At 34.0% G+C, this 57,671-nt stretch carries 51 protein-coding genes, 1 tRNA gene and 5 pseudogenes (1 of these 57 running past the window's edge); 28 read left to right on the forward strand and 29 right to left on the reverse strand.

The window, feature by feature from the left end; translation table 11 throughout:
* Positions 1 to 370: 370 nt before the first annotated feature.
* Complete coding sequence (locus tag AAGD39_RS02940) at positions 371 to 562, reverse strand: transposase (protein ID WP_375359817.1); 192 nt, start codon at positions 560 to 562, stop codon at positions 371 to 373.
* A gap of 44 nt (positions 563 to 606) precedes the next feature.
* Between AAGD39_RS02940 and AAGD39_RS02945 the strand changes: the two are divergent.
* Positions 607 to 936, forward strand: a pseudogene (locus AAGD39_RS02945) (transposase); the annotation flags it as partial.
* 498 nt (positions 937 to 1,434) lie between these two features.
* On the opposite strand, the gene AAGD39_RS02950 reads toward AAGD39_RS02945, so the two are convergent.
* The 11 genes from AAGD39_RS02950 to AAGD39_RS03000 form a co-directional block, all read right to left on the reverse strand.
* Positions 1,435 to 1,511 (reverse strand) — tRNA-Met (locus AAGD39_RS02950).
* A gap of 90 nt (positions 1,512 to 1,601) precedes the next feature.
* A complete protein-coding gene (rpmE, locus tag AAGD39_RS02955; protein WP_341757110.1) occupies positions 1,602 to 1,829 on the reverse strand; it encodes a 50S ribosomal protein L31 in 228 nt (75 codons plus the stop codon).
* Positions 1,826 to 2,119, reverse strand: a complete 294-nt coding sequence (rpmB, locus tag AAGD39_RS02960; protein ID WP_341757111.1) for a 50S ribosomal protein L28 — start codon at positions 2,117 to 2,119, stop codon at positions 1,826 to 1,828. The genes rpmE and rpmB overlap by 4 nt, the downstream gene beginning before the upstream one ends.
* Before the next feature lie 103 nt (positions 2,120 to 2,222).
* Complete coding sequence (gene dapB, locus AAGD39_RS02965) at positions 2,223 to 2,972, reverse strand: 4-hydroxy-tetrahydrodipicolinate reductase (RefSeq protein WP_341757112.1); 750 nt, start codon at positions 2,970 to 2,972, stop codon at positions 2,223 to 2,225.
* Entirely contained in the window at positions 2,969 to 3,451 is a 483-nt protein-coding gene (locus tag AAGD39_RS02970) for a flavin reductase family protein (protein WP_341757113.1), read from the reverse strand. Before AAGD39_RS02970 ends, dapB begins: the two co-directional genes overlap by 4 nt.
* Positions 3,439 to 4,170, reverse strand: coding sequence for an ABC transporter substrate-binding protein (locus tag AAGD39_RS02975; RefSeq protein ID WP_341757114.1), 732 nt, complete (start codon positions 4,168 to 4,170; stop codon positions 3,439 to 3,441). The genes AAGD39_RS02970 and AAGD39_RS02975 overlap by 13 nt, the downstream gene beginning before the upstream one ends.
* Before the next feature lie 919 nt (positions 4,171 to 5,089).
* Positions 5,090 to 5,653, reverse strand: a complete 564-nt coding sequence (locus AAGD39_RS02980; protein ID WP_341757115.1) for a phospholipase D family protein — start codon at positions 5,651 to 5,653, stop codon at positions 5,090 to 5,092.
* Positions 5,637 to 6,593, reverse strand: a complete 957-nt coding sequence (gene lipA / locus AAGD39_RS02985; protein WP_341757116.1) for a lipoyl synthase — start codon at positions 6,591 to 6,593, stop codon at positions 5,637 to 5,639. The genes AAGD39_RS02980 and lipA overlap by 17 nt, the downstream gene beginning before the upstream one ends.
* Positions 6,594 to 6,659: 66 nt before the next feature.
* Positions 6,660 to 7,655 (reverse strand): Mrp/NBP35 family ATP-binding protein, encoded by a 996-nt coding sequence (locus AAGD39_RS02990; protein ID WP_341757117.1) that lies wholly within the window; start codon positions 7,653 to 7,655, stop codon positions 6,660 to 6,662.
* A gap of 147 nt (positions 7,656 to 7,802) precedes the next feature.
* Positions 7,803 to 10,067 carry a Sca4 family protein gene (locus AAGD39_RS02995; protein ID WP_341757118.1) on the reverse strand — a complete coding sequence of 755 codons (2,265 nt, stop codon included), beginning with the start codon at positions 10,065 to 10,067 and terminating at the stop codon, positions 7,803 to 7,805.
* Positions 10,068 to 10,295: 228 nt separating this feature from the next.
* Positions 10,296 to 10,799: a CarD family transcriptional regulator gene (locus tag AAGD39_RS03000; protein WP_341757119.1), complete on the reverse strand. Its 504-nt coding sequence runs from the start codon at positions 10,797 to 10,799 to the stop codon at positions 10,296 to 10,298.
* A gap of 383 nt (positions 10,800 to 11,182) precedes the next feature.
* Between AAGD39_RS03000 and mnmA the strand changes: the two genes are divergently transcribed.
* Both mnmA and AAGD39_RS03010 read left to right on the forward strand, forming a co-directional pair.
* Positions 11,183 to 12,280: a tRNA 2-thiouridine(34) synthase MnmA gene (gene mnmA, locus AAGD39_RS03005; RefSeq protein ID WP_341757120.1), complete on the forward strand. Its 1,098-nt coding sequence runs from the start codon at positions 11,183 to 11,185 to the stop codon at positions 12,278 to 12,280.
* 164 nt (positions 12,281 to 12,444) lie between these two features.
* Positions 12,445 to 12,615 (forward strand): hypothetical protein, encoded by a 171-nt coding sequence (locus AAGD39_RS03010; RefSeq protein WP_341757122.1) that lies wholly within the window; start codon positions 12,445 to 12,447, stop codon positions 12,613 to 12,615.
* On the opposite strand, the pseudogene AAGD39_RS03015 reads toward AAGD39_RS03010, so the two are convergent.
* From AAGD39_RS03015 to rpiB, 5 genes and pseudogenes are all read right to left on the reverse strand, one after another.
* Positions 12,608 to 13,592, reverse strand: a pseudogene (locus AAGD39_RS03015) (DUF4040 domain-containing protein). The gene AAGD39_RS03010 and the pseudogene AAGD39_RS03015 overlap by 8 nt on opposite strands.
* Positions 13,589 to 13,885, reverse strand: coding sequence for a Na+/H+ antiporter subunit G (locus tag AAGD39_RS03020; protein WP_341757123.1), 297 nt, complete (start codon positions 13,883 to 13,885; stop codon positions 13,589 to 13,591). Before AAGD39_RS03020 ends, AAGD39_RS03015 begins: the two are co-directional and overlap by 4 nt.
* A gap of 57 nt (positions 13,886 to 13,942) precedes the next feature.
* The gene (locus AAGD39_RS03025) at positions 13,943 to 15,400 is read right to left on the reverse strand and encodes an NADP-dependent isocitrate dehydrogenase (RefSeq protein WP_341757124.1); all 1,458 of its coding nucleotides are present in this window, start codon (positions 15,398 to 15,400) and stop codon (positions 13,943 to 13,945) included.
* 15 nt (positions 15,401 to 15,415) lie between these two features.
* Positions 15,416 to 16,039, reverse strand: a complete 624-nt coding sequence (locus tag AAGD39_RS03030; protein ID WP_341757125.1) for an OmpH family outer membrane protein — start codon at positions 16,037 to 16,039, stop codon at positions 15,416 to 15,418.
* Positions 16,040 to 16,236: 197 nt separating this feature from the next.
* Positions 16,237 to 16,671, reverse strand: coding sequence for a ribose 5-phosphate isomerase B (rpiB, locus tag AAGD39_RS03035; RefSeq protein ID WP_341757126.1), 435 nt, complete (start codon positions 16,669 to 16,671; stop codon positions 16,237 to 16,239).
* Between the two features lie 105 nt (positions 16,672 to 16,776).
* On the opposite strand from rpiB, the gene AAGD39_RS03040 reads away from it, so the two are divergent.
* A complete protein-coding gene (locus tag AAGD39_RS03040) occupies positions 16,777 to 17,691 on the forward strand; it encodes a murein hydrolase activator EnvC family protein (protein WP_341757127.1) in 915 nt (304 codons plus the stop codon).
* A gap of 39 nt (positions 17,692 to 17,730) precedes the next feature.
* On the opposite strand, the gene AAGD39_RS03045 is transcribed toward AAGD39_RS03040, so the two are convergent.
* Positions 17,731 to 18,450 (reverse strand): hypothetical protein, encoded by a 720-nt coding sequence (locus AAGD39_RS03045; protein ID WP_341757128.1) that lies wholly within the window; start codon positions 18,448 to 18,450, stop codon positions 17,731 to 17,733.
* A 298-nt stretch (positions 18,451 to 18,748) separates the two neighbouring features.
* Here AAGD39_RS03045 and AAGD39_RS03050 point away from each other — a divergent pair, with 298 nt between their 5' ends.
* From AAGD39_RS03050 to AAGD39_RS03095, 10 genes are all read left to right on the forward strand, one after another.
* Entirely contained in the window at positions 18,749 to 19,150 is a 402-nt protein-coding gene (locus AAGD39_RS03050) for an Rrf2 family transcriptional regulator (protein WP_341757129.1), read from the forward strand.
* Positions 19,151 to 19,224: 74 nt separating this feature from the next.
* Positions 19,225 to 20,340 carry a cysteine desulfurase family protein gene (locus AAGD39_RS03055; protein ID WP_341757130.1) on the forward strand — a complete coding sequence of 372 codons (1,116 nt, stop codon included), beginning with the start codon at positions 19,225 to 19,227 and terminating at the stop codon, positions 20,338 to 20,340.
* A complete protein-coding gene (locus AAGD39_RS03060) occupies positions 20,333 to 21,589 on the forward strand; it encodes an IscS subfamily cysteine desulfurase (RefSeq protein WP_341757131.1) in 1,257 nt (418 codons plus the stop codon). The genes AAGD39_RS03055 and AAGD39_RS03060 overlap by 8 nt, the downstream gene beginning before the upstream one ends.
* A 30-nt stretch (positions 21,590 to 21,619) precedes the next feature.
* Positions 21,620 to 22,000, forward strand: a complete 381-nt coding sequence (gene iscU, locus AAGD39_RS03065; RefSeq protein WP_341757132.1) for a Fe-S cluster assembly scaffold IscU — start codon at positions 21,620 to 21,622, stop codon at positions 21,998 to 22,000.
* Positions 22,001 to 22,008: 8 nt separating this feature from the next.
* The gene (locus AAGD39_RS03070) at positions 22,009 to 22,341 is read left to right on the forward strand and encodes a HesB/IscA family protein (RefSeq protein ID WP_341757133.1); all 333 of its coding nucleotides are present in this window, start codon (positions 22,009 to 22,011) and stop codon (positions 22,339 to 22,341) included.
* A gap of 132 nt (positions 22,342 to 22,473) precedes the next feature.
* A complete protein-coding gene (locus tag AAGD39_RS03075) occupies positions 22,474 to 22,650 on the forward strand; it encodes an HIG1 domain-containing protein (RefSeq protein ID WP_341757134.1) in 177 nt (58 codons plus the stop codon).
* Between the two features lie 375 nt (positions 22,651 to 23,025).
* Complete coding sequence (parE, locus tag AAGD39_RS03080; RefSeq protein WP_341757135.1) at positions 23,026 to 25,008, forward strand: DNA topoisomerase IV subunit B; 1,983 nt, start codon at positions 23,026 to 23,028, stop codon at positions 25,006 to 25,008.
* A 235-nt stretch (positions 25,009 to 25,243) separates the two neighbouring features.
* A complete protein-coding gene (locus AAGD39_RS03085; protein ID WP_341757136.1) occupies positions 25,244 to 25,366 on the forward strand; it encodes a hypothetical protein in 123 nt (40 codons plus the stop codon).
* Between the two features lie 216 nt (positions 25,367 to 25,582).
* On the forward strand, positions 25,583 to 26,968 hold the full coding sequence (locus AAGD39_RS03090; protein ID WP_341757137.1) for a S41 family peptidase: 1,386 nt from the start codon (positions 25,583 to 25,585) through the stop codon (positions 26,966 to 26,968).
* A gap of 306 nt (positions 26,969 to 27,274) precedes the next feature.
* A complete protein-coding gene (locus AAGD39_RS03095) occupies positions 27,275 to 30,568 on the forward strand; it encodes an FAD-dependent oxidoreductase (RefSeq protein WP_341757138.1) in 3,294 nt (1,097 codons plus the stop codon).
* 14 nt (positions 30,569 to 30,582) lie between these two features.
* Here AAGD39_RS03095 and AAGD39_RS03100 read toward each other — a convergent pair whose 3' ends face one another.
* From AAGD39_RS03100 to AAGD39_RS03115, 4 genes and pseudogenes are all read right to left on the reverse strand, one after another.
* A complete protein-coding gene (locus AAGD39_RS03100) occupies positions 30,583 to 30,993 on the reverse strand; it encodes a transposase (protein WP_341757139.1) in 411 nt (136 codons plus the stop codon).
* A 56-nt stretch (positions 30,994 to 31,049) separates the two neighbouring features.
* Positions 31,050 to 31,970, reverse strand: a complete 921-nt coding sequence (fmt, locus tag AAGD39_RS03105; RefSeq protein ID WP_341757140.1) for a methionyl-tRNA formyltransferase — start codon at positions 31,968 to 31,970, stop codon at positions 31,050 to 31,052.
* Positions 31,967 to 32,494: a peptide deformylase gene (gene def / locus AAGD39_RS03110; RefSeq protein ID WP_341757141.1), complete on the reverse strand. Its 528-nt coding sequence runs from the start codon at positions 32,492 to 32,494 to the stop codon at positions 31,967 to 31,969. Before def ends, fmt begins: the two co-directional genes overlap by 4 nt.
* 424 nt (positions 32,495 to 32,918) lie before the next feature.
* Positions 32,919 to 33,930: pseudogene (locus AAGD39_RS03115) on the reverse strand (IS110 family transposase).
* A 127-nt stretch (positions 33,931 to 34,057) separates the two neighbouring features.
* Here AAGD39_RS03115 and AAGD39_RS03120 point away from each other — a divergent pair.
* The 3 genes from AAGD39_RS03120 to AAGD39_RS03130 all read left to right on the forward strand — a co-directional run bounded on the left by AAGD39_RS03120 (position 34,058) and on the right by AAGD39_RS03130 (position 37,992).
* The gene (locus tag AAGD39_RS03120; protein WP_341757142.1) at positions 34,058 to 35,470 is read left to right on the forward strand and encodes a DASS family sodium-coupled anion symporter; all 1,413 of its coding nucleotides are present in this window, start codon (positions 34,058 to 34,060) and stop codon (positions 35,468 to 35,470) included.
* A 90-nt stretch (positions 35,471 to 35,560) separates the two neighbouring features.
* Positions 35,561 to 37,252, forward strand: coding sequence for a hypothetical protein (locus AAGD39_RS03125; protein ID WP_341757143.1), 1,692 nt, complete (start codon positions 35,561 to 35,563; stop codon positions 37,250 to 37,252).
* A 218-nt stretch (positions 37,253 to 37,470) separates the two neighbouring features.
* Positions 37,471 to 37,992, forward strand: coding sequence for a transposase (locus tag AAGD39_RS03130; RefSeq protein ID WP_341757144.1), 522 nt, complete (start codon positions 37,471 to 37,473; stop codon positions 37,990 to 37,992).
* Here the strand turns inward: AAGD39_RS03130 and AAGD39_RS03135 are convergent.
* Positions 37,989 to 38,939: an IS481 family transposase gene (locus tag AAGD39_RS03135; RefSeq protein ID WP_341757145.1), complete on the reverse strand. Its 951-nt coding sequence runs from the start codon at positions 38,937 to 38,939 to the stop codon at positions 37,989 to 37,991. The two genes, AAGD39_RS03130 and AAGD39_RS03135, sit on opposite strands and share 4 nt — an antisense overlap.
* A 13-nt stretch (positions 38,940 to 38,952) precedes the next feature.
* On the opposite strand from AAGD39_RS03135, the pseudogene AAGD39_RS03140 reads away from it, so the two are divergent.
* Positions 38,953 to 39,228, forward strand: a pseudogene (locus tag AAGD39_RS03140) (transposase); the annotation flags it as partial.
* Positions 39,229 to 39,249: 21 nt separating this feature from the next.
* Here AAGD39_RS03140 and AAGD39_RS03145 read toward each other — a convergent pair.
* Positions 39,250 to 40,596, reverse strand: coding sequence for an IS110 family transposase (locus tag AAGD39_RS03145; protein ID WP_341756063.1), 1,347 nt, complete (start codon positions 40,594 to 40,596; stop codon positions 39,250 to 39,252).
* A 657-nt stretch (positions 40,597 to 41,253) separates the two neighbouring features.
* Here AAGD39_RS03145 and AAGD39_RS03150 point away from each other — a divergent pair.
* The 5 genes from AAGD39_RS03150 to AAGD39_RS03170 all read left to right on the forward strand — a co-directional run bounded on the left by AAGD39_RS03150 (position 41,254) and on the right by AAGD39_RS03170 (position 44,751).
* Entirely contained in the window at positions 41,254 to 42,285 is a 1,032-nt protein-coding gene (locus tag AAGD39_RS03150; protein ID WP_341757146.1) for a portal protein, read from the forward strand.
* Positions 42,286 to 42,292: 7 nt separating this feature from the next.
* Complete coding sequence (locus tag AAGD39_RS03155) at positions 42,293 to 42,538, forward strand: hypothetical protein (RefSeq protein ID WP_341757147.1); 246 nt, start codon at positions 42,293 to 42,295, stop codon at positions 42,536 to 42,538.
* Positions 42,539 to 42,628: 90 nt separating this feature from the next.
* Positions 42,629 to 43,561 carry an Rpn family recombination-promoting nuclease/putative transposase gene (locus tag AAGD39_RS03160; protein ID WP_341757148.1) on the forward strand — a complete coding sequence of 311 codons (933 nt, stop codon included), beginning with the start codon at positions 42,629 to 42,631 and terminating at the stop codon, positions 43,559 to 43,561.
* Positions 43,562 to 43,564: 3 nt separating this feature from the next.
* Positions 43,565 to 44,356: a hypothetical protein gene (locus AAGD39_RS03165; protein ID WP_341757149.1), complete on the forward strand. Its 792-nt coding sequence runs from the start codon at positions 43,565 to 43,567 to the stop codon at positions 44,354 to 44,356.
* A 200-nt stretch (positions 44,357 to 44,556) separates the two neighbouring features.
* Positions 44,557 to 44,751: a phage capsid protein gene (locus AAGD39_RS03170; RefSeq protein WP_341757150.1), complete on the forward strand. Its 195-nt coding sequence runs from the start codon at positions 44,557 to 44,559 to the stop codon at positions 44,749 to 44,751.
* Here the strand turns inward: AAGD39_RS03170 and AAGD39_RS03175 are convergent.
* Positions 44,720 to 45,670 (reverse strand): IS481 family transposase, encoded by a 951-nt coding sequence (locus tag AAGD39_RS03175; protein WP_341756087.1) that lies wholly within the window; start codon positions 45,668 to 45,670, stop codon positions 44,720 to 44,722. The two genes, AAGD39_RS03170 and AAGD39_RS03175, sit on opposite strands and share 32 nt — an antisense overlap.
* A gap of 52 nt (positions 45,671 to 45,722) precedes the next feature.
* Here AAGD39_RS03175 and AAGD39_RS03180 point away from each other — a divergent pair.
* Together AAGD39_RS03180 and AAGD39_RS03185 are read left to right on the forward strand one after the other, a co-directional pair.
* A pseudogene (locus AAGD39_RS03180) lies at positions 45,723 to 46,225 on the forward strand (IS5 family transposase); the annotation flags it as partial.
* Positions 46,226 to 46,697: 472 nt separating this feature from the next.
* Complete coding sequence (locus AAGD39_RS03185; RefSeq protein WP_341756048.1) at positions 46,698 to 48,026, forward strand: reverse transcriptase domain-containing protein; 1,329 nt, start codon at positions 46,698 to 46,700, stop codon at positions 48,024 to 48,026.
* A gap of 485 nt (positions 48,027 to 48,511) precedes the next feature.
* On the opposite strand, the gene typA is transcribed toward AAGD39_RS03185, so the two are convergent.
* From typA to AAGD39_RS03205, 4 genes are all read right to left on the reverse strand, one after another.
* Entirely contained in the window at positions 48,512 to 50,332 is a 1,821-nt protein-coding gene (gene typA / locus AAGD39_RS03190) for a translational GTPase TypA (RefSeq protein WP_341757151.1), read from the reverse strand.
* A 218-nt stretch (positions 50,333 to 50,550) separates the two neighbouring features.
* Positions 50,551 to 51,735 carry an IS3 family transposase gene (locus AAGD39_RS03195; RefSeq protein ID WP_341757152.1) on the reverse strand — a complete coding sequence of 395 codons (1,185 nt, stop codon included), beginning with the start codon at positions 51,733 to 51,735 and terminating at the stop codon, positions 50,551 to 50,553.
* A gap of 864 nt (positions 51,736 to 52,599) precedes the next feature.
* The gene (groL, locus tag AAGD39_RS03200) at positions 52,600 to 54,255 is read right to left on the reverse strand and encodes a chaperonin GroEL (protein WP_341757153.1); all 1,656 of its coding nucleotides are present in this window, start codon (positions 54,253 to 54,255) and stop codon (positions 52,600 to 52,602) included.
* Positions 54,256 to 54,312: 57 nt separating this feature from the next.
* Entirely contained in the window at positions 54,313 to 54,597 is a 285-nt protein-coding gene (locus tag AAGD39_RS03205) for a co-chaperone GroES (RefSeq protein ID WP_341757154.1), read from the reverse strand.
* Between the two features lie 461 nt (positions 54,598 to 55,058).
* Here AAGD39_RS03205 and pyrH point away from each other — a divergent pair, with 461 nt between their 5' ends.
* From pyrH to AAGD39_RS03225, 3 genes are all read left to right on the forward strand, one after another.
* Positions 55,059 to 55,778, forward strand: a complete 720-nt coding sequence (gene pyrH / locus AAGD39_RS03210; RefSeq protein WP_341757155.1) for a UMP kinase — start codon at positions 55,059 to 55,061, stop codon at positions 55,776 to 55,778.
* Positions 55,779 to 55,780: 2 nt separating this feature from the next.
* Positions 55,781 to 56,341, forward strand: coding sequence for a ribosome recycling factor (gene frr, locus AAGD39_RS03215; RefSeq protein WP_341757156.1), 561 nt, complete (start codon positions 55,781 to 55,783; stop codon positions 56,339 to 56,341).
* A 399-nt stretch (positions 56,342 to 56,740) separates the two neighbouring features.
* A protein-coding gene (locus AAGD39_RS03225) for an MFS transporter (protein ID WP_341757158.1) crosses the window boundary here: on the forward strand, positions 56,741 to 57,671 show its 5' portion. It continues 383 nt past the right edge of the window; only the first 931 of its 1,314 coding nucleotides appear in the window; its start codon is at positions 56,741 to 56,743; the stop codon falls past the right edge of the window.

Genomic DNA, 57,671 nt, shown 5'->3' on the forward strand with positions numbered 1-57,671 from the left:
TTTTAGAGGTAAGAAACTAACTATTATATCAAATTATATCATAAAATATTTTAGCACTAATAGCTCAAGAGCATATTATAAAAATAATCATTATAAATGCTGAAAGATATTTGGTATATAAAACTATAATGACCCCCTAACCCGGATATTGCATGATAGAAATGAACCAATTGTGCTAGCCCTTGTCTCATGAGGGCTACAGGCTAAAATATATAAAATTTTAAATATACAATTTGTATTTTTGTGCAATTCTTCCAAACTCCTTATATTACAAGGGGTTCAGAGATAAATATTGATACCTTCATGCAATATCCGGGTTATGTATTTCATTGCCATAATTGATTTATATAGCCGTTACATTGTATAGCACTTAACATATAGGTTCATACATTATTTTAAACGTTCTACAACTTGCCTCAAATACAGAAATGCCTTTATCCAATAATTTTCTAATGTTATTTTTTATCGGAAACCAATGATGTTCAATAGGATTTAAATCCAGCGAATAAGGCGGTAAAAATTTTAGTTTACAACCAGCTTGTTCTATTATAGCACTTAACATATGGCTTAAGTCACAGTTTTGAAGGAGAATTTTATGTATTTATACTAGAGGAAGCACTACAAATAGGCAAACTAGAGATATTTAATAGTGATCAGGGTTCTCAATTTACTAGTGGGGATTTCATAAAATTACTAATTGAGCATAATATTAAAATCAGTATGGATCATAAAGGTAGGTGCTTTGATAATATACATATTGAGAGATTGTGGAGAACAATAAAACAAGAAGCAATATATTATTATAAGCCTGAAAGTATAGCTGATTTAGAGAAGATACTGAATGAATTTATTGGGTGGTATAATAATGAGAGAAGACATCAATCTCTCAATTATAAAAGACCAGCTGATGTTTATCGGCCAATAAAAGAGAATTAACTATGTTGAAATTTTGTATTATCTGTATTTTTTAATTATAAAAAATAGTTAATTTCTAAATAGTTAAAAACGGATTAACTTATTTTTTTGGTTTGACAATTGGGGTCACTATAACCTTCTCAAAACAAATTTTTCTACGTAGCAATTAATCAATTTATAAAATGAGTTAAACGATTACAAAATCGTTAACAAATCGTCATGCAAAAATTTTTTAAAAATCACCTTTTTACACCAAAAATTTACATCAGCAAAATTAAACTCCTAAATTTTATACAAAAATTTTTGGCCAAGGTGTTAAATTTTGGATTATTTTTAATTTTTAGCACTTCTGACGGAACGACTACCTATTAAGGCTACATTTCATCAACTACCCTTGTATATTTGGTAAAACCTTTGCTTTAGTATATATTTTTAGTATGCTAACTGGATAAGATTTATCAACCTTAAAAATTACATCAATATCAGTTTTAATTTCCCTGTGCATAACAAAATGATAACTGGTTGCGGGGGTTGGATTTGAACCAACGACCTTCAGGTTATGAGCCTGACGAGCTACCAGACTGCTCCACCCCACGATAACACCCATTCCTTCTGCTTTCAAGGGTTGATTTTATTTTTGTTAACCAAGATAGTACACTGCAATTTCCGAAATAAGCAAAACTTGGTTAAGCTTTCTTACCAAAATTAAGACCAGCAAACTTTTTGTTAAAGTCGCTGACATTTTTATTAGATTGGTTAACAATATTTCCAGATTCTTTAGTCCATGCTGGATGTTTCCTATAATCAACATCCATCAGAATTTCTTCTGCATAACCACCGGAATTTGTTTCAAAAACATCATTACTAATGATAATTTTGAACTTTTTATATTTTGGGTGTATTCCAGCTTTCATAATGCAGCACCAACTTTTTTATCAGCTATCTTTCTTTTAATTACTTGTGCTTTATCTGAAAGTATATCACTTGATATTTTAAGCATATACTCATCAAAACCACCTACCTTCTCAACAGAACGCAAACATTTGGCATTTACTGAAAGCCTATATTCTTGCCCAGTAAGATCACTTGCAAACCTCACCACTCTCAGATTAGGCTCAAAGCGTCTTCTAGTTTTTCTTTGTGAGTGTGACACTTTATTACCGTGTAAAACACCAACTCCACTAAGCTCACATCTACGAGACATTGTGACTCCTATAATTAACCATCAACATAATATAAGCGATTATACTCCTATTAGGAGGATATGTCAACATGTACATCCGTAAATAGTACAAAACTTTTAATAGTCAAAACCTTTGAAGTGCTGGAAACATATCGCTCATTGAATAAAGGGCAGGGGGCTTATCAGATATCCAAATGGCAGCCCGGATCGCTCCATCAGCAAATGACTCTCTTGACCCTTGATGCTTTAGAGTAATGGTTTGGTTATCCCCTAAAAATAACACCTGATGTTCTCCATGTAAATGCCCCCCTCTAATAGAAGCAATGCCAATTTCACCAGCCTGTCTTTGTCCTTTTACAGTACGATCAAATATTGTACATTGATCAAAATCTAAGTTTCTAGCTTGTGCCACAGCCTTACCTAACATTATTGCCGTACCAGAAGGGGCGTCTTTTTTCATACGATGATGGCAATCTAAAATCTCTATATCATAAGTATCATCCAGAACTCCTGCTGCCTTTTCTGCCAACATCGCCAGTAAATTTGCTCCTAAACTCATATTAGCTGAATAGAATATTGCTAAACTTTTAGAAACTTCATGTAAGCGATCGAGCTGATGGTTGGTCAAACCGGTAGTACCGATAACTAATTTGTTGTTGTACGCAATGGCGCAGTTAAGCAATTTTTCCAACATCTCGCTACTAGAAAAATCGATAATCACTTCAGATTTACAACAAAACTCAGCAAGATCATCTATGTTATTTTTCCTAGAAAATGTTGCAGAAAGCGTACAACTATTTAATCCATTCATTTTTTGAATTATCATCTGCCCCATTTTACCGGTAGCACCACAAATACCTATGGAAACACTCATTTTAGTCCTCTATATTGTCTTAAACAATGCACTAGTGGTTTTACATTACTATTCACTATAGTATTTATCACTTGACCAATCAATATAACATGATCCCCCACTTCATATTGACTAAACTTATTGCACTCAATATGGCAAACTGCTCCTTTAATCAAAGGGCAATTACTAGTTTGTCCTAAATCATACGAAATACCAGCAAATTTATCCGTGCTAAACTTAGAAAAATGTCTAGAAATATCCTCTTGATTTTCAGCCAAAATACTAACAGCAAAACACTCACTACTAGCAAAAGCACTGATACTGAAGGAATGTTTATCAAGACAGAACGATACTAATGGCGGTAACAAAGAAACCGAGGTAAAAGAACTTGCCGTAAAACCAAACAGTTTACTATTGTATAAAGTGGTAATGATAGTAACGCCAGTGGGCAAAGTGCTAAGAGCTTGTTTAAATTGTTCGGAATTCACTATTGAAGCCATTTTTTAGTAATACGACTAATTGTACCATCTTTTTTTAATTCACTAATAGCTTTATTGACATTTTCAATAAGTTTAGAATCTTTTGGCATAGCAATAGCAAGCTCAGATGAGAACTCTGTTAAACTAAAACTAGCAAGATCAGGATTATTCTCAATAAATTTCTTAGATTGCGATTCCTCTAGTACCACCACATCTATAACTTTTGACTTCAATTCTTCGACTAGCATTAAATTATTTGATAAATAATTTGTTCTGATATTAAACTGCTGGGCTAAATCCTGAACTATCACGGCCCATGTTGTACCAAGTTGCACACCAACAACTTTATTATCCAAGTCTTCAACTCTCTTTAAATCATCTATTGCTCTATATAACACTGATACCTTAGTTGTTACGTAAGGTTCTGAAAAGCTAATGTGTTTTTTACGCTCTTCGGTCACTGTTAATCCAGCGATCACTATATCAACATTTTCACTAGCCAAAGATGCAAGTAAGCCATTAAAATCAAAATTTTTAATTATAACTTTTTTTTCTAGTTTTTCTCCTATAGCATTAATAATATCAATATCAAGTCCTACTATCTGCCCATTTTGAATAAATTCATAAGGTGGATTGTCTGCAGAAGTTGCAGCTATTAAGTTCTTTTCTTGAGATTTGTTATCACAACCAATTATCAAAAAAGAACATATAATAAGGAAGAATAACTTTATTAATCTCATAAGAATAAAATAACTATTTTAATTGTCACTATATTATTGCATTTCTTACGATCATATACAACAGACTTTTTGAAATTATGTCAATAACAGGTGTATGACCGTATTTGGTAACAAGTCTAACCTGGATATTGCATGATAGATAATAAACCAATTGTTCTAGCCCTTGTCTCATGAGGGATACGGGCTAAAATATATAAAACTCTAAATATACAATTTGTATTTTTGTACAATTCTTCCAAACCCCTTATATTACAAGGGGTTCATAGGTAAATCTTGATACCTTCATGCAATATCCGGGCTAAACATTGATCCCATGTAATAAACTAATTTATGTGTGTACTTTAAATAGATGTCGTTTTAACTTACGTATGGCATTTAAAAGTCACAGGGAAAACAGCCCGGCGTCATTGCGAGGAGCTACTTTAGACACTGTTAACAAAGCTTATTTAATTGATGAATTAATGGATTTTTTAGCGAAAATTAATAAGATTTTTGCTGGAATAGTGTACCTATTTCAAAAAAATCTTATAATTTGCAGCAAAAAAAACTTTATTCACCAACTAAATAAGCTTTGTTAACAGTGTCTAGTAGCGACGAAGCAATCTAATGAATGTGGATTGCCACAACCACTACGTGGTTTCGCAATGACGTTTTGTACCTTTCTGCAATTTTTAAATTGTCATGGGGATTACGCGTAAGGTGAGGTTTTAACTGTAAATAACCACGAATCTAATGTTTGATGTTTAGTCCCAAGGTGTGATGGTGCATATTATGAAGAAAAACCTAAACCTAAAAGCGTTTCACCTAAACCTGAAAATATTTCAGCTCAACTGTATTTTTTGATTATAAAAAAATAGTTAAAAACAAATTAACGTATTTTTTTGGTTTGACAATTGGGTACACTATAACAAAAGGAAGGCTAATTCTTGGCTTTACGACTAAGCCAACTTTGCAGATACGTTTCTGCAATATCACTATTTTCTATTAATAAAACATTTTCAGCATTTCTATTATCAGCTGCGTTAGTAAAATTAAAGCTACCGGTAATCACCTTACTTTTATCAATAATCATAATCTTGTTGTGAGCAATACCTGGTACTTTATCTATGGATACATCAATACCAGCCCGTTTCAATTCATGCATTTTAGAATATCTATCGTGTAAGTTACTACGATCCAATAATACTCTTATTTCAACACCGTTTTGTTTAGCTTTAATTAATTGGTCGACGATCTTTTGTGAAGTTAAACCAAATGCTTGAATATAGATACTATCCTTAGCTTTAGATATTTCTTGTGCTATTAATGAGCCACAACCAGATGGAGGGGTAAAGCAAACATTTAAATTATCAGTTTCATTGTGAAAACTATGCCAAGAAGCTGTAGTGCTTATTTCATTATATCCTACTCCAGTAGCAATACCGAATAAGAACGATATTATCACTGGTAATTTTAGACTATGCTTTTTAGATATTTTTTTCATTTTCTATAATGTTTACAGAACATAAATTACTATAATTTTTAGATTTGATATTATCCTTTAATTTTTGAAAATCATCACCAGCATGATAAGAAGAACGGGTTAATGGACTGGCAGAAACCATTGAGAATCCTTTAACCTTGGCAACTCTTTGAAAATATTTAAATTCTTCTGGAGAAACATATCTAGCAACTACAGCATGATTTTTGGTTGGTTGTAAATATTGTCCGATAGTTAAGAAATCAACTTTGGCTTCTCTTAAGTCGTCCATCACTTGCATAATTTCATCGTTTTTTTCTCCAAGGCCAACCATCATGCCTGATTTAGTGAAAATTTCAGGGTCTAATTTTTTTACATTATGCAAAAGACTTAGTGAATTGTAGTACCTCGCTCCTGGTCTAATAGTTTTGTATAAAGAAGGTACTGTTTCTACATTATGATTGTAAACATCTGGTTTTGCTGATACCACTATGTCAGCTGCTCCATCTTTCTTAAGGAAATCTGGGGTTAGAACTTCAATGGTGGTATTAGGAGAAACTAGTCTTATTTCTTTTATACAATTGGCAAAATGTTCAGCTCCACCATCATCTAAATCATCTCGATCAACTGAAGTAATTACTACATGTTCAAGCCCTAATTTCATCACAGCTTGAGCTAATCTTTGTGGTTCATGCGGATCGAGTAAATCAGGACGACCAGTTTTAACATTACAAAAGCTGCAAGCACGAGTGCAGACAGAGCCAAGAATCATAACTGTCGCGTGTTTTTTTGCCCAACATTCTCCTATATTAGGGCAGGCAGCCTCTTGGCAAACTGTATTTAATTTCAAATTTTCAATTATCTTTCTTGTATCATGATATTGATATGAATTTGGTGCTTTAACCTTTATCCAATTAGGTCTTTTAATAGTTGGTACTTCTTCTATTTTGATTATGTTTGACATATAATCCTACTTTGTTTAGGGTCTACTTTTTTATGAATTTTATATTCAAGTCATTTGAGTATATCATTAAACAAATTTTTTTATTGGTAGTTTAATTATATCTGTAAGGCCAATACTATTATCACAATTATAGGATAATTTTGGGTCAATAGGAATCTTACAGATTAAAGGTATATTATATTCTTTGGCAAAATTTTCTCCACTATTGCCACTAAATATTTGGATTTTCTTTCCTGAACTTGCTTCAACTAAATAGCTCATATTTTCTATAATACCTAAAATTGGTAGGTTAAATTTCTTGTATAAATCAATCGATCTAACGACGTCTATTGCTGCCATTTTTTGTGGAGTAGTTACTATTATTACTCCATCTAATTGGTAATTTTCTAAAATACTCAAGTGAATATCACCGGTACCAGGGGGCATGTCAATAATTAAATAATCTAACTCCTGCCAATTAGTTAGAGATAATAGCTGGTAAATTGTCTTGCTAGACATCGGGCCACGCCAAACAATAGCAGAATTATTCTGAATAAGAAATCCAATAGAAATAATTTCAATGCCCCGCGATTTTAAAGGGGTCATTTTATTATACACTATTTCTGGCACATCACTAATACCAAATATTTGCGGAATCGACGGACCATAAATATCAGCATCCACTATTCCTACCTTATATCCTTCAAGATTTAGTTGTTCGGCTATCAATGCGGTTATAGTAGATTTACCAACTCCACCTTTACCAGATGCCACCAATATTACCTTTTTTACTCCATCAATGAAATGCCTAACTTTCGGTTTAGTTGATTTCTTGGCTAAATTTTTGCTGCTAGTTAAAACTATAGTTATTTTGCCAATATTAGCTATTTCATTTAATTTATTGATGGCTGTAATTTTTATTTCCTCGACTTCCTTAATATCCTTGCCAAAAATATCAATTGCAAACCCAATATTCTTATCCTTAATTACAATGTTAGATATAATATCGATTAATTTCGTATTGTCACTAAAGGTAATATTAGAAATTTTATTTAGTATTTGTTGCTGGTTTATATCAATCATCGTTTTTAAATTAAAGTTATAATAGGGTAGGTTTTTTTGTAACAATTATAAATCACAAAATCTTAGTTTTAAAACAAACTAAGATTATAACGATCTTAGACACTTATATCACATTCCCAAGATGTAAGGTATCTAAGTAGTGATGACTCATATTCTATCATGATTTAGCTGTTGTGATGATGTCTTGGGCGGCGGTACTATCTTAGGTGGTGCATTGGTTATATGACGTTTTAAGTTATTCTGAATTTGCTTTAATTCACTATTATGCATTATAGAGTCACTTGCATCAGGGGGGATAATGGTTTGTGACATATTGATAGCACATCCTTGATTTTTTGCTACTTCTTGTAGCATTGCCTCGTACTGACCCTTGGTCACAGGGATAGTGTAAATATTATCCCCCCTTTGTATATAGCCTATAGCATCTTTATCATCGTCAGTAAACTTTAATGATAATGGGTTGGTTATTTCTACTAGTTTTCCTTGCTCATTATAGTGAGTAGTAAAATAAAGTGCCTTCGATGCTTCAATATTTTCACCTTTCTCGTTTTGCACTGGGAACGAAAAATGTACAGCTGTACCAGGTGGTTTGATGGCTAATGGTAGATTAATATTACGATAATTGGTAATCTCTTTTTCTGTTACGCAATCTTCTAAAATTACTTTAGTAGAAGTCTTGACCGTAGTTTCTGTTAGTTCAAATAATTCTTGATCTTTGACTTTAATAATCCTTGATCTAGTATCAGTTATATTGTCTATTGATGCCTGCTTGCTCCAAGTTAACGGCTTAAAATTATTAGCCTGATGGATTTTTGCATAGCTTTGCACTTCGTCATTCATGGCTTGAGTAACAGCACTCTTTGTAACGGAGCTAGCCCAGGTTTTTTGTATTAATTCGTTGTTATTTTCTATAAACTCTTTAAATTGCTGGGAATTAATAGCAAGATTGCTAACAGCAACTCCTGTCCCGCTCTTAATATTTGCTTCAGCTAGGACGTTTTTTAAGGTTGTTTGTTGCTTAGCAATAATTTCTTGTCTAAAAGCTAATGTTACCAAATCTACTTTGATTGGAGTTACTTTGCAGGGTACGGGCTGAATTTCATTAGCTCTAATTTCAGTAGTTGCAGTTGTTGCATCACTAATATGCATAACGTCTAGTGCTTTTCTGGATATTTGCACAGATGATTCTAGATTATTTGCAAGATTATTAGCTTTTATTGATAGTGCTTGTTTTTCTTGCTTTACTGCGTCTCTTATTGTTTGGGTTATTTCTTTAATTAATAGTACTTCTCGAGTTCTATTACCTAAAATATACTTAATATATTCTCCTTTAGTATTTTTCCTGAATTTTAGTTTTTTGCTTTGCTCAATTATATTACTAAAATAATCAAAGTGTTCATGGATTAATTTTTTTAATTCTGGCTTATTAATTTTTCCCCTTGTTACTAAAAGACCTAGCTTAATTTGCAACCCATATTCTTTTAATGATTGTTGTCTCTTTTGCATAGTCTCTTTAAGAGCATATTTAACATCAGCAATTTTTATGTGTTCTGGGGCTATATCCTTAAATTTCTGACTCATTGCCATTTTTGCCCAATTTGCTAGTGCTTTATCACTATAATATTTTGATAATTCGGTGAAGCTATTATCAATAGTATTATTTAAATCAACTTGTGCAGTATCAAGTAAACCTTTTACAAATAAATCATTATACTTTAGTGTGCTTGGGAATTCTCTAAAATGATTAGTTGGACCTAGTAAGGGCAGATGTCTAGACCAAGAATTTGGATATATCTCATCCTCTAATTGGTCAAAACTTCCAGCAAAATCGAGCCTAACTAGTTTAGGCGGGATAGTAGAATTGTCTGAATCTCTTATAACCCCTATATTACCTGTATGAATATCAAAGTCGCCTATTAATAAGCTAGTTGGAGCTATTTTATCAAAATCACTATAATGAAGTTCTTTAAAAGCTTTAGTTAAAGTACTTGACAATAATTCTCTTGTTCCCATAAAAAGTGGTCTTCCTCCATCTTTTCGTAACCATCTGCCTGGCTTAGTTTTCGTAGACATGTTGTTATCCATGTCTACAAACATGTCTCCACTGTAATTGTTGAAAAACTCAGATTGTACATACACCTCAGAGCCATCATTTTGTAGACCTCCTTCCTGTGCTACTTTCTCGGTAAGATGCTTAGGTACAATGAGCGAAACTTTGGCTCCATGCTCTGGATTTGTTGCTTGGAAAATTTGGGATCCCAAAAATTCTGATATATTTTTTTCCGCCTTATTTTCTTTTTTAACCATGGAAAGAACATTATCTTGGCTACTATATATCCCCCCTAATTCTCCAGCTTCATTAGCTCCAGATTCCTTTCCTTTACAATATTGCAAATTGGTAAATTCAGACATTTTTTACCTTATTTAGTTTTTTTCACGTAAGTGAGAATCTACAATATTTCAGATCTTTTTAGGGACTGCTATAATGAGCTTAATATAACTATTGTTGTGGTTTAATTTTTGGTTAGTTTATACCCAAAAATTACCATTGTCTTAGCATTCTTATGAATTTTCTATGTGTTATATCTCTAAACCTCTGACCGGAGCAGTATACTACTTTTCGATTGTATGTAGCGAACTTTATGCAGCAAGTTTATCCCTCAACACTTCAATTAATTTATTAATTGCTTCCTCAGAATTTATATTCTCAAGAATTGCAAGCTCCCCAGCTAGCCTATTTAATGCTGATTCATAAATAGTTCTTTCACTATAAGAACGATCGCTATCAACATTCTTATAGAGATCTCGTACTACTTCTGCTACGGCTACTATATTACCAGAATTTATCTTACTTTCATATTCTTGGGCTCTTCTACTCCACATCCTATTACCTTGCTTAGCCTTGCTCTGAAGTGTTGAATATATTATAGCTAGATCAGTCTTGCTAACAAGTTTCCTAAGACCTGAAATAGCAGCTCTATTTACCGGTACTTTTAGAATCATTTTGTCTTGGGGAAACGATATTACATAAACCTTAATATCAGCACCAGCTATGAGTTGTTGTTCTACATTTACTATCTCTCCAACTCCATGGGAGGGATACACGATTCTTTCCCCTACTTTAAATTCAGATGATATTGACATGCTTAACTCCTTATCCATTATAAAAATTAGATTATTAGTTAACTGCATTTGAACTTGCTCAAGCGAGTTACTCCTTGTTAAATATCAAATCCAACTGCATTAACTATGTAGTTCTTTTGGCAAATCACTATACTAAATATGATAACACAAATAAGTATTATTTACACCTCAACATCATAACATATTATAGAGGAATAATAAAGTATCAAGTTTAAAATTATGTCGATAACAAGTGCATGAGTGAAGTGAGGTAGAAGTATGGATATTAAAAATCAGGATAATTTACGAAGCCTATTGTATTTAACTATAAAGTTATTATAATGTACTGTTTTGTTTGTTGAGTTGGTAAGTTATATTTACCATAACATAATTACCATAATACCATGAGTAATAGAATAAGTAATCCATCTACAATAGTAGTTGCAATGTCTGGTGGGGTTGATAGCTCAGTGGTGGCTGCTATGCTTTGTGAACAAGGGCATAAAGTCATTGGCATAACACTACAATTATATGACCATGGCATAGCTACTATGAAAAGAAATGCCTGTTGCGCTGGGCAGGATATTTATGACGCAAAAATGGTGGCAGATAAGTTAAATATTCCGCATTATGTCCTAGATTACGAGTCTAGATTTAAAGAATCGGTAATTGATGATTTTGCTGATAGTTATATTAGAGGTGAAACGCCCTTACCCTGTGTAAAATGTAACCAGTCAGTTAAATTTAAAGACTTACTAAAAGTAGCAAAAGATTTAGGAGCCGACTGTCTTGCTACTGGTCATTACGTGCGGAAAATCGAAGGTATCGATGGGGCAGAATTGCATACTGGTATTGATATAACCAAGGATCAAAGCTATTTTTTGTTTGCAACTACCTTAGAACAACTAAATTATCTATCTTTTCCTTTGGGAGAATTAAGTAAAGAGCAAACAAGAAATATTGCTACTAGGTTTAATTTAGGTGTTGCAGATAAGCCTGATAGCCAAGATATTTGTTTTGTGCCAGACGGTGATTATAGGAAGATAATTAGTAAGATGCGAACCAATGCTAATGAGAAAGGCAAAATAATCCATGTACACGGCTTTGAACTTGGGACGCATAATGGTATAATAAACTATACTGTAGGTCAACGTCGTGGACTTGGAATAGCTTTTCAGGAGCCACTTTATGTGGTAAGGATTGACCCTAATACAAAAATTGTATATGTTGGTCCAGATTCGGTATTAGATTCTACCGAATTTACTATTAAGGATGTTAATTGGCTTGGTAGAGAAATGGTTGCGCAAAAGGAAATTGATGTACAAGTTAAGATTCGTTCGACTCGTCCTGCTACCTTTGCCAAGATTAGTAAAATGAGTAATACAGAAATAAAAGTAAAGTTAATGTCTGCAGAGAAAGCTGTAACTCCTGGGCAAGCTTGTGTCATATATGATAATGATCGAGTTCTTGGTGGGGGATGGATCACTAGAGAAATTGCATAAATAGATTTCTTATGTAAGATTCTAATTTCGGATTAATCCCAAACTTCTGTAAAATATAGGTAACATGTGAGTAAGGAATTAGAAAGAGAGAGCCTGTGAAGCGGTTTTTGTTGCCATTTTGCAATACGTATGATAATTGTATACGTAATTTATAAAGGTCTAGTATGACACATCCAAAATGGGTATTAAAACTTAAAACTAAAAGAATCGAACTTCGTAATATTGGTGGACGATTTTATCTTTATCGAATATCTTCTAAATACGACAAAGAACGTAATACCAATTACGCATCAAGCCAAAATATTACTAGGAAGCTGTTGGAGATAACTAATTAATTAAAGTATATATCAAACACATAACCGATGCAACGCAAAGTCCAACACCAATCTCAATAGCAAAAATACCAATATGTTGAGCTAGTAATTTATCATGTGTCAGAGAATAATAGTTTAAATAATTATCGTCAAATAATATCGATACCATACCGGTTAGGGCATAGATCAATACTCCGATAGTAGCCATACCAACTAGTAAATCAATAGAGAAATATTGCTTTAATTTAAATTGACCATGGACTAAATCAAAACCAATGATCGTAGAAGCAAATATAGTACCTGCCTGGAATCCGCCTCCTGGTGATGCATCACCATTAATTTGAATATATAGACCATATAAAAATATGTAAGGTAAGACAAAAAGAGTAGAATGTTTTATAATAACAAAAATTTTAAGCATCTTTAGTAATTTTTTGTGAGAATAGTAATAATACCGATATTCCAGCAATTAAAATGACAATAGTTTCTCCAAGAGTATCGTAACCTCTATAGCTAGCTAGTAGTGCTGCAACAAAAGAGGGTATACCAATGTCACTTTTAGTATTCTCAATATAATATTTGGTTAGATGATTTTGCAATGGAGAATCTATCGCCCCATATTCTGGTAAATCAAGTCCAGCTACGGTGAGTACCACTATAAAAATTATGCATATAATTGATGAGCTTATGACCCGGGTTGATTTAAGATTGCATTTTTGGATAGTTGGCAATTTGCTTAAAAAGCCTAAAAATACACAGCCGGATAAACAAGCACCTAAAGCTACTTCAGTCATTGCCACGTCGGGAGCGTCCATAAGTAGGTAAGATAAACCAATAAGTAAGCTAAATATAGAGCTTATGATCACTGTTTCTAATAAAGAATTACAAAATATCAACTTAATTGATATGACGACAAGAATTATCAAGATTAGCATAAGTAACCAACTAGCTAGTTGGAAATTTATTATGTCTGGTATAATAAATAAACGATCAATCATTTTAATTCTTTTTGGTTATTTGAGCCTAATAGGGAAGCCTTGCCAATTGCATGAGTAGATACTGGGTTTAATATTAAAATCAATATAGCAGCAAAAACTAATTTAAAAGAGCTAGTAAAATCATGTTGTAAAAAGGCAAGACCAACAAGTGATAAAGGTACTCCACAACATTCAATGACACTGGCAGCATGAATTTTTGTATAAAAGTCAGGAAACCTAAACAGTCCAATAATGCCAGAAAATATTGCTATAATTCCAAGTATGATTAACCCATAACCAATAATAGATATCATAAATATCCTCAAAAATTAAATTTACAGCTAACACGATTAGCTATAACAAAAAAAACACTATTCTCCTTGAGTAAGCGAGTAACCCGCTTTCCCATCAAATTCAAATAGATTCTCAATTTTAATAAAATCTATTTTTGCCTGGCTTAGTGATTCAAGTAAATGGGCTATAGATAAATGTGTTATTTTTTCCCCATCCTTCTTTGCCATAAAGCGGCAACACCAATGATCAGATAATAATTCAAATCTTTCATCTCTGGGCCATAATTTAAGACCCATGGAAGATACAGTTTTTAATTCTAAGTCACCTAAACTAATAGTTTGAATTTTTTCTGCTACCTCATGAGCAGTCAATGCTGTCATCTGTATGAATACATCACTACCTACCAATTCTTTAACTTCTTTACTATTGATTGAATATATCTGCTCAGCAGCCTGTTGTTGGGTAACTGGTGATGAATATGCGGCTACCTTGAGGGTAAAAGGTTTGATCCCTAGTCTTTTTACTACTTCATCAGCAAATTCCTTAGTACCAACTTTCTTGCTAGATATTTCTTCATTGTAAATGTCTCTAGTATGGAATCCGTCCTCAATGGTTTTCTTCCAGCCATTTTCTATTAATGTAGCAATATCCTGTTGCCCGATATGAATTAGCATCATAATTGCTGCGTTAAGTAAACCAGAAGGATTAGCTAAGTTACGACCGGCAATATCTGGGGCAGAACCATGCACAGCTTCAAATAAAGCATAATTTTGCCCTATATTAGCAGAGCCAGCTAGTCCTACTGAACCAGAACTTTCTGCAGATACGTCAGATAGAATGTCACCATACAGATTTGAAGTTACAACGACGTCAAACAATTCTGGCTGAGTGGCTAGCCTTGCAGTGCCGATATCTATAAGATAATAATCACTTTGAATTTGCTTATATTCATTAGCAATTTCTTCAAAAACTTTATGAAAAATCCCATCAGACATTTTCATAATATTATCTTTACTGAAACATGTGACCTTCTTACGATTATTTTTTATCGCATACTCAAAGGCATATCTAATAATTCTTTCACTACCAACTCGACTGATTAACTTAAGAGACTCATAAACATTATGAGTTTGGCGATATTCGATGCCTGCATATAAATCTTCAACATTTTCCCGTACTATAACCACGTTTAGATTTGGATGTAGTGTTTTAATAAAAGGAGCATAAGAAATAGCAGGGCGAATATTGGCATAAAGAGATAGGGCTTTTCTAAGAGTTACATTTAAGCTTTTATACCCAGCACCTAGAGGAGTGGTAATAGGAGCCTTTAGAAGCACCTTAGTTCTTGCTAATGATTGCCAAGTATCTTCTGCTATCCCTGAAGTATAGTGCTTTTGGTATAATTTTTCTCCTACTTCCACTACCTCTATACGTATTCTGGCAGAAGCTTCCTTTAAAATATATAATACCGCTTGCATTATTTCTAGACCTATACCGTCACCATAAGCTACTGTAATAGGGGTGAATTCTTTCATTATAGCCTCTGAAACTTATTCATAGTTAATTGTAATATGTTTTAATTTATTATTTAGCTCCACTATCACTTCTTGTGTAATATTTAAGGTATTTTTAGCAAATAAAACTTGAGTACTAGGTATAACTAAATCAAGATTATGCTTTTCTGCTAAATCATTTATAATTTTTATGATTGTTTCTTGTACCTTACCTATGCCCTCAGCATGAGCCTGTTCAAGGCGTATCTTCCTATCTTGTATTTCTTTTTGGGCTATGTTTACTTTTTTATGAAAATCATTAACTTCTTGTTCAAAAGCTGACTCACTTACAGAATTACGTTTTCCCATTAATAGATTATCTATTTCTTTAAGCTCCATATCCTTCTTTGACAGATCTTGTCGAATTTTTTTACTTATCTGATCTACATATTTTCTTATAGACTGGATTGCTGCAGAATGTTCTAGAATGGACTGTACGTCTACAATAGCAATTCTTGCAGCAAATCTATTATCAATATGGCTATTGCTTATATGACTACTGATTTCAGCATTTGTATTAGAAGCATGAATAGTGGAGCAGCAGTTAATTACTAAACAACTTATTATTGTTAACCAACTATAATAGTTCATATCTAAATATATTCTCTCTTTTAATATCATTTCCACGCAACCCCTTTTCCTTCCAGCAGACTCCGTAGCTGTCATTATCCATAGCTACATGAATATATAGCTATATGTAGAATAAGCACAAAAGCTCAGGTGTATAACTGTTAGCGCAACTTCAAAAAGGACTTATGTAATTTAGTTGTTTTCAACAGAACCTACTCTTTTCTTCATTTTTAGAGAAAGTCGAATAGTTAGTTTATTTTTGATAATCTAGCACTATGTCTCCCGCCTTCAAATTTGGTGGTTAAAAATTTATCAACCATTTGACATGCTAGTTCCTCATTTGGTATTTTAGCTCCTAACACTATTATATTAGCATCGTTATGCGCCCTTGATCTTTCTGCCATAAATAAGTCAAAACATAAAGCAGCCCTTATTTCAGACGTACGATTTGCAGCAATTGACATACCTATACCAGTTCCACAAATTAAAATTCCTAAAGGAGCTCTATTTTCTAAAATTCCATCAACAACTTTTTTAGAGTAATCTGGATAATCCACTATTTCTTGATTATAAGCACCACAATCAAAGATAGATATATTTTTATTGTTTAAATAGCTGATAATTTTGCTTTTGAGTAAAAATCCGGAATGGTCACTGGCTATTAGAACACTGTAAGTTTTCATAATTACGTAATTTTGGTAAAAAAATACTAGAATTCATTGTACATTAAAGTTAGTTTATTGCATAATAATAAAATTGCAAATTTTTTGGTAAATTATTGGTTAGTTATGAATAATAATATATTTTTTATCTGTTTTGTAATATTTATGATTTCTGGGTGTGCTACTCAACCTCCAGCTCCTATTGAATATAATCGTGGAAAGGATTTTTCCCAAAAATCTATAACCATAAAACCACCAACTACAACATATTCCGAAAATAACAATATATTAGAAAGTGATGAAGGTGAAATAATAGGTAGAGAGCTTGGTGAAAAAGAAAAAGATTTTGATGTTCCGACTGGTTTTTTACAAGAGCGTCATGCTATAAAGACTCAAAATCAGGATGATGTAATAATAGTTCCAAGAGTAAAACTAGATGATAACAAGACAATCTACCGCGAGGTGCAACCAGGAGAAACATTAGAATCGATAGCCAATGAGTATGATCAAACGGTTGAGGAACTAGCTGAGCTAAATAATATGTCCACACCATATCATCTTAACAAATCTCAAATTATCATGATCAAAGTTAATACTAAGCTATTAAATAAAAAAAATCAAGAAATATCCATAAGAGAAGCAGGAAATGCTGTATCAATTAATACACCAAAATTTATCAAACCAATTGAAGGAAAAATTATTGTCAAATTTGGTGAACAAACATCTAAAGGAAAAAGCAAAGGAGTTAATATTGCTGCAAATAAAGGTACTATTGTAAAATCTATCGCGTCAGGTAAAGTAATGTTTGCAGATAATGATCCGAAGTTTGGTAATTTAGTAATAATAAAGTTAGATAATAGTGATCTTTATGTTGCTTATGCTCATTTACAGGACCTAGTTGTTCAAAAAGGAGTCACAGTTTCTCAAAGAGAGGTAGTAGGACATGTAGGAAGTACTGGAGACGCTGAATATCCTCAGCTACATTTTGCTATTCGCCAAGGAAAGCTAGCTGTTGATCCGCTACAATATGTAAACTATTAAAATTTTGTAGAGTTTAGATATCTATTTGTGCCAGTGTATTTAAACTATATCATCATCACTCAAACTACTAGAACCAGTTGTAGATACTTGAATATTATTATCTAGGGTTTGCAATTGCTCGGATATATTAAATGACATTGTTACTTCTGGTAATGTTTCATCGCTAACATTGTCAGTAGAACTCTGTTCTTCAGCAAGATTAGTTTCTTCAAAAGTCGTTCGGTTATAAGAAGACCCTAACAATTCCCCATAACGAATAACAATATTAGACAGTGTATTTCCAACTGAAGACTTGAGATTTGATATTTCGTCATAGTCAAGTGAGTCTGGTAAGTGTCTCAATTTATTTTTGATCACTTCCAAGGTAGTGAATGCATTATACATTTCTGTTTCTGACAAATTTAAAGTCTTAACTCTCAGAATATTAAAGGTTGATATAAATTTGTTCATATCAGGTTTAGTGTGTTCGTCTAGATAGATATACGCTTTGTGTTTTAGCTCCTCACTGCTAGATTCGAGGTTGCTGAGATCAGAATAAATTTGGCTCTGTTTTTGATGTTTTGTGATAAGCAGATAATCATCGCAAAAATACTTAGCCAAGTCTAACATGTCCAATTTTTCAATTTCTTCTACTGACTTTTCCTCAAGTTCTGCTCGGGACTTTTCTAAAGATGCTAAAAATTTCCCATGTTTATTGCGTTGCTCTTCTGTTGTTTTTTCGTTTGTAAAAGTAGCATTATCTTCTTGGTTTTTAGACATATTTACTCTCCATTTTAAAATTTATAATATTAATTCATTTTATAGTAGTGGTAAGTAAAGTTTAGTTAGCAACTTTGTTACTGTCAATAGGATTTTCCTTTTGTTGATATAATACTTGACTAAATTAGTAGGATATTCTAAGATGACGCCATGGATAAGTTCTTAAATATCACTGCAAAGACTGTGTAAGCACGACAACGCAGCCCACTTATGGTTACTTTGTCGACCTATGATCTTTCTCGCAATGACGAAGAAGTTATTTAGAACCTAGGTTAGCATAATTGGTGGAGTTGTTTGTATGCAATTAACTACAAAAGGGCGATATGCGGTGATGGCAATCTTAGAAATCGCATCAAAAGTGTCTGATATGCCTGTTACCTTGACTGAAATTTCAGCAAAACAACATATACCGGTTAATTATTTGGAGCAAATTTTTGCAAAACTTAAGAAGGCTAACATAGTTAGATCAGTAAAAGGTTCAAAAGGCGGTTACATCATTAATGAGAAATTAGATAATATCAAGATTGCTAATATTATTGATGCGGTAGATGAGAATATTGAAATGACTAGATGTTTAGGGAAATCTGGAGGTAGCTGTGTGCCTAATAAAGTGCAATGTAATGCTCATCATTTATGGTTGGGTTTAAGTCGACATATAAGGAACTATTTTGATACTATTTCTATAGCTGATATGCTTTAGCTATAAACTTCCACGTATTAAACTAATATAAAAATTATTTTTTTACAGCTTTTATATTAGTGGACTGATAAATTATGTTATATTTAGATCATAATGCTACTACTAATATTCATCCAAAGGTTAAGGAGCTGATGGAGGGCTTGATGAAAGAGACATATTATAATCCATCTTCTATTCATGCAAATGGGCGTTATGCTCGGAGTTTAGTGGAAATAGCTAGGCAGCAGGTCGCGAAATCTGTTGGCATTGATATAAATTCTAGGGAATATCAGGTAATTTTTACTTCCTCTGGCACAGAGAGTAATAATTTACTGATGAGTAATTATTATGATGGAGAAATTTTTGTTTCTAGCATAGAGCATTTATCGATTTTTGATCACACTAAATATCGAGATAATATTAAAATTATCCGTGTTGATAGTGATGGCATTGTTGATATTGACCATTTAGAGCAATTATTATTGGCAAGTCTAGCTAGTAAAAAACTAGTTTCTGTGATGTTGGCTAATAATGAAAGCGGTGTTGTACAAAATATACAACAGATAGTTAAAATTGCCAAAAAATATGGTGCGGTATTTCATAGTGATTGCGTACAAGCAGTTGGTAAAATGCCGGTCAATATTAAAGAATTAGCAGTTGATTTTGCTACTATATCGGCTCATAAATTAGGGGGCATGCAGGGAAGTAGTGCTTTAATTGTCAAGGCAGGACATACGCTTAAAGCGATGATGATTGGTGGAGGGCAAGAGAGAAATATTAGATCAGGTACAGAAAATGTGCTAGCAATCGCTTCGTTTGGGCTTGCATCATCAATAGCTGCTAATGAGGTAGAAGATAGATATAATAAAATGAAGAAATTACAAACATATTTGGAGCAAAATTTACTCAACTATAAAAATGTAAAAATAGTGTCAAAAAATGTTGAAAGACTACCTAATACTACCTTGATGATTGTGTCCAAAACTGATGCACAAACCAAGTTGATAGCTTTTGATTTACGGGGTATAGCGGTTAGTTCCGGTTCTGCCTGTTCATCAGGGAAAGTTGGTAAATCACATGTATTATCTTCTATGGGATTTAGTGAGGATGATGCTAGGTCTTCGATTAGGGTGAGTTTTGATTATCAACAAACTATTGAAGATGTTGTGACATTTGTTAAAGCGTTTGAAGAAGTGTACTCAAATGGATAAATTAGAAGAATTAAGACAAAAAGTAAAATTAAGTGGTAAATCACTACCGATTTATATGGATTATCAATCAACAACTCCTATGGATCCAAGGGTCTTGGAATGTATGTTGCCATATCTTACCACTAAATTTGGTAATCCGCACTCTAGGAGTCATTCTTTTGGTTGGGAAGCCGAAGAGGCTGTGGAAAAGTCAAGAGAACAAATAGCAAAGCTTATTGGTGCAGATCCTAAAGAAATTATTTTTACTTCTGGAGCTACGGAGTCTAATAATTTAGCAATAAAAGGTATTGCTAAATTCTATGGTAGTAAAAAAAATCACATAGTGACAGTGATAAGTGAGCATAAATGCGTTTTAGATGCTTGTCGGCATTTAGAAAATGAAGGTTTTAAGGTAACATATTTGCCAATTCAGCCAAGTGGTTTGATTGATTTACAACAATTAAGAGATGCCATAACTGACCAAACTATGTTGGTATCAGTGATGGCGGTAAATAATGAAATAGGTGTCATCCAACCAATTAAAGAAATTGGTAAAATTTGTCGAGAATTAGGGGTGTTTTTTCATTCAGATATCGCCCAAGGATATGGTAAAATTCCCATAGATGTTAATGATTGCAACATTGATCTGGCAAGTATTTCAGGGCATAAAATTTATGGTCCCAAAGGTATTGGAGCTTTATATGTAAGGAAAAAACCTAGAGTACGATTAGTGCCGATTTTAAACGGTGGTGGGCAGGAAAGAGGCATGCGTTCTGGAACTCTACCAACTCCTTTAATTGTTGGACTAGGTAGCGCTAGCGAATTAGCTCTATCTGAAATGGCAAAAGATGCCATACTGGTAGAAGAGCTTTTTGATAGATTTTATAATAATATTACTAAACAAATTGCTGATGTCTATTTAAATGGTGATATAAATATGAGATATAAGGGAAATCTAAATTTAAGTTTTGCTTATGTTGAAGGTGAGTCGATGATATTGGCTATTAAAGATTTAGCCGTTTCATCTGGTTCGGCTTGTACCTCATCTTCGCTAGAACCGTCATATGTGTTAAGAGCTATGGGAGTTGATGAAGAAATGGCGCATACATCTATTAGGTTTGGTATTGGTAGATTTACCACTAAAGAAGAAATAGATTATGCTGTAGAGTTAATAAAGTCAAAAATTAACAAGTTAAGAGAACTAAGCCCTCTTTGGGAGATGGTTCAAGAAGGAGTTAATTTAAAGCAAATCAAGTGGGCGGTACACTGACAAATCTTAATTATTAATATAGGAAATAACATGGGCTATAGTTTAAAAGTACTGGATCATTACGAAAATCCGCGTAACGTAGGGTCATTAGACAAAAATGATGCATATGTTGGAACAGGTCTCGTGGGAGCTCCTGCCTGTGGTGATGTAATGAAGCTACAAATTAAAGTTAGTGAGGATGGAATTATTACAGATGCCAAATTTAAAACATTTGGTTGTGGTTCTGCTATTGCTTCAAGCTCTTTAGTAACTGAATGGGTTAAGGGTAAATCCCTTGATGAGGCTGGTAGTATAAAAAATACTGAAATAGCTAAGGAATTATCTTTGCCACCAGTAAAACTCCATTGTTCTTTATTGGCAGAAGATGCCATAAAAGCGGCAATAGCTGATTATAGAACTAAAAAATCATAGTAACTATTATGAAAAACGTTATGTCATTGACTGATGCAGCAGCCCAGCAAATAAAGAGGCTGATAGATAAACGTAATAAACCGTCTTTTGGTATTAGGGTTGGCGTAAAGTCTGGAGGCTGTTCTGGTTTATCTTATTATGTAGAATATGCGGATGTCAAAAATAAGTTTGATGAGGTGATAGAAGATAAAGGTGTACGAATATTAATCGACCCAAAAGCTCTAATGTATCTTCTAGCAAGTGAAATGGATTATGTAGAAGATAAGTTTAAATCGGGGTTTACTTTTAATAATCCAAATGAAAAAGGTAGTTGTGGATGTGGGAAATCATTTAATGTTTAAAAAAGTAAAAAATTGGTTGTAAGTCTAAAAAACGTTTATTATAACTAGCCCAACTAACATTACTCCATCATGACGAAGTAATGCTAATCCGGGTTAGCTATATATAAAAATCACTTTTTAGAGATATATTTTGTGGTATATGTATTAATTGCTTTAAGCTTGACTACATTAATCTTAGTGATAGGCATTGTCTCTATGGCTATTGGCGGGAAATTTGACAAAAGATTTAGTTCTAAGTTAATGTCGTTACGAGTTGTATTTCAAGCATTTGCTGTATGTATACTTGCTTTTCTCTATCTTTCAAAATAGTATATCTATAGCTAACCCGTTAAGGTTCTAGATAACCTATCCGTCATTGCGAGAAGCCACTTTAGTCACAACTGTTGAAAGTTAGAAGAGGAAACGGTTTTAGAAGTCATAATGGCAATTTAAAAGTTGTGGGCTTATAACCGCTGTCATTGCGAGAAAGCGTAAGCCGACGAAGCAATCCACTTATGATTATTTTTTTGGATTGCTTCGTCGACCTACGGTCTTTCTCGCAATGACGTTACCCTATTTAAAACCCTTTCTTCTAACTTTCAACAGTTGTGACTAAAGTGACTCCTCGCTAATAGCACCTGAGATATCAGTAACTTATCCGGATAGCTATACTTAAATAAAAATTTGTAAGTTAATATTCATAATATGCTTGATCTATTTAGCTTTAATGAGAAGAAGCCCAAAATTAATAATTCGTATACAGCAAAAGATATTGAAGTATTAGAAGGGCTTGAGCCTGTACGCAAACGTCCTGGCATGTATATTGGTGGAACGGACGAAAATGCTATGCATCATCTTGTTTCAGAAGTGCTAGATAATGCTATGGATGAAGCTGTTGCTGGCTTTGCTAGCGTTATAACCATAAAGATGCATGTAAATAATAGTATCACTATCTCTGATAATGGCAGAGGAATTCCTGTTGATAATCACCCAAAATTCCCTGAGAAATCCGCTCTTGAGGTAATTTTAACTCATCTCCATTCGGGTGGAAAATTTTCGAGTAATGTCTATCAAACAGCAGGTGGTTTACATGGAGTTGGCATTTCTGTTGTTAATGCTTTATCAGACCATTTAGAGGTTAAGGTATACAAGCAGGGTAAATTATTCAAGCAATCTTATTCTAAAGGGCAAAAATTGAATGATTTAACCAGTGAAGATATTGCAAAAAAACTAAGGGGAACATCTATCAATTTTCATCCTGACCCGGAGATTTTTGGAGAGAAACCATATTTTTCGCCAAAAAAAATATATGAATTAGCTAAATCAAAAGCCTATTTGTATAGGGGAGTAACGATAGAGTGGCAATGTGAGGTTGAGACTAAAAGTGATGTACCAACCACAGCTCTAATTCATTTCCCAGATGGTTTGAAAGATTATTTAATTTCAAAAATAAATTTAGAAGATTTAGTTAGTGGAGAGATTTTTTGTGGTAATATTGAGTGGGACCAAGATCACATAAAAGTAGAATGGGCAATTGCTTGGCATAAGAATGAAGCCCAGCCTTTCATTCAATCATATTGTAACACTATTCCTACCCCTCTTGGTGGAACCCATGAACAAGGCTTGCGTAGTGCGTTACTGCGTGGTATAAAGGTATATGGCGAAATGATCGGCAATAAAAAGACCAATTTACTTACTATTGAAGATATTCTTGAGACTTCTTCTATTGTTTTTTCTGTATTTATCCAAGAGCCAATATTTCAAGGACAAACAAAAGAAAAATTGGTTTCACTTGGGATTAATAAAATAGTAGAGAACATTGTTAAAGACCATTTTGATCATTGGCTAAGTAGTAATAAACTAGCAGCCAACCAATTGCTTGAACATATAGTCAATATCGCTGAATACCGAATAAATAAGCGTAACGAGAAAAATATTTCACGTAAGACTGCTACACAAAAATTGCGACTACCAGGGAAATTAGCAGATTGTACAAGGACGTCTTCTAATGGAACGGAATTATTTTTAGTTGAGGGAGATTCCGCTGGAGGATCAGCTAAACAGGCAAGAGATCGAGAAACCCAAGCTATTTTACCTCTTCGAGGCAAAATCCTGAATGTTGCCAATGCAACTTTTGAGAAGATTACTAATAATCAAGAAATTCAAGATTTAGAGGTGGCACTAGCATGTGGTAGTCTTAAAAATTATCGGGAGGAAAATTTGCGTTATGAAAAAATAATAATTATGACAGATGCTGATGTTGACGGAGCTCACATTGCCTCGCTATTAATGACGTTCTTTTATCTACGTATGCCTAAGTTAATATCCTCAGGTCATTTATATCTTGCCAAACCACCGCTTTATAGACTAACACAATCTAATAAAACTTACTATGCAGTAAATGAACAACAAAAAACTGATTTAACTGCTAAATTATTAAAGAGTAGTAAGGCTAAAATAGATATTGGTCGATTTAAAGGGTTAGGTGAAATGATGCCAGCTCAGTTAAAAGAAACAACAATGAATCCAAAAAATAGGTCAATTTTAAAAGTTACTATAGATGATTTTGATAATATTGCTAAGATGGTAGAAGATCTTATGGGCAAAAAACCAGAAAAGCGTTTTCAGTTCATTTATAATCAGGCTTTAATTAAAATGGATACAATTATAAACAATCTCGATATTTAGGAGTATACTCAGATAGAAAATCAATAATTGCGTTGTCGTCTCTCAAGATTGCAGGTAGCCACGTACTAGACACTGTTAACAAAGCTTATTTGATTGATGAATTAATGGATTTTTTAGCGAAAATTAATAAGATTTTTGCCGGAATAGTATACCTATTTCAAAAAAATCTTATAATTTGCAGCTAAAAAGACTTTATTTACCAATTGAATAAGCTTTGTTATAGCACTTAACATATATGTTCATATTAGTGCTAGGTTATAAGAACGAACAACCGTCATCGCGAGCCACGAAGTGGCGTGGCGATCCAAATGAACAGCGTGCTGTTGCAACTTTTGGATTGCTTCGTCGCCTAAAGTGACTCCTCGCAATGACGGCATGGACTCCGTCCAAACCCATCAATGGACTTCGTCCACATATGACGGTTGTTCGTTCTTATAACCTAGCACTAATATGAACATATATGTTAAGTGCTATAACAGTGTCTAGCAGTACGTTCCGCTCCTCAACTTGGAGACTCCTAGCAATTCTTGATTTTGAACTTCGTTTACCAGTTTTTTAAATTTATAGGAGTACTATGTTCATACGTTCAATTACAATATTATTATCAAGTTTTATCTTTTGTGTTAATATCACATTTGCTGAGGAAGCAAAGAAAAAGGACGAACTATTAAATCCAGCTTATTTCAAACAATTTCAAGAGGTTTTTGAACGTATTAATAAAGACTATGTCCAAGAACCTGAAAAACAAAAAATGGTCGATGCGGCTATAGAAGGCATGTTAACTTCGCTAGATCCTCATTCTAGCTATTTTACTGATGATGATTTAAAAGATTTTCTTAATGATACTAAAGGAGAATTTGGAGGCATTGGTGTGGAAGTGCAATATGATAACGGAGCGATCAAAGTTGTTTCCCCTATTGATGATTTACCAGCTCATAAGGCAGGTATAAAAGCCGGAGACTATATAGTAGAAGTTAATGATGAACTTGTATCAAGTTTGGGTTTTCGTAAATCTGTTAAAGAGATGCGTGGAGAGCCAGGGACAAAGGTGAAATTATTGGTAGTTACAGAAGGAGAATCTAAGCCAAGAGAAATTGAACTTACCCGCGAAGTGGTTACTATTACCCCAGTAAAAGCTCATTTAGAAAGAAATAATATAGCTTATATACGAATAGGGATGTTTAATGAACATACCATTACAGAATTAAAAAAATCTATGAAAACGTTGAAAGATGGCAGTAAAAATGGCATAAAAGGTATTATATTAGACCTACGTAGTAATCCTGGTGGTTTGTTAGACCAGGCTGTTGCTGTTAGCGAATATTTTATTGATTCAGGGATAATTGTTACTACCAAGGGAAGAACCAAAAATAGTAACTCCGTATTTAATAGCAATAAATCTGCAGAAAAAGCCCCATTAGTTCCGGTGATCGCTCTTATTAATGTTGGCTCTGCCTCAGCTGCTGAAATTGTAGCTGGTGCATTGCAGGATCATAAAAGAGCGATAATACTTGGCACAAAATCTTTCGGTAAGGGGTCAGTACAAAGCTTTTCTCTAATTAGTCCTAGAGCTGCTGTAAAGCTTACCACGGCTAAATATTATACTCCTAGTGGTCGTTCAATTCAAGCAGAGGGTATAGAACCTGACATATTTGTTGAGAAGCTAAAAATTGAGTATCCTGAAACAAAAATGATAGATGGAAGGATTTCTGAAGCTTCTTTAAAAAATTCCCTAAAAAACGATAATAAAAAAGAGGATGATAAAAAAATAGATCCTACAGATAAAGTTAAAGAGCCTATGAAGAAAACAGATGATGTTACGGAAGATAAGGATAAGACAAAAAATACCGAATCGAAGAATACTGACCAACTATCCGAGCTTTATAAGAAAGATTATCAATTTGCTAGAGCTTATGATTTGATTATGGGATTAATTTTAACTAACAAAAGTGGGAAATGAGCTGAAGAAATAATATAGCTAACCTGATTAGCATTTATCCACAGCAAACTGACACCTATTAGTGATGGACAACTTTACAACACTCCGTCATTACGAGAAATCACTTTAGTGGTAAGGAAGCAATTGAATAGTCGGTTACCACGACACTACGTAGTCTTGCATGACGTTGGGGATAGTCAAAACCTGCTTCCCCTTCTAACTTTCGACAGATGTGACTAAAGTGCCTTCTTGCAATGGCATTGTTTGATGAACTGATTTAACTAGGACTGTACCTACGCAAACCTACAAAACCATAATTAGTACTATATGACACTTGCCTTTGGATTAAATTTTGTTGATTTAAACAATTTACAAGGTCTAAGAAGATTAGATGAAATTTTTTTAAATTTCCTGAGTAATCATAGTAATTCTCTCTATCAAACTATCTTATCATTAAGAGCTAATTCCGAACAAGTTGATACGAAATATTACTCAGATTTTTTATTAGAAATTTCACCTATTTTCGATGATTTTTTAGCTGAATTATTTGGTATTGAACAAGAAATAGCAGATATAAGACTTAGTCATAAAGAGTTTGATATAATTTATGAATGTAAGAGAAAGTTTGTTCAGCGTATTGCAGTAAAAAAATATCCTATTGAGAAATTGCAAGAGATTGATTTTGATATAGTATCAAGTTCTCTGGAAAAACTTTTGGGGATAGGATGTCATCCCTCTGCAAAAATAGAGAATATAGATTCCCGCCTACGCGGGAATGACAAAAATGATTTTGCAAATAAATTTGCTCATCAAGTAATAGAATGGCAACTAGATGCTGAAAAATATGCTTTTGAGTTAGATATAGCTGCACAATATGCGGCTTTTATGGTTTATAATATAGCTAACCCGATTAGCATTGCTCCGTCATTGCGAGGAATGCGTAAGCATGACGAAGCAACCCAGGAAAATGATGATTATGTGGATTGCTTCGTCGCTACTAAAGCAGCTCTTCGCAATGACGTTTGGCATAATGCTAGTCGTGTTAGCTATAACATCGAAAGTCAACTATTCTCTTTACCAAAAAAAATAGATAAAGAGAATCTAATAGATACTAATAAGGTAGCTAAATATAGAAATCATGCAAGAATAGGATTTGATTATTTAGATTCTACATCTAATTTAGGTACGGTTTTAAACAATACCCATTATTGTATCTATTGTCATAAACAGGAAAAAGATTCATGCTCTAAAGGATTATTATCAGCCGTACCATCAAAATCCGGATGTCCTCTAAAGCAGAAAATATCTGAGATGAATTACGTAAAATCAAAAGGATTTAATTTAGCGGCTCTTGCTATTATTATCATTGATAATCCGATGGTAGCAGCTACTGGTCATAGGATTTGTAATGATTGTTCCAATGCTTGCATTTATCAAAAACAAGAAGCTGTGGATATTCCTCTTGTTGAATCCAATATCTTAGAAACTACTCTGCTTCTGCCTTATGGAGTGGAAATATATTTATTACTTACCAATTGGAATCCACTTAACATTTTTGCTCCTTTACCAAATGTTCCAACTAATTATAAGGTTTTAGTAGTTGGTCAAGGGCCAGCTGGCTTTAGTTTAAGTCATTATTTACTACGAGACGGACATGATGTAGTAGCTATAGATGGTTTAAAAATCACCCCTTTACCTTTTGATATTAGCAAGCCTATTAAATATTGGTCTGATTATAAAGAAAATTTATCAGAAAAAATTCCTAGAGGGTTTGGCGGAGTGGCTGAATATGGTATTACTCCAAGGTGGGATAAAAATAATTTAACGATATTACGTTTGATATTACAAAGAAATAGTCGGTTTAAGCTTTTTGGTGGTGTAAGCTTAGGTAGTAATATAACTATGGAGCAAGCATTCCACCTAGGGTTTGATCATGTTGCTTGGTGTGTTGGGGCTGGCAAGCCCAAAATCGTTGAGATGAGAAATTTTCTTGCCAAAGGTGTGAGAACAGCATCCGATTTTCTAATGACCTTACAATCAGGAGGAGCTTTTTTAGAACAATCTATTACTAATCTACTTATCAGGATGCCTGTTATCATCATTGGTGGTGGGTTGACTGCTATTGACGCAGCAACTGAAAGTTTAAATTATTATAAGTTACAAGTAGAGAAGTTTTTAAAGAAATATCAGTTATCAGTTGAAAAAAATGGCAGAAAGAATACAGAACAATATTGGACAAATGAGGATAGATTAATAGCAGAAGAATTTATCTTACATGCAAAATTATTTAAGCAAGCACAAAATAAACAAGCTATCAAGCAAATCTTAGATGAATTAGGTGGAGTAACAATTTATTATAGGGGGAATTTAAAAGATTCTCCTGCCTATAAGTTAAATCCTGAGGAAGTGATGTATGCTATGGGGGACGGTGTGAAATTTGTTGAAAATATGGTAGCTTTGGGTATTGATGTTGATCAGTACAACTATGCTCAATCGATAGAATTTGATAATTTAGGTGTAAAGAAAAAGTTCGCGGCACGAACTGTACTTATGGCGATAGGTATCGATAAAGACGAAGTAAGTAATTATTTAGAAGACAACGTTACTTACTTTGGTGATTGTAATCCTTCATATTCTGGAAGTGTGGTTAAAGCCATAGCAAGTAGTAAAGAAGGATATAAAAATATCGGAAAAAAACTTACCACAAATAGCCCAAATTTTTTTGGTAATTATGTAGATTTCTTTGCCAAACTAGATTATCTATTAATGAGTCGTATTGAAGAAGTTAATATTCTATCTGATAAAATAGTAGAGCTTGTAATACATTCTCCTCTTGCTGCTCAAAATTTTCAACCAGGGCAATTTTTTCGTTTGCAAAATTATTCTAGTGATATTTCAAAAATTATCGAACCTTTAGCTGTTGCTGGAGCTTATGTTGAGTCAGAAAAGGGATTAATTCATTTGATAGTTTGGCAAAGTGGTAAATCAAGTAGTTTATGTAGAGATCTATCGAAAAATGAGCAGGTAGTATTAATGGGACCTAATGGTAGACCAACAGAGATACTAAAGGATAGCAATATAGTCCTTGTTGGTGGAGGGGTTGGAAATACGGTTTTATGTTCAATAGCTAAGGCTCTTAAAAATAATAATTGTAAAATTATATATTTTGCTGGTTATAAAAATTTACAAGATAGGTTTTATCAAGAGAAAATTGAGGAATCAGCTGATATAGTAATTTGGTGTTGTGAGGAGGGAATTTTATCAAAAAATCGGTCGCAGGATATTAGTGTTAAGGGTGATTTGTTGTATGCTATAATGGGGTATTGTTCTCTTTGGAAAGATATGACTATAGATCGGATAATAGCCGCCGGTATTTCAGAAATGATGCAAGCTATAAGAGATATAAAAGATGATTTTTTTGGTAAAAAACCCCAATTAATAGTAAGCATTAACTCTCCTATGCAATGTATGATGAAAGGCATTTGTGGGCAATGTATTCAACAAATTACAGACAAAAATAGGTATATTTTTACTTGTGCTTGCCAAGAGCAAGATGCAAAAATAGTCGATTTCACAGGGCTTAAAAGTCGTTTGGAGCAAAATTCTTTGCAGGAAAAATGATGATTAATTTTTCGTCACGGTATATAGATTGTAGTTTTTATGCGTTTATCGTACTCCCTTTGCTGTTTTCGGTTCTTTTTTGATGGAATAACAGCTATACAATCTTGCTCTTCAAGCTGCTCAATGAAAGCATTGCTATCATATGCCTTATCGGCAAGGAGCATAGTATTTTTAATATCTTTAACCAACGAATTGCCTTGTGTAATGTCATGTCTTTGACCTGCAGTTAAAATAAATTTTAAAGGATTACCAAGAGCATCAACTAAGGCATGGATTTTAGTAGTAAAACCTCCTTTACTACGCCCTAAAGCTTCTTGATCTTGGCTATCTTTTTTATAACCTGCTGAGGTCGAATACGTGACTGCATTTGCTTTTTTTCTGTCAAGTATTATTTTTTCCTTGCATTCTTGGGTAGTGCCGTACATGACATTGTGCTGTTTTCTCTACGATTTTAAATGCCATATGTAAGGTGACTAATTAATTAACCAAATACCATTAGAGGGATTTGTAATCCACGCATAAACTCTTCAGCACTTAAGATTTTTCTTCCTTCTTGCTGTAATTTTTGAATGATCAAACTGCCTTTACCGCAAGCTATCTCCAAGGCACTATTATTATTAACCACGGTACCAGGTGGCAAATTAACATCCAAATCATTGTAACAAGCTTCTAGAATCTTTATAATTTTACCTTTATATTCAAAATATACACCAGGCCAAGGGTTCATACCTCGAATTCTACAATCTATTTTGTAGGCGGTCTCATGCCAATCTATCTTTCCCTCTTCTTTCTTAAGTTTATGAGCATAAGTTATACCGTTTTTATCTTGGGTAATTCTTGGTAAATTATCAATATTATCTAAGGTTTTAATCAATAAATCAGCTCCTATTTTTGCACATTGGTCATGCAAAATTGGTAAAGTTATTCTAGGAGAAAGTGACAATGAATGCTGCAATATAATATCACCAGTATCAAACCCTTCATCCATCTGCATTATGCACACAGAAGTTTCTAAATCACCTTCTATAATAGTACGCTGCAATGGAGCTGCCCCCCTATGTCTTGGTAAACTTGACGGATGAATATTAAGGCATCCATATTTTTTAGCTTGTAGGATCACTTGTGGTATTAAAAACCCATAAGCAACTACCACTATTATATCCGCCTCAATTGAATTAATTAAATTGGTTATCTCTTCGGTTCTTAAAGTCTTAGGGGTGTAAGTTGCAATGTTATATTTTGATGCCAAATGATGCACTGGCGATGCAATCTCATTTAGTCCCCTCCCTTTGAATTTTGGCATTTGCGTAAATACACCAACCACTTGGTGGTCATTGCTGTTAATTAACTTTCTAAGAGTGGGTACGGCAAATTCTGGCGTACCCATAAAAATTACTTTCATAAATTATTATTTTTTAGCTTTTTTAATTTACGTAACGCTATATCCTTTTTTAAAGGACTCAAATGATCAACTAATAACCTACCATCTAAATGATCCATTTCATGTTGAATAACCCTAGCCAGCCAACCACCAGCTTTTAATTCTTGCTGCCTATTATTATAATCTAAGAACCTTATACTTACAGACTCAGACCTTGCTACTTCAACCTGTTGTTCCGGCAAAGACAAACACCCTTCTACGGCTACAACCAATTCTTTAGATTTTTCTATTATTTCTGGGTCTACGATAAATAATGGATAAAAATCTGCATCTCTTTCCGTATCGTCATTATTCTGTAAATCAACTACTAATATACGTTTAGCTACTCCGATCTGAATTGCTGCAAGCCCTACCCCTTGATCATGATACATGGTTTCAACCATGTCATCCATCAACTTTCTTATAATATCATTGACTGTACCTACTGACAAAGATTTTTGTTTTAATCTTGAATCCGGAGCAGTCACAATAGGTAACACAGACATATATCTTAAAATCTTAGATTTATTTATAGCTAGCCAGTCAATGTTCTAGATAGACTCTTATTCATGTATGGAACTACCCAAAAATGCAAGAAAAAAAATAATACTTGACAGAAAAAAAGCAAATGCAGTCATGTATTCGACTTAAGGCTCAATAAAGTGCCTTAGCCCTGATGGAATTCGCTAACTTACGATCTTTAACATTATCATTCTTACGGCTTCTATGAGCCTATGACACCGTCAGTTTTTTCGTAAGCTAAGGTTTGTCTTATTCACCATCAATATTATCATCTCTCGCATATTCCTTGGTAGGAATTCCTTACTTTAATTATTTTATTCCAACCGCTGATTTTTTAAAATTTAAACCTTATTTATTTAAATTTTTAAAAAATCAGCCACCTTCATAAAAATAATTAATATTAAACTTTTAGTAACATACTTTTGTTTCACTGTATGACTGATCATTTCTCAGTACCACAAATACTACTCTTGCTAATTTATTTGCTACTGCCACTACACTGGTATTATAACCTCTTCTCTCTTGTAATTTGAGCATCCAATCAGTGAATTTGCTCTTATCATCTGTTACTTTATCCAATTTTTTAGTTCTCAATACTCTAGCTGTAAAAATAGAACGGGCTTCATGGATTAATAAATTACGTAAATATATATCGCCTCTTTTACTAATTCCTAGCAACCTTTCTTTTCCACCAGTTGAGTACTGTTTTGGTACTAAACCAAGCCATGCTGATAATTGTCGACCATTTTCAAAATTTGCTGCATTGCCAATTGAGGCTGTTAATGCCGTTGCAGTTATTAAACCTACCCCTGGTATTGCCATTAATTTAGCATGGTTCTCATTATTTTTAGCGATCTGATTTAATCGTTTTTCTAAATCTATAATTCTCTTATTATTATCTCTAAATTCTTCTAGTAATAAAGCAAACGTCTCTTTACTTTTATTACTTAATTTATTACCGTCCATAGCTGTATTTACATGGCTAATTATCTTATTTACTCCTCTTGCGTATAGTTACGCCAAATTCATGCAATAAACCCCTAATTTCATTTGCCAAAGCTGTACGATTTTTTACCAATCTTTCTCGAACTCGGTGAATAGACAAAACATCCTGTTGCTCTACCAACTTTATTGGGACAAATCTCATCATAGGACGACCTACCCCTTCGCATATTGCTTCTGCATCTTTAAAATCATTTTTATTGCTTTTAACATATGGTTTAACAAATTGTGATGCCATCAACTTGACATCATGACCAAATTTTGCTATCTCTCTAGCCCAATGATTAGAACCTCCAAAGGTTTCCATTCCAACTAATGATTTTGGTTGGTTAGCCATAAAATCTAAAAACTTTTCTCTTGTTAATTTTTTCTTAAAAATATTTTTTCCATATTTATCTACTGCATGCAAATGAAAAATATTTTTTTATTCTTGACAATTAATTATATTACGCAATTATTATTTGCAAGAATAGACAAGGTTCATTATTTAAATTGAAGAACTCAAGCATTATTTGATCCTGTAACAAATTCATTATACCTAAATTATGCTTAATTGGAACAAAAAATTATCTATTCTAATTCTTGTTATTTTGGTTTGTGTAATATGGTATATACCACCTCCTGAAGGACTAAATATTAAGTCTTGGCATCTTTCTATTATATTTATTACCACTATTACAGCTATAGTTCTTAATCCCTTACCCATGGGTGCTATCGCTTTACTTAGCATAGCTTGTTGTGTTCTGACTCAAACCCTTTCCTTAGAACAAGCTCTATCAGGGTTTAGTCATAGCATCATATGGCTAGTGTTGTTTTCTTTCTTTATGGCTCATGGTTTTATAAAAACAGGATTTGGGGAGAGACTCGCTTATTACATCATTCTATTTGTCGGACAAAGCACTCTTGGTCTTGCATATGCTCTTGTAATTGTTGATTTCATACTTGCCCCTTTTATTCCTAGCGTATGTGCTAGGGGAGGAGGAATAATTTTTCCTATTGCTCAGTCACTCTGTAAGGTCTACTCTGATGAAACACATCCTGGAGCGTCTGTGCATAATGGTGGGTTTCTTATGAAAGTAATCTTCCAATCAAACGTAATAACTAGCACTATGTTTATTACCTCTATGGCTGCTAATCCTTTGGCTGTTAAGTTCGCAGCTGATGTTGGCATTATAATTTCATGGAATGATTGGGCGACAGCAGCCATTATACCAGGTATAATTTCTCTTATAGTAATGCCTATTATTATTTGTTATTTACATCCACCCTCAATTAAATACGATCCATCTGCTATGCAAATAGCCAAGGAAAAATTGCAAAAAATGGGTAATATATCATTTCAAGAAATTATTATGCTAATAACTTTTATCCTTTTAATTTTTTTATGGATGGTTGGCAGTAAATGGGGATTATCAGCTACTACAGTCGCACTACTAGGCGTATGCGTTTTATTATTATGCAAAGTAATTAAGTTTGAAGATAATCTTGCAGATAAAGGGGCATGGCATACTTTTATTTGGTATGGCACTTTAGTTATGATTTCAGGGTTCTTGTCTGATTTTGGTTTAATATCGTGGATTAGTGATAAACTTAGAGATAATTTATTATGTTTCTTTTCTCCAATGATTGGTATAATTATACTTTCTGTAATATATTTTTATATACATTACTTTTTTGCTAGTACTACAACTCATATTGTTATACTTTTTCCTACTTTTCTAGCGTTATTTACGCATGCTAAAATGCCTGGTTTATTATCTGCATTGCTACTTAGTTTCTTATCAATATTGTCTTCGGGTCTTACTCATTATGGGCTTAGTAGTGCTCCAATATATTTTGGAACAGGGTATATGAAGGTTAGAACATGGTGGTATCTTGGTTTTGTTATGAGTCTAGTATATAGCACTATATGGATTTTTATAGGTGGTATGTGGTGGAAAGTACTAGGCTTGTGGTAGAATTGCTACTAGAATAATTTATTGCTGAATAAGTCTATTTATTATAGAATCAGTCTTTAACTTTATGTTATATTTATGGGGCGGCATATTATGATACATGATGAAAAAGAATCTACATCGTTTGAGAACCTTAAAACTTCTCAGATAGATAATACTACAATTGACGATCCTAGTAATAAAGAGAAGCTGGATGAATTAAAACTATCTCCTCTAGATGAAACTCTAAGCAATTCATTAGATAATCAAATAATTCAACCAAAAGAAAGAAAAGCAAGAGTTGTAAAAAGCCAAAGCCTTGACGATATGGAGATTGAACGGGTAAATAAGTTAGAAGCTACTTCTTCTGTAAAAACGATAAGAAGTAAGGATGATTTGTCAATAATTGAGCAAGAGAAAAGTGAGAAATTAAAATCAGTTAAAACAAATGAAATTAGAATTTCAAATGAATTTCTAAAGACTTTAGAACAAGAAAATAAAGAAATAAAGAAAGAACCAAGAATAAAAAGAGCTTTTTCTTACATAATTGATAAAGCTACATCTGCTTGGGATTGGACAAAAAATACCAAGGCTTTCAAGGCTATAGATTGGCTGTTAAATACAAGATTAGCCAAGGTTGCACTTGGTAGTGCTGTAAGCCGTGCTATTACAGCTACACTTGCAATAGTAGTATTAGCTGGAATTTCACCCCCTACAGCTTTAGCCCTAGCTTCAGTAACCCTAGTTGGGGTGGCGGGTGGAATGATAGCTGAGACTATCAAAACAAGAAAGCTTCGTAAGCTTGCTCTAGAAAATGACCTGTTAATGCAAAATCGAGGAGATATAAGCAAACAACAATATTTATTAACACTGGATTCAAAATTAGCTCAATTGTTGGAAAAGAAATTATATGTTCCAACATGTGTCCTAGGTGAAGAGAATAAACATTACCATTATTTATCTTCCAAAGCAGAACTGGCATTCAGTACAAGCAAATTTTTCATGGATAATATTCAGGATGCAGCTAGTTTAGCATCTAATATAGTTGCAGCTAGCAGTGGTAATCCTGTTAAAATTGCTGCGGCAGTTAAATCTGGTGCAGCTTCAGCAATTTCTTTGATTAATGCAGGTTTAACTGAAAAACAATCAGCTGATCTTGTTACAGCATTTAAAATCAATATTAATGATGAACTTCGTAAGGATGATGTTGCAGATTATCGTAATTTACGAGAATTGCATGAGATTACCCAAAAACAACATATTCAAACTGCTGCTTTGTCTGAACTGATAAGAGATAAAGATTATTTCAAGCTAACCGATGAACAAAAACAAAATAAATTTGATATATATCAAGAAGTTTTAACTGAAATAAGCCTCGACAAAAATTATAGAAAATTAACCGATGAGCAAAAACGAGATATGCTTCACGCAACAGTAAATAAGCTTGAAGCAAAATCTAATGACCAGCCTAGTGAGAAATCTAATGAACAAGAAACCGAAAATCAAAAAAAGGGCAAAAGTAGTAATAGACTAGTATCAGCGGCAAAAGGCATGCTAAGCTTTTTAAAAGATTTGGGTAGGGCACATGATCCTTTTTATGAGCAACCTGAGGTCAAAAGTAATAGTTCGTTAAGTAAAGCTATGAGTGCTGCCAAGAAGTCTGCTGAGGAGATCGTAACACCTGCGGTTATAAAACAATTACGAAAAAGTAAATCTATGCCAGATTTATTACAAAAAGAGAATAATCTTGTTCACCAGAAAAAATTGCAGAGAAGTAATTCTTCAGATCGGCATCTTGAGCGATAAGTTGCAGTTTTTAATATACGCGAATGTAGGGCCATAGTGTAGCACTTAACATATGTGTGTGGCGACAACTATAATTACCGATTTTTTGGTGAGTAAATTTTGATACATCTGAAGTGAGGATAAGCTTAACCTGAATAATGCATGAAAGTCAGGAGACAAAACCCTGGTAATATGGTATAATATCGGTGTTAAAAGAACATTACACAGAAGGTTTTGTCATGACAAATTGTACAGGATTAAATTACCAATCGAAAGTAAAAAATCGTCAAATAGAAATAAATTTTACAGGAGGTAATATTAGCAGTGATGGAGGTGTATTATTGCTAAGAGAAGCAGATAAGAGGCTTGGTCTAACCAATGAACTGGCTAAAAATTTTCCTGATAAGCGAGATTCTGATAAAATTACTCATACTATTCTCACAATGCTAAAACAGCGTATTTACTCGATTGCTCTTGGTTATGAAGATTTAAATGATCACGATAATTTAAGGAAGTGTCCAGCTTTGCAAACAAGTATAGACACAGTTGATGATATGGCTAGTAGCTCTACTTTGTGTCGTTTAGAAAACAAAGCAGAGCGTCAATTTGCTTTTAAAGCTCACAAGCTGATGATTGACAAGTTTATCGAATCTCATAGAATTGCACCAAAACAGTTGATACTTGATTTTGACGCCACTTCTTCTAAGAAACTGCTAAAAAGTATTTTAGCAAGGTTCTATTGTAACCAGCTCAAAACCTAGGTGTTTAGTCCCAAGGTGTGGTGGTTAGGGTTAATAATAAATTTATTTGGATCAGATGTCCATGTTTTTATGATAAATTCATAAGGAGTTAAACCTTTAAGAGCTTTAAGTCTTTTTGCGAAATTGTAGGCATTGATAAAATCATATAAATGTTGTTTAAGTTGCTGATGATTGTCATAATAAAAACGTTTAACAGTTGCCTCTTTAATAGTACGATTCATACGTTCTACCTGTCCATTAGTCCATGGATGATTAACTTTTGTTAGCCTGTGTTCAATATTGTATTCATAGCAAATACGATCAAAAATATGCATCCAAGCATGCTTATCTACTGTTCTGTTAGTAAATTGAATACCATTATCTGTCAAAATAGTATGAATTTTATAAGGTATAGCTTTAATTAAATTACGAAGAAATTGTGCTGTTTCTGTCTTGGTACATCTTGGTAAAAGTTCTACATACACAAACTTTGAAGTGCGATCAATAGCAACAAATAGATAGAGTTTACCTTCTTCTGTTTTGACTTCAGCAATATCTATATGGAAATAACCAATTGGATAAAGTTTAAACTTCTTCTTGGTTTTGTTATTTCCTTTTACTTCCGGTAACCTACTAACATTATGGCGTTGAAGAAGTCTATGTAAAGAAGATCTAGTAAGCTTGGGAATACTAACTTGTAAAGCATATAAGCAATCATCTAAAGATAATAAAGTGTGTTTACGAAATGCTATACACATAGCTTCTTCTTCAGAAGTTAATACTGTAGAAGATGGTTCTTTGGGACCCATACAAGTATCTTGTAATGTAGTTCGTTTCTTCCACTTAGCAACTGTTTTAGGATTAATAGAATATTTTCTTGCTAAAGTCTTTAAGCTCTCTTGACTATTTTGGATTGCGAAACGTATTGCCTCTGTCGTTTTGGCACAGCCGTGTAATATTTGTCCCATAATTCCTCTCTTGATGGTAATTCTTTATAATATACAACATTACACCCTGGGACTAAACAATCGGATTAAAGATACCCTACCTGGAAGGAAAGAGTCTGTTGGTGTAACAGCCAAGGATAATCGCCTATTTGTAGAAGCAGTTTTGTATCGATATAGGGCTGGCATACCTTGGAGAGACCTACCTGAACGTTTTGGAGATTTCCGAGTGATTCACCTACGTCATTCAAGGTGGAGCAAGACAGGTGTGTGGAAAAAGGTTTTTGAAATGTTAGCTGAAGATGCTTCTTCTAAGAAACTGCTAAAAAGTATTTTAGCAAGGTTCTATTGTAACCAGCTCAAAACCTAGCTTTACCGCTTGTTTTCTTAAATTTTCTATCATTTTTTCCTGATATTGCTTTTCATATGCTTCAATTCCTTGCTCTACATAATCCTGACCGTATTTTAGTAACCGATAAAATAAACATGCTAATTTTCTTGCAGTAGCAGTAATGGCTTTTGGTGACCCAATCTTGTTTTTCATCCGTCTATAATAACCAGCTAGTGCCGATTTCCCTTTCCCTAAACTCAAAGCAGACATTCGAAGTGCTATGCTTGCTTTATTAATTACTTTCTTGGTTCTTGTTTTAAAAACTTTTCCACCAGTAATTTGATTATTAGGGCTAAGACCAAGCCATGAAGTAAAATGCTTTTCTGTCTTCCATTTACTCATATCTAAACCTACTTCCGCTATCATTGTTTGCACGGTTAATACATCAAATCCTGGTATTTTGCTAAAATCTATCCCTGATACATTATATAAAGATTGTCTCAAATCAAATGTTTTAGGGGCATTTTTGCTTACTTTACGCTTTTTATCATTTCCCTCTAAAATAGCATCGCCATTATATTTATCAAATTCCTCGTAACATTCTTTGATTGATTTATCACATTCTTCTATTTTAGTGAGATAGAATTCATATAACTCTAACTCTTGCTTTAGGATAGCAAGCTGTTCTTTTCTATAATCTCCCTCTAATGCCTTAATGATAGTTTCACTGTTGCTCTTAATACGATAATCTTTAAATTCAGCTAACTTTTTAGCGTCTCTTTCTCCAACTATAATAGCTTTAATTATCTTCATTCCACTAATACCAGTGATGTCACTAATTACATGATGTAATTGGATATTCATTTCATTAAGGGCTTTTTGCATACGATTAATATGAATTCTACTACTTTTTATTAATCTATCTCTTTGCCTTAGATAACTACGCAATACGCATATTTGGTTATTAGGACGAAATGAACCGTTTAATAAACCATAGCTATGTAACCTTTGTAACCACTGACAATCTTTCACATCTGTCTTACGTCCAGGGACATTTTTTGCATAACGGGCATTAACTAATTTAACCTCAAACCCATTAGTCTCTAATATTTGAAACACCGGTATCCAATATACACCTGTTGATTCCATGGCTATCGTCTTAATCTTACATTCTTTTAACCAATTTACCATTTCTTTTAAATCACTAGTAAAAGCAGCAAATTTTTTAACAACTTCTTTATCTCTGCCAACTGGTACACAAACATAATGTTCTCTAGAGCCGATATCAATCCCTGCTGCATTAGGATTCATTATTTCCAATTTCTGTTTATCATTATTTTCCTTTACCATTTCACCTCCTTTTTGTAGAATATTGTTAAGCCAAGCTAATTTTAAGTTGGAGGGGCAATAGAATTACTCTTCTAAACGAGGTCTCTCATACACTTAAATATTTGTGTATGATGCCATCAATGATGTTACCAAAACTCCAAAACCATGCTGATGAACGGGCTGTGATCAACGCACCAATGGCATCGACGATTATTGTTCTTAATAATTAGCTTGGTTACTTTATTTTATAGAAATATAGCAAATAATACATCTGTTACTTAATGAATGATTATTGTTAAAAGGGGTACTACGCTGAAGTGTGGTACAGAGCCAGTTTCTTATATTTTGTTACATGGTGCGTAGTATACCAATGTTTAGGCTGATGAAGTAGTAGAAATATTGCACATAGTTAGCCCGCAAACTCAAAATCAGAAAAGTAAAGGCAGAAAATCAGCTGCAGCCAGTCCTTCAACATCTAGCTCATCAACATTAGATTATAGCTCAGAATATATCTACTTAGCTGAACAAAAAATTATTAGTCAGTCAGGTTATTCTTATTTCCCATTCTTTGTAACGCGATGGGTAAAGTAATGAATGATTATAATGCTTTGGAGAGGTAAATAGGATGAACGGAAGTAGTGTAAATATAAGCAGCAATAATATAGATGAGGTAGCATAATGTTCTGGATACCAGCTCTAGCAGTTGCAGGTATGATTGGGGCTTGTTTTAGTCGGGGTGTTTCTAAGGCTGTTTCTAAGTATATTCCCGGTGGTAGATATATTACCGGTGATGATCTAGCAAGGCAGAAACGCCTCTATAATGAATCACGCGATCGCCATAATAATTATGCTAGCGAAGTACAAATTACTATCGATAATCTATCTCGTGAAATACAGCACTCGATGCAGGGTTTACGTTCTCTAAAAGAAGAAGGTGAAGTATATGGCTATGCTCCGGCTCATCATGTGCTACCTGATATTAAATTACTCAATAGTTTAAGACAAATTACCCTAAAAGTAGCCCAAAAACAGCTAGACCCACCATTATTAGTGCCAAAAGATGGTTATTATTTACCACTCTATACTACGCCGGGTAGTGTTAATTTTTACCGTAATGGTATGGCAGATAAAATAATACCACTAACTGGTATGGAAAATCTTATACCTACTGAAATTGAACAAAATCAATGTCGCGATGCCATATATAAGGCATTCTATATCGATATATTCAGGATGCAAAAGGAAAACAAAGAAATGACTGCCACCGAGGTGCAAATTAGGACGGAGGAACAATATCGTTTAATGTCCCCAATGGTTGGTAGAATTGAGAGTGAGTTGTTAAATCCGTTAATCATGGCAATATATCAAACATTGATTAAATATAACAGAGTGCCAATCTTAGAGAGGGCAAATAGCCCGCCCGAGATAGAGCTTGAATATGTGTCACCATTATCAAGGGTACAGAAAACATCAGCAATAGCCAGCGTTGAGCAGGTGTTAGGTTTCTTCCAAAGAAGCGGTATCAGTAACTTTTTTCCTGAGATTTATGATAATATCAATTGGGATGAATGTTTTAAACTATTTTTTGAGCTGAGAGAAGCCCCAAGCTCAATCCTTAAGAACGAGCAAGAAGTATTACAAATCAGACAACAACGTAAGATGATGCAAATGCAACAGTTACAACAGCAGCAACAACAGATACAAGGGTAAGGAGTACATGAAACTATCAATTAACTCCTCATCCCCACCAAATTTACTAACAAAAGAGCAATTAAAATCAATTTATTGCAAGCTTTTTAGTGGAGAAGATGGTAAAATAATATTAGAGGATTTAGCTCAAATGAGTGGCATATATCGCAGCAATTTTGTTCGGCAAGAAAGTGAATACACTGCCTTTCTTGAAGGGTATCTAAGCTTTGTTCCTATATATCTGCTCGCAGGCGTCAAGAGATGGTGGTATTAATAATATCGATGGTGCTAAAAATGAGTAGTATTTTAAAATAATAAAAGAGCTTTTTAAAAAGACAAAGATTCTTTACAATGAGGTTAACTTATGAGTGACAAAACACTAGTATCGTTGGACTATGCGATTAAATATCTACTCAAGAATAAAGGTGACTACGAGATAGTCGAGGGCTTTATTTCGGCAATACTGCAAAATGCCGGCTATTCAGCAGTAAAAGTCACTAACTTGCTTGATGGTGAAAGTAACAGAGAAAGTGATGAGCTAAAACAAAGTGTTGCTGACGTTATTGTTGAAGACCAAAAAGGTCATAAATATATTGTTGAAATAGATAGCTACTATGCTGGTTACTTTTTGCATAAAGCTTGCTTTAATACTAGCCGGTTAATTGTCGATACTATTCGTGCTAGTCAAGATTATACTAGTATCAAGAAAATATTTCATATCAACTTAATATATTTTGCTTATGCAAATATGACATCGCCTATATATCACGGTCAGGTTATTTTTAAAGAAATAGAACGCGAGTCGTCTAAAGAATTACACAGTAGCGATAAATATGATAAAGTACTTGATATTCATAATTTATTTCCGGAATATTTTATTATTTCTATACCAACTTTTAATGATGTCATAAGAAATGAAATGGATGAATGGTTATATTTGGCTAAATATTCTGAGGTTAGGGATGATTTTAAATCACCTTATATGAGGAAAGTGGCCGAGCGTCTTAATCTTCTCAAAATGACTACTAAAGAACGTATAGCTTATAATAAATATGTCAATGAATCTTTAAAACAACGTGATTATCTACTTTCAGCTGAGGAAAAAGGTAGGGAAGAAGGTATTGAAAAAGGTAGGGAAGAAGGGTTTGAGAAAGGTGAAGAAAAAAAAGCTATAGCCATAGCAAGAAAAATGCTGAAAGAAGCCTATCCTATAGAAGCTATAAGTAAATTAACCGAACTAACCATTGAAGAAATACAGAAGTTAAAAGAAGAAATAGAACAGTTAAGAGAAGAATAACCTATGAGCAAAGAAGGAACTGCTAATAATTATGAAGCTAGCCCTATTTCATCTAGTAATGACTGGCTAGCCAATATGCCTGAGGAAATACGTAAAGCTGAGTCACTGGGTAAATTCAAGGATGTCTCATCTTTAGCTCAGAGCTATTTGGAAGCAGAGAAAAGCTTGAATCAGCGAGTTGCTGTGCCAAAAGATGACAGCTCTGATGAAGAGTGGCATAAATTTTATTGTCGACTTGGATTGCCTGAAGATAAGAGATATACTGATAAACGCTCTAAGGAAGATGAGGAGTATTTAACTCGTTATGAAGACATGTTTTACCAAAGCGGCTTATCTAAAAGGCAAGGTGAGAAGTTACTTAATTCTCTGTATGGTTTTTCGCAGGATTTACAAAAACAGCAACAAAATGCTATTGAGCAAACACGTCACTCTCACATTGGATGGCTGAAAAACACTTATGGTGAAGGTTTTGACAGTAAAATGACAGTGATGCAGGCAGCCTTATCTAAGTTTGGTACTAAAGAACTGGCTGAATTAATTGAAGACTCACATTACGCACCGACTTTAGTTGATTTATTAGTACGAGTCGGTGAAACTTTAAAATCTGACTCGTTAGTAACTGGTAAAGAGCTACCTGCAATTAATAGCCGAGAAGCTGCATTGTCAGAGATAGAAAAACTTGATTCTGACCCCGAATTTGTGGTAAAATTAAGAACTAAAGACCATACGGGACATGATCAAGCTGTTAAACGTATGCAACAACTATATAAAATTGCTTATGATAAAGAACGATAAAAAATAACGTAACCAACCAATCATTAAAGTCATGATGTGACAACTCATTTTAAGGCTGCGACTTCGCAATAACCTATCATAAAAGAGCCACTAATAGCATATATATCCGAAAGGTCGTCAACTGCATGGCAAATAACGACTACATTTTAGTATAAATGATATCGCACTTTAAATATTGATAGATTATTTGAGGAGGAAAAATGGAACAAATAACAGATGGTCTTAAAGAACAATTTGCTAAAAATATCAGCCTAGTTATTCAACAAGAAGGTTCTAAACTACGAAAATGCGTTACTAATGGTACGCAAGACACTGAGGTAATTAGTTTTGAGTCAATGACTACCCATGAGGTAGAGAGTAGAACTAGGTGTTTAGTCCCAGGGAGTGGAGGTTAGGGTTAATAATAAATTTATTTGGATCAGATGTCCATGTTTTTATGATAAATTCATAAGGAGTTAAACCTTTAAGAGCTTTAAGTCTTTTTGCGAAATTGTAGGCATTGATAAAATCATATAAATGTTGTTTAAGTTGCTGATGATTGTCATAATAAAAACGTTTAACAGTTGCCTCTTTAATAGTACGATTCATACGTTCTACCTGTCCATTAGTCCATGGATGATTAACTTTTGTTAGCCTGTGTTCAATATTGTATTCATAGCAAATACGATCAAAAATATGCATCCAAGCATTCTTATCTACTGTTCTGTTAGTAAATTGAATACCATTATCTGTCAAAATAGTATGAATTTTATAAGGTATAGCTTTAATTAAATTACGAAGAAATTGTGCTGTTTCTGTCTTGGTACATCTTGGTAAAAGTTCTACATACACAAACTTTGAAGTGCGATCAATAGCAACAAATAGATAGAGTTTACCTTCTTCTGTTTTGACTTCAGCAATATCTATATGGAAATAACCAATTGGATAAAGTTTAAACTTCTTCTTGGTTTTGTTATTTCCTTTTACTTCCGGTAACCTACTAACATTATGGCGTTGAAGAAGTCTATGTAAAGAAGATCTAGTAAGCTTGGGAATACTGACTTGTAAAGCATATAAGCAATCATCTAAAGATAATAAAGTGTGTTTACGAAATGCTATACACATAGCTTCTTCTTCAGAAGTTAATACTGTAGAAGATGGTTCTTTGGGACCCATACAAGTATCTTGTAATGTAGTTCGTTTCTTCCACTTAGCAACTGTTTTAGGATTAATAGAATATTTTCTTGCTAAAGTCTTTAAGCTCTCTTGACTATTTTGGATTGCGAAACGTATTGCCTCTGTCGTTTTGGCACAGCCGTGTAATATTTGTCCCATAATTCCTCTCTTGATGGTAATTCTTTATAATATACAACATTACACCCTGGGACTAAACACAGGAGCTCCGTGGAGGGACTTGCCTCCAGATTATGGTAATTGGAAGAACGTACATAGAAGATTTTGTAGATGGCGTGATAATGGAGTATGGGAGAGCTTACTAAATATTTTTATAAAAAAGCCTGATTTTGAATGGTTAATGATAGATTCTACATTTATAAAAGTTCATAAAGCAGGGCTTGGGGCAAAAGGTGGTAATCAGGAGATTAGTCGAACAAAAGGGGGATCAATACAAAGGTACATATGGCCGTGGATGCGTATGGTATGCCGGTCAGAATTATTGTTACAGAAGGTTCCAGAAATGATTGCACTCAAGCTCATGAGTTAATAAAAAATATGGAGGCAGAATACCTTATGGCATATAAAGCTTACGACACAAATAGTATAATAGAATTTGCTAAGCAAGCAAATATAATTCCTGTAATACCATCAAAAAGAAACAGGAAGATTCAAAGAGAGATAGATAAGGATTTATATAAGTTAAGGCACATTATTGGTGCGCCACGAAGTGTAAATAAGCTAGCTGTTGCAAGAGCAGCCATAGAAGTGTTGACCTAGCACACTATGTATCGAGTCTTGAGCTGAGTTTGGTAACAAAGTCAGTTAAGCGTAGACAGAAATATTATAGGCCGTAAGCCGTAAGGTTGAAGCAATTGAGCCTCGTTAATGTCTTCTTTTGAGATCGCAGACTGTGTCAATAAACAGGAATGCAACAACATACATATCATAAATAGGCAGATATGTATGGGATCTCCGGGGTCTGAGAACATGGCATGTAATAAAAGTTTATTTATAAACGTGGGATATCCTATATTTTCTCTGAATTAGGAGTATTAGCTAACAAGTGTAAAAGCGAGGAAGCTGAAAAGAAATATAGGAAGTCAGATCCAGCATAGTACTGATGAAATTGGGTAATGCCAATGGAGGGAAGGCTGGTGGGTAAAATCGATCTCTAGAGGGAAATGTTATGATAACAACAGATTATCAAGTAATAACAGAAACAAAACTAAAGAGAATAGCATGGTTATCTTCATTGGATAAAAGTAAGAGATTTAACAACCTCATGCATTTGTTTAGTGAGAATGCACTTGCTGTCTGCTATCATGAGCTGGATGTTAAGAAAGCAACTGGAGTAGATGGAGTAAACAAAACTAATTATGGCTTAAAACTTACAGAAAATATTGGAAAATTGTCTGATAAACTAAAGAGGATGGCTTACATACCGGGCAATATTCGAGAGGTAAAAATACCGAAAGAAGGAAGCAATGGCAAGACTAGAACTTTAGGTATCAGCAACTTTGAAGATAAAATATGTCAGAAGATGATGCACAAAGTGCTTGAAAGTATATATGAGCCAATATTCTTGGAATGTTCCTATGGTTTCAGAACGGGAATAGGGTGTCATGATGCAATAAGAGGATTAACGCAACATCTTTATAGCAATGAGGTAGAGAGCGTAATAGACCTAGATTTGGCTAACTTCTTTGGTACTATTGATAGAAGGATATTGATAGAAATGCTGCAAGAGAAAATTCATGACAAGAAGCTAATAAGATATATAATCCGCATGTTTAAAGCTGGAATATTGTCTGAAGGAGAACTGATTGTTCAAGAAGAAGGGACGATTCAAGGAAACATTGCTAGTCCCATCCTTGCAAATATTTTTGCTCACTATGTTTTAGATGAATGGTTTGAAGAAGTGGTAAAGCAACATTGCAGAGGAACAGTAGCATTATTTCGCTACTGTGATGATGGTGTAATATGTTGTAGATACGAGGAGGACGCCAAGAGAATAAAAATAGCTTTAGCAAAACGACTTGAGAAGTACAAACTTAAACTCAACGAAGAAAAGACCAAAATGGTTAGATTTTCAAAGAGAAAATTTTCTCAGAACGAAAGGCAAGAGGCTTTTGATTTTTTGGGTTTCACCTTTTATTTTGGTAAGTCTAGGAAAGGTAAAATAATACCTAAGGTAAAGAGTTGTAGTAAACGAATAAGTGCCAAACTGAAGAAGGTCAATGACTGGTGTAAGGACATTAGAAACAAGCATAAACTGCATGTCATATGGAGAAGTTTTTGTAGCAAGTTGAGAGGGCATATACAGTATTATGGTGTGACTTTTAATATTAAAGCAGTGAATGGCTTCATAAGGCAATCAGTGAAGACATTGTTTAAGTGGTTAAATCGTCGCAGCCAAAGAGAATCATTCAGTTGGGAGAAGTTTTGTCTGTTTATCGAATGCAATCCATTACCAAAGGTAAGAATATACCACTCCTTAATGCAAGGCAGTATGTGAATGATGATATCTTGAGCCCATTGCCTTAATAGGGCACGATGAGGTTCTAACGAGGGGCGTAAGTGGCAACGCTTACGTCTACTCTATAGCCTTAAGTCGAATACATGAGTGCATTTGCTTTTTTTCTGTCAAGTATTATTTTTTTTTCGTGCATTTTTGGGTAGTTCCATACATGACGGTTAGAGAATTTACTCAATTTACAACTGTAGTACTAACAAGAATCCACTTTAATGGTAACAAAGAGTCATCCTTTCGTCAAGCATTAAATAATATTATATCACGCAATGTGCAAGTTATTTAAACAAAAAAGATATCATTCCCGCGAAGGCGGGAGTCTATGATATCTCAAGGATTTTTGGGAATCATTTTAGATACCTGCTTTCACAATATGGATTTTGGTATAATTTTTGACCACAAACATGTATTATCTCTTATGTCTACAGCCTTTGTGACGAAGCAACTAATTAGTCATCTCCGACACTCTTCTAGTCCTCGTTACGTCGGTCTGATTTTTTCCGGTCATTAGGGTTTAGCATCGCCTTACGAAGTCTAATTGATTTAGGTGTAACTTCTACCCTTTCATCGCTTTGGATATAGCTAATAGATTGCTCTAATGTCATAAGGGTTGGTGGGATAAGGCGCATAGCTTCATCTTTACCAGAAGCCCGAACATTTGATAATTGCTTGGCTTTCAGAGGGTTTACCTCCAGATCATTATCCCGATTATGTTCTCCTATAATCATTCCCTGATATACTAGTTCATTAGGGTTTATAAACATTTTCCCACGATCTTCAAGATTCCATAGAGCATAAGCAACAGCTTCACCATCCCCATTAGAAATTAACACTCCATTACGCCTTCCTTCAATAGCTCCTTTATAAGGGGCGTAGCTATGGAAAACACGATTCATAACACCTGTACCCCGAGTTTCGGTTAAGAATTGACCGTGATAACCAATGAGACCACGGGATGGCCCTAAAAATGTTACTCGAGTTTTACCTCCACCAGATGGGCGCATATCAGTCATTTCTGCTTTGCGTAGGGCAAGAGACTTAACTACTACCCCAACAAAATCATCATCAACATCAACTTGGATTTCTTCAATTGGTTCTAATTTTTTACCCTGTTCATCCTCTTTGAATAATACTCGAGGTCTACTAATTGATAGTTCAAAACCCTCCCGCCTCATAGTCTCAATTAATATGCCTAATTGTAGTTCGCCACGACCTGCAACTTGAAAAGCATCTTTTTCTTCAGTTTGGCTGACACGTATTGCTACGTTACTTTCGATTTCTCGCATTAATCTATCACCTAGAACTCTTGCGGTAAGCTTTGAACCTTCTCGTCCAGCAAGAGGAGAATCATTTACTCCAAAGGTCATAGATAATGTTGGGGGGTCTATAGGTAAGGAGGGCAGTGCTACAGTTATTTCAGGGGCGCATATCGTATCAGCTACAGTAGCGTCCTGAACTCCAGCAATAGCGATAATATCGCCAGCATATGCAACATCGACAGCTACACGTTCCAATCCCCGGAATGAAAGTATTTTGCTTATTCGAGCATTTTCAGTTGCCATATTATCACGATTAAGTACTTTAACATTTTGGTTGGTCTTAATTGTGCCGCTATGGATGCGACCGGTAAGCACGCGACCAAAATATGGGTTATATTCTCTAGTGGTAACAAGCATAGAAAAGGGGGCTTCGCTATCAGCAGTAGGAGCAGGAACATGAGATACTATCAAATCAAAAAGCGGAGCAAGGTCTTTTTGCTCATCTTCTAAGTGACGCGATGCCCAACCGCTGCGTCCTGAAGCGTAAATAATAGGAAAATCTAGTTGTTCATCATTTGCCTCTAATGCCATAAATAATTCAAATACTTCGTCGACTACTTCGCTTACCCTTCTATCAGGACGATCAATTTTATTGATAATAACAATTGGTTTTAACCCAAGTTTCAGAGCTTTTGACAATACAAATTTGGTCTGAGGCATTGTACCTTCAGAAGAATCCACCAGTAGTATGACTCCATCTACCATAGTAAGAATACGTTCCACCTCACCACCAAAATCAGCGTGACCAGGAGTGTCAACTATATTGATGCGGATATCTTTCCACATAAGAGAAGTACATTTGGCAAGAATGGTTATACCACGTTCACGCTCTAGGTCATTGGAATCCATAGCACGTTCTGCTACTTCCTGGTTTGCTCGGAAAGTACCACTTTGCTTAAGCATATTATCAACTAGAGTGGTTTTACCATGATCAACGTGGGCGATAATGGCAATATTGCGAATAGCGGACATCAAAAACCTTTAATATATTTTTTAATTGGCAATTATAGAGCAAAGTATATCAAAAGGGAATAGACTTCTTGTACTGTTTGCATGGCAATTTAAAAATCACAATTAATGATAGAAAATGCCGGGCTATAGAAACGAATGTAAATTGTATACTGGACTGAAAAATCAAGACAAAAAAATAATAATTTTGTTTCCCATTTTTTCATTTTTCAAGCTGCAATTTATTCATAATTTTGTATAGAATTTAGATAGACATTCATAGGTTTTTTGTAACCAATACTTGAATGAAATCTTCTATAATTATAGTGATTTATATAATCATCAATACCTCTCCTAAGTTCTTTAACATCTTTAAAATCGTTAATAAATATACAATTATATTTTAAAGTTCGAAAAAATCTCTCCATGATTATATTATCAATACTTCTTCCTTTACCATTCATCGAAACTTTAATGTTATGCTCTTGTAAAATTTGAATGTGTTCATTACTGGTATATTGACTGCCCTGTTCACTATTAAATATCTGCGGTGCAGAGTATTTGTTAAGTGCATCCTGCAATACTTCAGTTACCAAATTTACGTCCATACTATTTGATAATTTATAACTCAACACAGCTCTGCTATGCCAATCGATAATTCCTGCCATGTACATAAATCCCGAATTAGTTCGAACATAAGTTATATCTCCACTCCAAACCTCGTTATTGTTAGGTACATTTACAGTTCTACTTGTGCCTAAATTAGACCAGTATTTATCAAGCAAATAACTATAAATTTTATGCTGTTTATCTTTTTCAGACGTTAATTTTTTCCTCTTTGGATAAATAGCCTCTATGCCAATCATGTTCATATATTTTAGAACCCGATCCTTACCAATAACCAAGCCATCTTCTAATAATTGTCTATGGATATAACGATAACCAAATTCAGGATTATCAGTATATATTTCATCTATTTTATTTAAAATATTTAAGTTATACGCACTAAATGGTTTTACTTTATAGTACATTGAAGAACGATTAATCTTTAATAATTTATATTGCCTTGTCTTTGGTAACATTGCTAGCTTGGAATCGACAAGTTCTTTTCTATTTGATAACTCCAAGCTTTGTAGCTTTCCCACAGCCCAATCTCTCTCTACTATTATTTTTCCAAGAGTTTTAGCTAAGTCATCATTTTGTTCTTTCAGCATATTAATTTGTTCCTGATATTTACTTACTAGTTTTGCTGGTTCAAAAGCCAATGCTGCATTTGATATAAATTGTTTCTTCCAATTACTAATTGTCTTTGAGCTTATCTCATATTTTGATGCTATCACTGATAATGGACTATCTTCTTTCAGTACTTCTAATACTACCCTAGTTTTTTCTTCAGCACTAAAAACTCTTACTTTTTCTTTTGTCATTTTTTATCCTAATTTTTTCTTATTATTTTATCTTAATTAGGAAACTAATACCTCTTTTTTTTGTCCATTTTCTTCAGTCCATTATATCTTTGATTTTGCTGAAAATCTATACGGTGAGGTAGTTAAGATTATTCCTAAAAAATATCTCAGGGCTAAGTAACCGTGTTGCCTCAAGTGAAAACCTAACTATTACAAGTACCCTACCCATTACTAAGCTTACAAGTTTGGTCTAATGGCATTTTTTCCTCTCTTTATTATTTAGGTCAAAAGTGAACAGTACTTATAGTTATCAATGAAGTACGGTTATTGCACGTTTCTAACAATGGGCATATCAATTCATCTAACCCGGATATTGCATGAAGGTATCAATATTTATCTCTAAACCCCCTGTAATATAAGGAGTTTGGAAGAATTGCACAAAAATACAAATTGTATATTTAAAATTTTATATATTTTAGCCTGTAGCCCTCATGAGACAAGGGCTAGCACAATTGGTTCATTTCTATCATGCAATATCCGGGCTAAGGGTTTTTTATTGGTACTTAAATAATATGTTGGACTTCTTAAATTTATTGTGCATTCATGATATGTAAACAATAATGTCTAAAATATTTTTTATTATAAAAAAATAGTTAAAAATGGATTAACTTATTTTTTTGGTTTGACAATTGGGTGCATTATAAGTGTCAGGTTAAGTTGGTGTATCAAACGACGTTATTGTGAAGAGACCTAAGGCCAACGAAGCAATCCAAAGCATTGGCTTACCATGTTAATCTAGTGGATTGCTTCGTTGCAGCAAAACTAATTCCTCGCAATGAGGGTAATGCTAGTCTGGTTAGTTGTATACAGGAAGCCTAATAACGGTTAGAAATCCATACCGCCCATGCCCCCCATACCGCCGCCCATACCACCACGTGGCATAGCAGGCTCATCTTTATCAGCTGGTTCATCGATAATAAATGCTTCAGTAGTAATAATCAAAGAAGCAACCGATGCTGCATCTTGTAAAGCAGTACGCACGACCTTAGTTGGATCGATAATACCAGCCTTAATCATATCAACATAAGTCATATCTTGAGCATTGAAGCCAAAGTTTTTCTCTTTACTATCAGTAAGTTTTCCAACTACAATAGCTCCGTCCATACCAGCATTCTCTGCAATTTGCCTTACTGGAGCTTGTAGAGCTTTCTTAACGATGTTAATACCAGCTTGCTGATCTTCATTAGTACTTTTTAACGACTCTAAAGACCTTGCTGCATAGAAAAGAGTAACACCACCACCAGCAACAACACCTTCTTCCACTGCAGCTCTAGTAGCATGCAATGCATCCTCAACACGATCTTTTCTTTCTTTTACTTCAACTTCAGTAGCACCACCAACTTTTAAGACAGCTACGCCACCAGCAAGTTTAGCTAAACGCTCTTGTAATTTCTCTTTATCGTAATCTGAGCTAGATTCGTCAATTTGTGTACGAATTTGAGAACAACGAGCAGCGATATCCGCCTTACTACCAGCACCATCAATTATGACAGTATTTTCTTTGGAAATAGTAACTTTTTTAGCAGTACCTAGCATTTTGATATTAACATTTTCAAGTTTCATACCAAGCTCTTCACTGATAAGCTGACCACCTGTTAAAATAGAGATATCTTCCATCATGAATTTTTTTCTATCGCCAAAGCCAGGAGCTTTCACTGCAGCAACTTTTAACCCACCACGTAATTTATTTACTACCAGAGTAGCAAGTGCTTCTCCTTCTACATCTTCAGCGATTACTAGTAAAGGACGTCCTGATTGCACTACTGCTTCAAGTACTGGTAACATTTGTTGTAAATTTGATAATTTCTTTTCAAATAGTAAGATAAACGGATTTTCCAATTCAGCTACCATCTTTTCGGAATTAGTAACAAAATATGGTGATAGATAGCCTCTATCAAACATCATACCTTCAACTACATCTACTTCAAAACTAAAATTCTTAGCTTCTTCAACGGTAATTACGCCTTCTTTACCAACTTTTTCCATCGCTACGGCAATTTTTTCGCCAATTTCTTTATCACCATTTGATGAAATAGTACCAACTTGAGCAATCTCCTCTTGGCTGCTGATTTTTTTACTAGCTTTCTTAATTTCTTCAACTACTAGGTTAACAGCTGAATCTATACCACGTTTTATATCCATAGGGTTAAAACCAGCTGCTACTGCTTTGTTACCTTCTCTTGCTATTGCTTGAGTTAGAACAGTTGCGGTAGTTGTTCCATCACCAGCAACATCAGATGTTTTACTTGCCACAGATTTTACCAATTGAGCTCCCAAATTCTGAGCCTTATCTTTTAGTTCAATAGCTTTTGCCACTGTTACACCATCTTTGGTTAGTCTTGGTGAGCCGAATGACTGTTCAATTGCAACATTTCTACCTTTTGGACCTAATGTTACTTTTACGGTATCAGCTAAAATATCAATACCTCTTAGCATTTGTTCACGTGCATTTGAGCCGTGTCTTATTAATTTTGTTGCCATATTTATATTCTCCTTACAAATTAAATAATTCTTAATAACAATTTAAGTAAATTACTATTAAATTATGCCCATGACATCACTTTCTTTCATGATAATCAGGTCTAAACCATCAACTTTAACCTCTGTACCAGCCCATTTACCATAAAGTACTTTATCACCTACTTTAATTTCTAATGGGTGGATAGTACCATTTTCTCCTCTCACTCCTTTTCCTACAGCTATTACTTCGCCCTGCATAGGTTTTTCCTTCGCTGTATCAGGGATGATAATTCCACCTGATGTTTTTTCTTCTTGTTGAATTGGTTTTACCGCAATTCTATCATGCAACGGTCTAAAAGACATTTTTACCTCCATAAAATTAATACTTACATACTGTGCATTCTATATATGCTTAGTTTTGTAACAGTTCAAGGGGTAAAAAGAAAAATTTTTAAGTAATTATATATGTCATGTTCAATTTTTCATACGATACGAGACTTAATTTTTAAAAAATATTAGAAGAAATACTTGCGTATTAATATAAAAAAATTGTACAATTATACCGTATAGCTAACATGAATAAGTTCTTAAATGTCTATTAGTGAGGAAGCTTTAGCAAATGAAGTAATCCATTTTTGATCATTTTTTTTGGGATTGCTTAGTTGCCACTAAAGTATCTTCTTGCTATGATTTTTAAACTGTTTGGACCAATTTGGCAACTATTAATACTTGACAAAAATAATAGTTTGACTAGTTATATTGGTTATAATGCTCCATACCTAAAAGTAAAGTTATAGAAAATTTGTAAAACTAAGGATTGAATTATGTCCTCTTTGAAGTATAAACGGGTCTTGCTAAAAGTTTCTGGTGAAGCCTTAATGGGCGATAAGCAGTTTGGCCACGAATATTCTGTAATACTAAGGATTGCTGAAGATATAAAGGAGGCAATAGATCTTGGTGTACAGGTATGTGTGGTTGTAGGCGGCGGTAATATTTATCGTGGTACTAATTCTTTATTTGGTATTGAAAGAGCTGCTGGTGATTATATTGGTATGCTTGGTACGGTAATAAATGCACTTACTTTACAAAATATTATGGAAAGTTTAGGTGTTCATACTAGAGTCCTTTCGGCAATCCCCATGATGAGTGTTTGTGAACCTTATATACGTCGTAAAGCAAAGAAACATATAGAAAAAGGTAGAGTAGTAATTTTTTCTGGTGGGACTGGTAATCCATTCTGTACTACTGATAGTGCAGGGGTTTTAAGAGCCATTGAAATGAACTGTGATTTATTGTTAAAAGGTACTAAGGTTAACGGTGTATATGATTCTGATCCAACAAAAAATCCTGATGCAGTTAAATACTCCACTATCAGTTATACTGAGCTTCTAAAAAATAATTTACAAGTTATGGATATTGCTGCTGTTGCCGTGGCGAGAGAAAATAACTTGCCAATTAAGGTATTTTCAATTAGAGAGAAAGGTAATTTTGCAAAAGTACTGCAAGGAAAAGGTGAATATACAAAAATTCAAGAAGGTGGGTAAATATGGATAGAACAACTATACATAAAGAGTTGCAATCAAAAATGGATAATTCGTTAAAGATATTGGATCACGAACTTAAGGGACTTAGAGCTGGTAGAGCTTCAGTTAATTTACTTGACCCAGTATTAGTTGAAGCGTATGGGGAGGAAATGCCTTTGTCACAAGTAGCAAGTCTTTCAACTCCAGATGCACGAACTATTACGGTACAGGTGTGGGATAAATCTATGGTAAAAGCTGTAGAAAAAGCCATTGTTGATGCAAATCTAGGTCTAAATCCATCATCAGATGGGCAGTTAGTCAGAATCACCATTCCACTACTTACCGAAGAGCGGCGCAAAGAGCTTGTCAAATTTGCTTGCAAATATGGAGAAAATACTAAAATTGCTTTGCGTAATATCAGAAGGGACGGTAATGAAGATTTAAAAAAATTAGAAAAAGATAATAGCATAACTAAGGATGAACAGCATAATTTATCAGAAGAAATCCAAAAATTAACTGATGAATATAGTAATAAAGTGGATTTACATGTTAAACAAAAAGAGCAAGAGATAATGACAGTTTAAGTATATAGTTCCTAACCGTCATTGCGAGGAGCCACTTTAGGCGACGAAGCAATCCAAAAGTTGCAACAGCACGCTGTTTATTTGGATCGCCACGCCACTTCGTGGCTCGCGATGACGGTTGTTCGTTCTTATACCAATTCCCGAAATTAATTTATTCTGAGGAATTTGAAGGAGACACGGAGCACAAAACCGCAGCGTACAAAGACGTACGTGAGGATTTGAGCACCGGATCGACGTACAAATTACCAGAAGAAATTAATTTCGGGAATTGGTATTATAACCTAGCACTTCTAAGAAACTGCACATATTTTGGTAGTTTCTTCCATTTTGTTACGTGGTGCGTAGCGTATCACCAATGTTTAGGCTGATGAGTAGTGTTTAGTATTTAAAGATAAAAAAATGATAATGTATCAACAACGAGAGCAGAGAAGTTTAACCACGGAGCAAAAAGAAGCGGTTGGGTTGCTGTCAATAGGAACATTTCTAGAGTATTTTGACTTGATGCTCTATATACACATGGCAGCATTTCTTAATGAGTTATTTTTCCCACAGACTGATTCGCACACTGCTACTCTTCTTTCGGCTTTTACCTTTTGCTCTACTATTGTTTTTAGACCAATTGGTGCTGTGATATTTGGTTGGATAGGTGATAAAGTAGGTCGCAAAACCACATTAGTTGTCACAACTTTTATGATGTCATTTTCTTGTTTTATGGTGTTTATTTTGCCTACTTATGCCCAAATTGGTATTGCTGCTTCGGTATTAATTACTATTTGTCGAATAGTGCAAGGCATGTCATCCTTAGGAGAAGCAATAGGGGCTCAATTATATTTAACGGAAATAACCGAACCACCAATACAATATTCTGTTGTTGGTTTTATTATAATATTTGTTAATTTAGGGGCAGTATTCGCTTTAGGTGTAGCTATGCTTGTTACTTCATATGGTTTTAATTGGCGATATGCATTTTTGTTTGGTGCAGTGATTGCTCTAGTGGGAGTGGCAGCCAGAACCCGCCTTAGAGAAACTCCAGAATTTGCTGATGCAAGAACAAGGTTGCTAAGTACAGTTAAAAAATTCGGTCTAGAAAAAAAAGATATTACTAATCATAAAATGTTAAATGAGAAGATCAATATAAAGACTCTGTTAGCTTATTTATCAATTGAATCGACTGGACCAATTATTTTTTATTTTATATATATGCATTGCGGCATTATACTCAGAAACACCTTTAATTATGATACTGAACAAATTATTGGTCATAACTTGTTTGTTATAATAGCAGACTTATTGTTCAGTATTCTATATACTTATTTGATTTATAGAATAT

The organism is Candidatus Tisiphia endosymbiont of Nemotelus nigrinus (genome assembly GCF_964026475.1).
In the GTDB taxonomy this organism is placed as follows: domain Bacteria; phylum Pseudomonadota; class Alphaproteobacteria; order Rickettsiales; family Rickettsiaceae; genus Tisiphia.

Coding starts and splice junctions, on each gene's coding strand:
- AAGD39_RS02940 (WP_375359817.1), bottom strand. CDS start 562: ATGTTAAGTGCTATAATAGAACAAGCTGGTTGTAAACTAAAATTTTTA.
- rpmE (WP_341757110.1), bottom strand. CDS start 1,829: ATGAAAGCTGGAATACACCCAAAATATAAAAAGTTCAAAATTATCATT.
- rpmB (WP_341757111.1), bottom strand. CDS start 2,119: ATGTCTCGTAGATGTGAGCTTAGTGGAGTTGGTGTTTTACACGGTAAT.
- dapB (WP_341757112.1), bottom strand. CDS start 2,972: ATGAGTGTTTCCATAGGTATTTGTGGTGCTACCGGTAAAATGGGGCAG.
- AAGD39_RS02970 (WP_341757113.1), bottom strand. CDS start 3,451: ATGGCTTCAATAGTGAATTCCGAACAATTTAAACAAGCTCTTAGCACT.
- AAGD39_RS02975 (WP_341757114.1), bottom strand. CDS start 4,170: ATGAGATTAATAAAGTTATTCTTCCTTATTATATGTTCTTTTTTGATA.
- AAGD39_RS02980 (WP_341757115.1), bottom strand. CDS start 5,653: ATGAAAAAAATATCTAAAAAGCATAGTCTAAAATTACCAGTGATAATA.
- lipA (WP_341757116.1), bottom strand. CDS start 6,593: ATGTCAAACATAATCAAAATAGAAGAAGTACCAACTATTAAAAGACCT.
- AAGD39_RS02990 (WP_341757117.1), bottom strand. CDS start 7,655: ATGATTGATATAAACCAGCAACAAATACTAAATAAAATTTCTAATATT.
- AAGD39_RS02995 (WP_341757118.1), bottom strand. CDS start 10,067: ATGTCTGAATTTACCAATTTGCAATATTGTAAAGGAAAGGAATCTGGA.
- AAGD39_RS03000 (WP_341757119.1), bottom strand. CDS start 10,799: ATGTCAATATCATCTGAATTTAAAGTAGGGGAAAGAATCGTGTATCCC.
- mnmA (WP_341757120.1), top strand. CDS start 11,183: ATGAGTAATAGAATAAGTAATCCATCTACAATAGTAGTTGCAATGTCT.
- AAGD39_RS03010 (WP_341757122.1), top strand. CDS start 12,445: ATGACACATCCAAAATGGGTATTAAAACTTAAAACTAAAAGAATCGAA.
- AAGD39_RS03020 (WP_341757123.1), bottom strand. CDS start 13,885: ATGATATCTATTATTGGTTATGGGTTAATCATACTTGGAATTATAGCA.
- AAGD39_RS03025 (WP_341757124.1), bottom strand. CDS start 15,400: ATGAAAGAATTCACCCCTATTACAGTAGCTTATGGTGACGGTATAGGT.
- AAGD39_RS03030 (WP_341757125.1), bottom strand. CDS start 16,039: ATGATATTAAAAGAGAGAATATATTTAGATATGAACTATTATAGTTGG.
- rpiB (WP_341757126.1), bottom strand. CDS start 16,671: ATGAAAACTTACAGTGTTCTAATAGCCAGTGACCATTCCGGATTTTTA.
- AAGD39_RS03040 (WP_341757127.1), top strand. CDS start 16,777: ATGAATAATAATATATTTTTTATCTGTTTTGTAATATTTATGATTTCT.
- AAGD39_RS03045 (WP_341757128.1), bottom strand. CDS start 18,450: ATGTCTAAAAACCAAGAAGATAATGCTACTTTTACAAACGAAAAAACA.
- AAGD39_RS03050 (WP_341757129.1), top strand. CDS start 18,749: ATGCAATTAACTACAAAAGGGCGATATGCGGTGATGGCAATCTTAGAA.
- AAGD39_RS03055 (WP_341757130.1), top strand. CDS start 19,225: ATGTTATATTTAGATCATAATGCTACTACTAATATTCATCCAAAGGTT.
- AAGD39_RS03060 (WP_341757131.1), top strand. CDS start 20,333: ATGGATAAATTAGAAGAATTAAGACAAAAAGTAAAATTAAGTGGTAAA.
- iscU (WP_341757132.1), top strand. CDS start 21,620: ATGGGCTATAGTTTAAAAGTACTGGATCATTACGAAAATCCGCGTAAC.
- AAGD39_RS03070 (WP_341757133.1), top strand. CDS start 22,009: ATGAAAAACGTTATGTCATTGACTGATGCAGCAGCCCAGCAAATAAAG.
- parE (WP_341757135.1), top strand. CDS start 23,026: ATGCTTGATCTATTTAGCTTTAATGAGAAGAAGCCCAAAATTAATAAT.
- AAGD39_RS03085 (WP_341757136.1), top strand. CDS start 25,244: ATGTTCATATTAGTGCTAGGTTATAAGAACGAACAACCGTCATCGCGA.
- AAGD39_RS03090 (WP_341757137.1), top strand. CDS start 25,583: ATGTTCATACGTTCAATTACAATATTATTATCAAGTTTTATCTTTTGT.
- AAGD39_RS03095 (WP_341757138.1), top strand. CDS start 27,275: ATGACACTTGCCTTTGGATTAAATTTTGTTGATTTAAACAATTTACAA.
- AAGD39_RS03100 (WP_341757139.1), bottom strand. CDS start 30,993: ATGTACGGCACTACCCAAGAATGCAAGGAAAAAATAATACTTGACAGA.
- fmt (WP_341757140.1), bottom strand. CDS start 31,970: ATGAAAGTAATTTTTATGGGTACGCCAGAATTTGCCGTACCCACTCTT.
- def (WP_341757141.1), bottom strand. CDS start 32,494: ATGTCTGTGTTACCTATTGTGACTGCTCCGGATTCAAGATTAAAACAA.
- AAGD39_RS03120 (WP_341757142.1), top strand. CDS start 34,058: ATGCTTAATTGGAACAAAAAATTATCTATTCTAATTCTTGTTATTTTG.
- AAGD39_RS03125 (WP_341757143.1), top strand. CDS start 35,561: ATGATACATGATGAAAAAGAATCTACATCGTTTGAGAACCTTAAAACT.
- AAGD39_RS03130 (WP_341757144.1), top strand. CDS start 37,471: ATGACAAATTGTACAGGATTAAATTACCAATCGAAAGTAAAAAATCGT.
- AAGD39_RS03135 (WP_341757145.1), bottom strand. CDS start 38,939: ATGGGACAAATATTACACGGCTGTGCCAAAACGACAGAGGCAATACGT.
- AAGD39_RS03145 (WP_341756063.1), bottom strand. CDS start 40,596: ATGGTAAAGGAAAATAATGATAAACAGAAATTGGAAATAATGAATCCT.
- AAGD39_RS03150 (WP_341757146.1), top strand. CDS start 41,254: ATGTTCTGGATACCAGCTCTAGCAGTTGCAGGTATGATTGGGGCTTGT.
- AAGD39_RS03155 (WP_341757147.1), top strand. CDS start 42,293: ATGAAACTATCAATTAACTCCTCATCCCCACCAAATTTACTAACAAAA.
- AAGD39_RS03160 (WP_341757148.1), top strand. CDS start 42,629: ATGAGTGACAAAACACTAGTATCGTTGGACTATGCGATTAAATATCTA.
- AAGD39_RS03165 (WP_341757149.1), top strand. CDS start 43,565: ATGAGCAAAGAAGGAACTGCTAATAATTATGAAGCTAGCCCTATTTCA.
- AAGD39_RS03170 (WP_341757150.1), top strand. CDS start 44,557: ATGGAACAAATAACAGATGGTCTTAAAGAACAATTTGCTAAAAATATC.
- AAGD39_RS03175 (WP_341756087.1), bottom strand. CDS start 45,670: ATGGGACAAATATTACACGGCTGTGCCAAAACGACAGAGGCAATACGT.
- AAGD39_RS03185 (WP_341756048.1), top strand. CDS start 46,698: ATGATAACAACAGATTATCAAGTAATAACAGAAACAAAACTAAAGAGA.
- typA (WP_341757151.1), bottom strand. CDS start 50,332: ATGTCCGCTATTCGCAATATTGCCATTATCGCCCACGTTGATCATGGT.
- AAGD39_RS03195 (WP_341757152.1), bottom strand. CDS start 51,735: ATGACAAAAGAAAAAGTAAGAGTTTTTAGTGCTGAAGAAAAAACTAGG.
- groL (WP_341757153.1), bottom strand. CDS start 54,255: ATGGCAACAAAATTAATAAGACACGGCTCAAATGCACGTGAACAAATG.
- AAGD39_RS03205 (WP_341757154.1), bottom strand. CDS start 54,597: ATGTCTTTTAGACCGTTGCATGATAGAATTGCGGTAAAACCAATTCAA.
- pyrH (WP_341757155.1), top strand. CDS start 55,059: ATGTCCTCTTTGAAGTATAAACGGGTCTTGCTAAAAGTTTCTGGTGAA.
- frr (WP_341757156.1), top strand. CDS start 55,781: ATGGATAGAACAACTATACATAAAGAGTTGCAATCAAAAATGGATAAT.